We start from the raw sequence: 56,078 nt of genomic DNA on the forward strand, positions 1-56,078 counted from the left end.
TGGGCGCGGTCGGCCAGGGCGTCGGCGGTTTCGCGGAAGGCGGTCTGCACCGCTTTCTCGTACTGCGCCACCGCCACCTGCTGGTTGGCCTCGGCCACTTGCACATTGGCGCGGCTGCGTCCGCCGTCGAACAGGGGCAGGCGCACCAGGGGCACGAAGCTCCAGGTGCCGTTACCGGCGTCGAACAGGCCATCCAGCTCCCGGCTGCCGGTGCCGACCGAGCCGGTGAGGCTGATGGTGGGGAACAGGGCCGCACGGGCGGCGCCAATGTTGGCGTTGGCCGCGCGCAGGCTGCGCTCGGCGGCTTGCACGTCGGGGCGGCGCAGCAGCGCGCTGGAGGGCAGGTCGGGCGCCACGGGCAGCAGGGCGGCGGGCATTTGCGGCTGGCGCCACAACTGGGCATCGGGCAGCAGGGCCTCGGGCACCGGGCCGCCCACCAGCAGGTTGAGCGCGTTGCGGTCGCGCGCCACCTGGGCGGTGAAGCGCGCCACCTCGCCACGGGCGGTGTCCACGGTGATGCGGTTCTGCGCCAGCACCAGCCCCGAGGTGCCGCCCAGGTCGTAGACGCGCTGGGTCAGGGCGAAAGACTTTTCGCGCGCCTGCAGCGTGTCGCGCGCCAGGGTGAACTGCGCCATGTTGGACGCCAGCGTGAGCCAGGCGTTGGCCACGTCGGCCACCAGGCTGAGCTGCACATTGCGCTGGGTGTCTTCGCTCTGTAGGTATTGCTGCAGCGCGGCCTCGCTGAGGTTGCGCACGCGGCCCCACAAATCCAGCTCGAAGCTGGTGAAGCCCAGTTGCGCAGTGGTCTGGGTGGTCAGGGTGGACACGCCGGAGTTGTTGAGGTCGGCGGCGGTGCGGTTGCGGCTGAGCTGGCCGCTGGCCGCCACCGTGGGCAGCAGGTCGGCGCGGGTGATGCCGTACTGTGCGCGCGCGCGCTCGATGTTGGCCAGCGCCACGCGCAGGTCGCGGTTGTGGGTGAGGGCCAGCGCGATCACCTCGCGCAGGGCCGGTGCCTGCACCCAGTCCAGGGCCTGGGCCTGCTGCTGCGCGGCGCTGCTGGCGGGCGCGGTATCGGTCGTGGCCGTGGCCGTGGCCGACAGGGTGGTGGGCACCGGCGCGGCCGGCGTCTGGTTCAGGGGCGCGAAGTTGCAGGCGCTCAGGGCCAGCGTGGCCGAGGCAATGGCGCCCAGGCGCAGCGGGTGGCGGGGGAAGAAATGTTGGCCGCTCATGCAGCGCTCCCGTGGTCGGTGGTGGGCGTTGGGTGGGCGGAGGTGGTGGCGGGGCTGGCCTCGCTGTCCTGGCGCGAATGGCTGGTGAACCAGCTTCGGATCAGCAGGAAGAACACCGGCACCAGGAAGATGCCCAGCGCGGTGGAGGCGATGGTGCCGCCCAGCACGGCGGTGCCGATGGCGTTGCGGCCGCCCGCGCCAGCGCCCGTGCCAAAGGCCAGCGGAATCACGCCAAAGCCGAAGGCCAGCGAGGTCATGAGGATGGGGCGCAGGCGCAGGCGCACGGCTTCCACCGTGGCGTCGAACACGCTCTTGCCGCGCTCTTGAAGTTGCACCGCGAACTCCACGATCAGGATGGCGTTCTTCGAGGCCAGGCCCACGGTGGTGAGCAGGCCCACCTGGAAGTACACGTCGTTGTTGAGCCCGCGCACGCTGGTGGCCAGCAGCGCGCCGAGCACGCCCAGCGGCACGGCCAGCATCACCGACAGCGGCACGTTCCAGCTTTCGTACAGCGCGGCCAGGCACAAAAACACGAAGAGGATGGAGATGGCGTAGAGGAAGGGGGCTTGCGCGCCCGACTGGCGCTCTTGCAGCGAGGCGCCGGTCCACTCGTAGCCGATGCCGGGCGGCATCTCCTTCAGGATGTCTTCGATGATCGCCATGGCCGTGCCCGAGCTCACGCCCGGTGCGGCACTGCCCACGAACTCATACGAGGGCGCGCCGTTGTAGCGCATGAGTTGCGGCGAGCCATAGGCCCAGCGCGAGGTGGCGAAGGCCCTGAATGGCACCATCTCGCCCTTGTTGTTGCGCACGGTCCATTGCTCGATGTCCTGCGGCAGCATGCGGTAGGCCGCGTCCCCCTGGATGTACACGCGCTTGACGCGGCCGTTGTGGATGAAGTCGTTCACGTAGGTGCCGCCCATGGCGCTGGCCAGCACGTTGTTGATGTCGTTGAACGACACGCCCAGCGCGGCGGCCTTGCGGTCGTCCACGTCCAGGCGCAACTCGCTGGCGTCGTCCAGGTTGGTGACGCGCACGCTGGTGAGTTCGCTGCGCTTGCGGGCCATCTCCAGTACGCGGTCTTTGGCGGCCAGCAGCGCGTCGTGCCCCAGGCCGTTGAGGTCTTTGAGCATGAAGTTGAAGCCGGCGTTGGAGCCCAGCCCGCGCACGGCCGGCGGCAGGCTCACGAAGATGCGGGCGTCGCGGATGCGGGCCAGGTCTTTGTTGGCCTTGAAGGCGATGTTGGCGGCCGACTGCTCGGGCCGGGTGCGCTCGTCCCAGGGCTTGAGGCGGATGAAGCCGCGGCCCGAGCTCTGGTCGCCGTTCTGGCCGGTCACGGTGTTGAGGCTCAGCACGTCGGGGTGCTGGCTGAAGTAGGCCTGCACCTCGTTCACCACCTTCTGCAGCCGCGCATCGGCCGCGCCGGCGGGCAGGTTGAAGCTCACGTAGAGGAAGCCCTGGTCTTCGTCGGGCAGGAAGGCGGTGGGCAGGCGGCTGATGAGCAGCCACACGCCCACGCACACCGCCAGAAAGATCAGCACCATGCGCTTGGTGCGCCGCAGGGTGTAGGCCACGGTGTTCTGGTAGCGCTGGGCCGAGGCGTCGAACTTGCGGTTGAACCAGCGGAAGAAGCGGTCGTTCCAGCCCAGCAGGCCGCGCCGGGGCGGGCCGGGCAGGGTGTGGGCGGGGGGCTTGAGGATGGTGGCGCACAGGGCCGGTGTGAGCGTGAGCGCCACCAGCACCGAGAAGCCCATGGCCGACACGATGGTGATGGCGAACTGCCGGTAGATCACGCCGGTGGAGCCGCCGAAGAAGGCCATGGGCACGAACACGGCCGACAGCGTCACGCCAATGCCCACCAGGGCCGGCGTGATCTCGCGCATCGACTGCTGCGTGGCCTGCTTGGCGGGCAGGCCGGTCTCGTGCATCACGCGCTCCACGTTTTCCACCACCACGATGGCGTCGTCCACCAGCAGGCCGATGGCCAGCACCATGGCGAACATGGTGAGGGTGTTGATCGAGTAGCCCGCCGCCGACAGCACGCCAAAGGTGCCCAGCAGCACCACCGGCACGGCGATGGCGGGGATCAGCGTGGCGCGGAAGTTCTGCAGGAACACGAACATCACGATCACCACCAGCAGCATGGCCTCGGCCAGCGCCGTGGCCACCTCGGTGATCGAGGCGCGCACGAAGGGGGTGGAGTCGGAGCTGACGTAGTAGTCGATCTGGTTGGGGAAGTAGGGCTTGAGCTCGGCCAGCTTGGCCGCCACCGCGTCGGACACGGCCATGGCGTTGGCGCCGTCGGCCAGCACGATGCCCATGCCCGCGCCGGCCAGGCCGTTGCGCTGCGACTTCACGCCCAGGTTCTCGGCGCCCAGTTCCACGCGGGCCACGTCTTTCACCGTGACCACCGAGCCGTCGGCGCTGGACTTGAGCACGATGGCCTGGAAGTCTTGCACCGTGCGCAGCTTGGTGCGCGCGGTGATGGTGGCGCTGAGTTGCTGGTCGGGCACGGCGGGCAGGGCGCCGAGCTGGCCGGCCGATACCTGCACGTTCTGCGAGTTCAGGGCCGACACCAGGTCAGACGGCATCAGGCCGTATTTCTCCAGGCGCCCCGGGTCCATCCAGATGCGCATGGCGTAGTTGGTGCCGAACACGTTGACATCGCCCACGCCGTCGATGCGGCCGATCACGTCCACCAGGTTGCTGGTGATGTAGTCGCCGATGTCCACCGCGGTGATCTCGGGGTCGGCCGAGCTGAAGCTGTAGGTGACGAGGTAGTCGCCACCGCCCTTGTTCACGAACACGCCTCGGCTGCGCACCGATTCGGGCAGCCGGTTGGTGGCGGCCTGCAGCTTGTTCTGCACCTGCACCTGCGCCACGTCGATGTTGGTGCCGGGCGCGAAGGTGAGGGTGGTGCGTGAGCGCCCAGCGGCATCGCTGGTGGAGCTCATGTAGATCATGTTGTCGATGCCCTTGAGCTGCTGCTCAATGATCTGGGTCACCGAGTTCTCCACCGTCTCGGCGGACGCGCCGGTGTAGGTGGCCGAGATGGTCACGCGCGGCGGCGCGATTTCGGGGTACTGCTCCAGCGGCAGGGTGAAGATGGACAGCGCCCCCCCGAGCATGATGACGATGGCGATGACCCACGCAAAGATGGGCCGCCGAATGAAAAACTGGGCCATGTAGCGGAGCCTTCCTTAGCGGGCGGTGGCGGGTGCGGTGCCAGGCTTGTCGCCAGCGGCGGGGGATTTGCCGGCACCCTTCTCACCGCCTTTGTCACCACCCTTGGCGTCGGCGGGCTGCGGGTCCACCTTGTCGCCGGGCTTCACGCGCTGGAAGCCGTCCACCACCACGCGCTCGCCGGCCTTCAGGCCCGAGCTCACCAGCCAGCGGTTGCCGATGGCGCGGTCCACCTCGATCGGGCGGCGCTCCACCTTGTTCTCGTCGTTCACCACCAGCACGCTGGCGCGGCCCTTGAGGTCGCGCGAGACGGACGGTTGCGGCACCAGCAGGGCCTCGGGCGCCAGGCCGGTGGGCAGCACCGCCTGCACGTACATGCCGGGCATCAGCAGGCCGTCGGGGTTGGGCACCACGGCGCGCAGCGTCACGGCGCCGGTGGACGGGTTCACGATGACGCCAGCGAATTGCACACGGCCTTCCTTGCCGTACAGCGTGCCGTCTTCCAGGCGGATGCGCACCCGCATCTGGTTGCCGTCCACGCGGGCGTAGCGGCCCTGTTCCCACTCGCGCTTGAGCTGCAGCAGCTCGGTGCTGCTCTGGGTGAAGTCCACGTGAATCGGGTCAAGCTGCACGATGCTGGTGAGCGCGGTGGCCTGGTTGGCCGTGACCAGCGAACCCGGCGTGACGGTGGACAGGCTGGTGCGCCCGCTGATGGGGGCTTCGATGCGGCTGTAGCGCAGGTTGATGCGCGCCGTCTCCAGGTTGGACTTGGCCACCGCCACCTCGGCGGCGGCCTGCGCGGCGGCGGCCTGGCTTTCGTCGTTGGCCTGGCGGCTGATGGCGTCGATCTTCACCAGCTCGGCGTTGCGCGCGGCGTTGGCCTGCGCGGTGCGTTGCGTGGCCTGGGCCTTGGCCAGCGCGGCGGCGGCGCTGGCCTCGGTGGCGCGCAGGGCGGCGTCGTCGATCTGGTACAGCGGCTGGCCTTGCTTGACCAGGCCACCTTCGGTGAACAGGCGCTTCTGGATGATGCCGCTCACCTGTGGCCGCACCTCGGCGATCTGCGAGGCCACCGTGCGCCCGGGCAGCGACACGCTGATCTCCTGGCTCTGCGCCTGCAGCGTGAGCACGCCCACCTTGGTCGGGGGCGGCGCCGTGGGGGCGGGCGTCTCGGCCTTGCTGCACGCGCCCAGTGCCAGGGCCAGTGCCACGGCGGGCAATGCCAGGGCCACCCGGCGGCGGCCTTCGGGGCGGCGGAGCGGTGCGGTCGAGTCGGTCGGGCGGATCGAGACGGCCGCGCGGGCGGTCCGGGGGGCCTGGAAGGCTTCTTGTTGGGAGGCTGGCATGGGTGGATGTTGGGAGTTTGCCCGTGAGGAATCGGCCATTCTGTCGTGGCCTTGTTGATTTTTTGTAAAGCCGGTGAATAGCCGCAAGCCTTGGTCTGGCTTGGTTTGCACCAAGGTGACAGTTGGCGCGCCCGATTGTTTTAATGGTCCTACCAAATTGCCTATCATGCCCACCACCCGTCGCGGCGGGCCTTTGTTGACTTTTTCTCTCCGGGAGACCCCATGCAAACCGTTTTCGGCTCGGTGCTGTTTGAGCGCCTGGACGACGTGGCCGTCGTCACCCTCAACCGCCCCGAGCGGCGCAACGCCCTGGGCGGCACCCTCCGCGAAGACCTGGTGGCGGCCATGGACGCGGCCGAGCAAGACAGCGCGGTGCGCGCCATCGTGCTCACCGGCGCGGGCAGCTGCTTCTGCGCCGGTGGTGACCTCAAGCAGATCCTGGCCGGGCTGGAATCGGCCGAGGGCCGGCCGCTGCGCGACAAGGTGCGCCCCCAGCGCGACGCCACCCTGCTGGCGGTGTACGAGGCCGGCAAGCCGGTGATCGCGGCCGTGAACGGCCCCGCCTTTGGCGCCGGCATGAACCTGGCCCTGGCCGCCGACATCCGCTTGGCCGCGCCCACGGCGCGCATGTGCCAGTCGCACGTGCTGCGCGGCCTCATGCCCGACTACGCTGGCACCTACCTGCTGCCGCGCCTGGTGGGGCCGGCCCGCGCGGCCGAGCTGATCTACACCGGCCGCATCGTCGAGGCCGACGAAGCCGCCCGCCTGGGCCTGGTGAACGAGGTGGTGCCGGCCGAGCAGCTCATGCCCGCGGCGCTGGCCATGGCCCGCACCATCGCCCGCAACGCGCCCCTGCCCGTGCGCCTGGCCAAGCGCGCGGTGCAGCAGGCGCACCAGGGCGGCATTCGCGAAGCGCTGGAGCGCGAAACCGCCGCGCAGAACGTGTGCTACGACACCGAAGACGGCCGCGAGGGCCTGCGCGCCTTCGTGGACAAGCGCGACCCGGTGTTTGTGGGGCGCTGAGCGCGGGCCAGCGTCCCACCGCTCGTCTGCCCAGGGGAAAACCCCGTCTCGACTGTCACTGAACTGAGACCTGGGCGCGGCACCATACCTTCACGAAAAAGGCGCTCACGAGGCGCTGTCAGGGAAAGAAGGGTGTGGTGATGTTTGAGTACGAAATCGTCGGTTTGCTGCCCCAGTCGGACGAGGGCTTTGTCTTCCGCAGTTGCGTGCCCCGTCTGCAAGACCAGCCTGAGTTGTGGGCCGATGAGTGCCCCTACCCCATTCCGCGCCAGCGCGAGGTGCGGGTGAGGCTGGTGGCCAACGTGGGCCACGCCGAGGCCTGCGCCACGGCCTGACGCCCTGGGGGCGAGTGCCACAATCGGCGCCCAGGGGCCGGCACAGGCCCCTTCAGCTTTGGAGACACCATGCCCACCTGGGACGCCACCCTCACGTTTTTTGCCTTGTCGGTCGTGCTCGGCCTCACGCCCGGGCCCGACAACCTGTTCGTCGCCATGCAGGCCGCCACCCACGGGCGCCGCGCGGGCCTGGCCGTGGTGCTGGGCCTGTGCACCGGCCTGCTGGGCCACACGGCCGCCGTGGCCCTGGGCCTGGCGGCGGTGTTTGCCGCCTCGGCCACGGCCTTCACCGTGTTCAAGGTGATGGGCGCGGCCTACCTGGCGTGGCTCGCCTGGCAAGCGTGGCGCGCGCCCGTGGGCGCCAACGCGGGCGAGCGCCCGCCCGCGGCGTCGTGGCGCCGGCTGTATGGCCGGGGCGTGTTCATGAACCTCACCAACCCCAAGGTGGCGCTGTTTTTCCTGGCCTTGCTGCCGCAGTTCGTGGTGCCTGGGCAGGGGCCGGTGGCGGCGCAGATTGCCTGGTTCGGCTTCGTGTTCATCGTGGCCACGTTCATCACCTTTGGTGGCATCACCTACTTCGCGGGCGCCTTCGGTGAGCGCCTGCAGGGCTCGCCGCGCGCGCAGCGCTGGATGAACCGCGCCAGCGCCGTGGTGTTCGCCGGCCTGGCGCTGCGCCTGGCCACGGCCCAGCGCTGAAATGCCCGTGCCTCAGGTGCTGTAGTCGCCCGACGATTCGGGCTGGAACAGCATGGCCACGATGGTGGCTTGCGACGCCTCGCCCGAGGGCTCGCGCCAGCGCGCCGTGTCGCCCAGCCGCAGCCCCAGCAGCGCCATGCCCATGGGCGAGAGCACCGACACGAAGCCCTGCTCGGGTTCGGCGTCGTCGGGGTAACACAAGGCCAGTTTGTGGGGCCCGGGCTGGCCGGGGCGCTGCACCTCGATCAGCGAATACAGCGTCACCACATCGGGTGCCACCTGGCGCGAGGGCACCACGTCGGCCCGCTGCCAGTGGCTCACGCGGTGCACGTCGATCAGGTGGGACAGGCGGGCGTGGTCCAGCTCGGTGAGCGTGCGGCCACTGGGCGTCGCAAAGAAGAAAGGCATGTTGCGCTCCTGCTGGGCGGCCGTTGGCCGCCGTCGCGCCGGGCGGTGGGCCCGGCGATCTGGGGTGGCGCAAACCAGGAACAGAGATCGCCGGGCTCAGGAATGTGCGGGCAGCACGGGGAATGGGCAAGCGGTGTTCATGGCGAGCCAGTGTAGGCAGGGTGGCCGGTGTCGGGGCTCCGGTGTTTCCCCAGCCAGCGGCCCAGGGCCGTGAGCGCCACCAGCCACGCCGCCAGGGCGGCCACCATGCCCGCCAGCGCCAGCCCGTCTGCCGGGCTGGGCCAGGCCAGGCCCATCAGGTGGCGCAGCACCGGCACGCCGTACACCGCCACCAGCAGCGCGCCCATGCCCAGGGCCAGGCGGGCCAGCCAGCGGTTGGGCGCCCGCCAACGCTGGCGGTTGGCCAGGATCAGCCCCAGCACCGAGACCACCAGCGCGCCAAACACCACGCCACGCGCCGCGGCTTCGGGCCAGGCGAAGGCCTGCAGCAGCGCGTGCCCGCCCAGCAGGGCCGCCGTCACGCCCAGCCCCTGCACGATGGGCAGGGCCAGCGCGGCGGCCGCGAAAGGCGATTCGCCCACCGGGCGCGGCGGGCGCTGCATGGTGCGCGGGTCTTCGGGTTCGTCTTCAAACACCACCGAGCAGGCCGGGTCGATCAGCAGCTCCAGCAGCACGATGTGCATGGGCAGCAGCAAGGGCGCCCAGTGCAGCAGTGGCGGCAGCAGGGCCAGGGCGATCACCGGCACGTGCACCGCGAACACGAAGCGCGTGGCCTGGCGGATGTTCTGGTCGATGCGCCGGCCCTGGCGCACGGCGGCCACGATGCGCGCGAAGCTGTCGTCCAGCAGCACCAGGGCGGCGGCCTCGCGCGCCACGTCGGTGCCGCGTTCGCCCATGGCCACGCCCACGTCGGCGGCCTTGAGCGCGGGGGCGTCGTTCACGCCATCGCCGGTCATGGCCACCACCTCGCCGCTGGCGCGCAGGCACTGCACCAGGCGCAGCTTGTGGTGCGGCTTGAGGCGGGCGCACAGGTCCACGTCGCGCAGGCGCTGGGCCAGGGCGGTGTCGTCCAGGGCGTCCATGTCGGCGCCGGTGATCAGGTCGGGCCGTTCCGACAGGCCCACCTGCTGCGCGATGGCGCGCGCCGTCACGGGGTGGTCGCCGGTCATCATCACCACGCGCACCCCGGCGCGGCGGCACTCGGCAATGGCGGCTGGCACCTCGGGGCGCGGCGGGTCGGCCAGGCCGACCAGGCCCAGGAACTCGAAGGTGTGGTCGTGCTGGCTGGCGGGCCAGTCGGGTGGCGGGGCGTCAAGCCATCGGCCCTGGGCCACGCCCAGCACGCGCAGGCCGCGCTCGGCCATGGCCTGCACCTGCTCGCGCAGCGCTTGCAAGCGCTCGGGGCTGAGGTGGCACAGGTCGGCCACCGCCTCGGGCGCGCCCTTGGTGGCCAGCAGGTGTTGGCTGGGGTCGGCGCTGGCGTACACGCGGGTCATGCCCAGGATGTCGATGGACAGCGGGTATTCAAACTCGGGCTCGCGCCCGTCGTGCACGTGCTCGGTGCCTTGCAGCCACTGGTGGCCAAAGGCCTGGATGGCTTTTTCCATCGGGTCAAACGGGTCGCCCGGCGTGGCCAGCATGCCGAACTCGACCAGGCGGTGAAAGGGCTCGGGCAGGGCCTGGGCACCGGTTTGCGAGAAGTGGGCATCGGGCGTGGCCAGCTCGACCACGGCCATGCGGTTCTGGGTGAGCGTGCCGGTCTTGTCCACCGCCAGCACGGTGATGGCGCCCAGGGCCTCCACGGCGGTGACCCGCCGCGTGAGCACCTGCTGGCGCGACAGCCGCCACGCCCCCAGCGCCAGAAACACGGTGAGGATCACCGGAATCTCTTCCGGCAAGATCGCCATGGCCAGGGCCACACCCGAGAGCAGGCTGGGCAGCAGGGCTTGGGCGTTCCACCACCAGCCCAGCAGCACCTGCACCAGGGCCAGCACCAAGGCGGCCACGGCCAGGCGGCGCACCAGTTGGCGTGAGGCCAGTTGCAGGGCCGAGGGCGGCTCTGGCGTGCGCAGCAGGTCGGCGCCGATGCGCCCCACGGCGGTGTGGGCACCGGTGGCCACCACCTCGGCCAGCGCCACACCGCGCGTGACCAGGGTGCTGGCGCTCACCGTGTCGGCGGTGCCGGGTTGCCGCGCCACCGGCACCGATTCGCCGGTGAGCAGCGATTCGTCCACCTCCAGTTGGCCTTCGCGCAATTGGGCATCGGCCGCGATGCGGTCGCCCTCGCGCAGCACCAGCCAGTCGCCAGGCACCACCTCATGGCCGGCGATGCGCTGCTCTTGCCCGTCGCGAATCACCAGGGCGCGCGGTGCCGAGAGGTCGCGCAGCGATTCGAGCGCGCGCTGGGTCTTGCGCTCTTGCGCCAGCGTGATGGCGATGATCACCCCCACCGAGCCCAGCAGAAACAGCGCCTCGGCCCGGTCACCCAGCGCCAGGTAAAGGCCGCCAGCGGTGAGCAGCATCAGGAACATGGGCTCGGTCACCACCCCCAGCACGATGGCCGCCCAGGGCTTGGCTTGGCTGCCGGGCAGTCGGTTGGGGCCGTGTTCGGCCAGGCGGCGCGCGGCTTCGGCGCTGGACAGGCCCTGCTTGGCCTGCGTGGTGTGGGTGTCGGGCGACATGGCCCCAGCTTGGCCGAAAGGCCCGGTCAGGGCAAGCCCGCTGGCACTGGGTCAGCGCCCGCGTTGGCGCAAACGGTGGCGCTGCACCAGGGCCACCAGCAGCACCAGCAGGGCCAGCACGGCGCTGGTGCCCAGAAAGTCGCCCATCAGCCGCGCACTGGCCAGCGGTAGCCAGTGGGCCAGGGGCAGGCCGTGCGCCAGCACGGTGTAGGCCGAGGTGGCCGCGCTGTGCGCCATCAGCGCGGCCAGCAGCAAGGTGATGAGCTGCCCAAAGCCGAGCTGGGCCAGATCGGGCGCCACGCGCAGGGCACGGCGCAGCGCCAGCAGCACCAGGCCAGGGGCCGCCAACTGGGTGATCACAAAGCCGAGCTGCGTGACCAGCGACGTGCCGGGCCATGACGCCTGAGCCGTCAGCAAGCCGGCCAGGGCCAGGCCCAGAAAGCCCCAGGCGCCGCCCACCAGCATCACCACCAGTTGCACGCCGGTGGACAGCCCGAGCAGCCCTGGGTCGGGCTCGCCCGGCAGCGCGCTGTTGGCCCATCGGGTCGCCCCGGAGGCCAGACAATAGGCCCCCAGGCTCCACAGGGCCACGGCCGGGCCCGACGTCAGCAGGTGGCCCGATTGCCCTACCATGCTGCGCCGGTGTCCCCATTTCGTGTGTCGTGACCCAACCATTCCCATCGTGTCCATGTCCAGAAAGCCAAAGCCCGATCCGGGCTCGCTCGCCTACCTGAAGCTGCTCAACCTGGTCGATTCGATCAAGCGCAGCCAGCCGGCATTAGACCCACTGGAGGAGCGCTTGCTGAACCGCATGGCCATGGCCTGGCACAAGGGTGAAAAAGTCACGGTGACCCAGGCCATGGAGGGGGGAGATGGTGTGGCGCCCGCCACAGTGCACCGGCGCCTGAAGCAGCTTCGGGCCAAGGGATTGGTGGCGCTGGTGGCCGATGCGAACGACACGCGGGTGCGCTTTATCGAGCCCACCGATGAGGCGCTGCACTACTTCAACGCCCTCGACGACTGCCTGCGGCGCCTGGACCGGGCCTGAGGCTTCCCCCAAATGTGGGAGGCGGGTGGACCCCACTCCTATGGGTTAGTTGCTTATCATCCTGATAAACAACAAGCCCGGTCACGGGCCCAACGCATGCCATTTGATATGCCGCTCGACGGCGGCCCCGCGCCCCGGTTGGGTGACCTCGATTCACCCGATTACCGTGCCTACCTCATCGAGAAGCACGGCGTCGAGCACCACCCCGCCCTGCACTGCCACACCCTGGGTGTGAAGATTTTTTCCTCGCTGGACGAGGCACTGCTGTACGCCCACCACCTGGAATCGGTGTCGCGGCGCCGCCCGCCGGTGCCGCCCGCCGAGCCCTGAGGGTCGCAGTCTTCAGCCCAGCCAGCGCAGCGCCAGCCAGCCCCAGGCGGTGACCACCGCGATGCAGGTGGCGTCCAGCGCCAGGCCCGCGCGCAGCATCTGGCGCGAGCCCACCAGGCCCGTGCCGAACACCAGCGCGTTCGGTGGTGTGGCCACCGGCAGGGCAAAGCCGCAAGAGGCGGCCAGCGCCACCACCACGATCAGCACCGTGCTGGGCAAGCCCAGCGGCTCGGCCACGGCCGCGAACACCGGCACCAGCAGCGCCGCGGCCGCGGTGTTGCTGGCGAACTCGCTGAGCAGCACCATGAAGGCGGCCACCACCAGCAGCACCAGCCACACGGCCTGGCCGCTCAGGGCACCGGCCACCCATTGGCCCAGCGCCAGTGAGGCGCCCGTGCTGCCCAGCAGCTCACCCAGGGCCAGCCCACCGCCGAACAGAATGAGCACCCCCCAGTCGGTGTGGCGAACCACCTCGCGCCAGCTCGTCACGCCCAGCGCCACCACCGCCACGGCGGCGGCCAGGGCGACCACGCTGTCCGGGCTCTGGATGCCCATGGCCTTCAAGGGCGCAGCGCCGAACACCCAGCCCGCCACCGCGAAGGCGAACACGGCCAGGGTGCGCCAGCGCGCCGGTGTCCACGCGATCTCTTCCCGGGCCACCTCGATGGGGCGGTTCAATTCAGGGCGCAGCACGCACCAGAGCACCGCCACCATCAGGGGCACCAGCAACACCACCAGGGGCAGGCCGATCCAGAGCCACTGCACGAAATCGAGCCCGGCCGCGCGAGCGGCAATGGCGTTGGGCGGCGAAGCCACCACCGTGCCCAGGCCCGCCAGGCTGGCCGTGTAGGCCACGCTGAGCAGCACGAAAGCCAGGGTGGCGCGGTCTTTCTGCGGGTCCAGCGAACCCGCCAGGCCCAGGGCCAGGGGCAGCATCACCGCGGCTGTGGCGGTGTTGCTGATGGCCAGCGACAGCAGGGCCGTGGCCAGCAGCAATAAGCCCAGTGTGCGGCCCAGGTGCCCGCCAGCCAGGCGCATGAGGGCCTGCGCCATCTTGCGGTCCAGTTGCTGGGTGCGCAGGGCGGTGGCCAGGGCAAAGCCGCCGAAGAACAGCACCACGATCGGGTCGGCAAAGGGCGCCAGCGCCTGGGCGGTGGTGAGCCCCGGCAGGCCCAGCAGCAGCGCCACCAGTGGCACCAGCAGCGCCGTCACCGCCAGCGGCAAGGCCTCGGTGAGCCACAGGCAGCCAATGAACACCAGCAGCGCCATGCCCTTGCGTGGCGCGGCGTCCCAGGGCAGCGCACCGTAAGTGATGGCGGCCAATGCCGCGGCCAGCAACAGCAGGGCGGTGGTGCGGCGGCCGCTGAAGGCGTGGGTGTCGGCGGTGCTCGTCATCGGCAATGGCTTGGGTGCTATCAAATTGGGTTCGCCTCGGCAAAGGGCATCGCGTAAATTCGAGGGCCTATACCCCTGGGAGCGTACACAAGCATGCCGCACGATGTGAGCCTGATCGCCACGATCGCGACCGCCTTTGGCCTGGCCATGGCGTTCGGGCTGGTCGCCGCGCGGCTGCGCATGCCGCCGCTGGTGGGCTACTTGCTGGCCGGCATCGTGGTGAGCCCGGCCACGCCGGGTTTCGTGGCCGACGTGGGCCTGGCCGGGCAACTGGCCGAGATCGGCGTGATGCTGCTCATGTTCGGCGTGGGCCTGCACTTCTCGGTGAAAGACCTGCTGGCGGTGCGCCGCATCGCCCTGCCGGGCGCCATCGTGCAGATCGGGGTGGCCACTTTGCTGGGCATGGGCGTGGCCACCTGGTGGGGCTGGGACCTGGGCGCCGCGCTGGTGTTTGGCTTGTGCCTGTCGGTGGCCAGCACGGTGGTGCTGCTGCGCGCGCTGGAGGCGCGGGGCCTGCTGAGCACGGTGAACGGCCAGATCGCCGTGGGCTGGCTGGTGGTGGAAGACCTGGTGATGGTGGTGGTGCTGGTGCTGCTGCCGGCGGTGGCGGGCGTGCTCTCGCCGGGGCGTGCGGGCGTGGCCGAGTTGTCGGGCGCCAGCATCGGCGCCACGGTGGGCCTCACGCTGGCCAAGGTCACGGCCTTCATCCTGATCATGCTGGTGGTGGGGCGGCGGGTGTTGCCGCAGTTGCTGTGGCGCGTGGCGCGCACCGGATCGCAAGAGCTGTTCACCCTGACCGTGGTGGCCGTGGCGGTGGGCGTGGCCTTTGGCGCGGGCAAGCTGTTTGACGTGTCCTTCGCCCTGGGGGCTTTTTTCGCCGGGATGATGATGCGCGAGTCGGCATTCGCGCGCCGCGCGGCCGACGAATCGCTGCCCTTGCGCGACGCCTTCGCGGTGCTGTTTTTCGTGTCCGTGGGCATGCTGTTTGACCCGGCGGTGCTGTGGACGCAGCCGGGCAAGCTGCTGGCGGTGGTGGCCATCGTGATGGTGGGCAAGACGCTGGCCGCCGCCGCGCTGGTGCTGCTGTTTCGTTACCCCATGCGCACCGCGCTGGCCGTGGCGGTGAGCCTGGCGCAGATTGGCGAGTTCTCTTTCATCCTGGCCGGCCTGGGCGTGTCGCTGGGCCTGCTGCCGCCGCAGGCGCAGAGCCTGGTGCTGGCCGGTGCGCTGATCTCGATCGCGGCCAACGCCAGCCTGTTTGCCTTGGTCGAGCCGGTGCACGAATGGACCATGAAGCGCTACGCCTGGGCGCGCCGGCTGGAGATGCGCGGCGACCCCCTGGGCGAGCTGCCCATGAGCACCGACGAGAAGCTGCTGCAGGGCCAGGTGGTGCTGGTGGGCCACGGCCGCGTGGGCCGGCGCATCGCGCACATGCTCACCGAGCGCCGCCTGCCCTTCGTGGTGGTGGACCTCAGCCGCGAGGTGGTGGAGGCGCTGCGCGAGCAAGGCCTGGCGGCGGTGAGTGGCGACGCCCAGACGCCCGAGGTGCTGGTGCAGGCCCACATTGCCCGTGCGTCCATGCTGGTGCTGGCCATGTCCGACGCGGTGGACGTGCGCCGCATCGTGGACATCGCGCGCACCCTCAACCCCAGCGTGGCCGTGGTGCTGCGTTGCCACAACGACGAAGAGGCTCAACTCTTCACCCGCGACGGGCTGGGCCAAGTGTTCGTAGGCGAGCAAGAACTCGCGCGCGGCATGGGCCAGCACATCGTCGACACCCTGACCACACCCCACAAGGAGGCCCACCGATGAACCCGCTGCCGCACCTGGCCGTTGCCACCGACTTCTCTGCGCCGGCCCGCCTGGCGGTGGACCGCGCCTGGTTGCTGGCGGCCCGCCACGGTTCGCGCCTGACCCTGCTGCACGCGCTGGGCCTGGACGTGCTGGCGCCTTGGCGCGCCCTGCTCAGCGAGCGCTACGCGGCACTCGGCTCCAGCTTGCACACCGAGGCCCAGGGCCAGCTCGACGCCCTGGTGGCCGAGGTGGCGGCGGCCAGCCCGCCGGCCCTGCCGGTGGACGCCCAGGCGGTGGTGCAAGACGGCCTGGCCGGCTGGACCGTGCCCGACTGGGTGCGCGCGCACGTGCCCGATCTGCTGGTGGTGGGCGCGCGTGGCAGCAGCGGCTTCAAGCGCTGGGTGCTGGGCTCCACCGCGTCCAAGCTGCTGCGCAAATCGGCTTGCCCGGTGCTGGTGGTGAAAAGTGCCGAGGCCAAGCCCTACCGGCGCGCGGTGGTGGCGGTGGATTTTTCGGTCGCGTCGGCGCGCTCCATCGAGATGGCGCGCCTGCTCGCGCCCGAGGCCGACCTGGTGCTGCTGCACGCCTACGAGGTGCCCTTCGAGGGCAAGATGGCCTTCGCGGGCGTGAGCCAGGAACTGATTCGCCAGTACCGGCGCGACGCCCATGAGCAGGGCGTGCAGCGCCTGGCCGAGTTGGCCGCCTCGGTGGGCCTGCGGCCCGGCGACTACGTGGGCTTCGTGGTGGAAGGCGACCCGGCCAGCCTGGTGCTGCAGCACCAGGAGCTGCACCTTGGCGACCTGATCGTGATGGGCAAGCACGGCACCCACGTCACCGAAGAGCTGCTGCTGGGCAGCGTCACCCAGCGCGTGCTCGATGAGACCCAGGTGGACCTGCTGGTGGTGGTGGAACCGCACGGCGCCGACGTGCCCTCGCTGGAGCCCTGAGCAGGCACCGCCGGGAACTTTGCCGGCCGAGGGGCCTCAGCCAGCAATGCATTTGGACAAATTAAATGGCGGGCCCCTGTGCCCGGCACAGGAGGCCACATGACCGCCTGGATTGAACTCGACCCCTGGATGCAGGCCGCCCTGGGCCTGGTGTTGCTCGGCGCCGTGGCCTACGCGGCGCGCTGGCTGGCCCACAGCGTGCTGCGGCGCGTGCTGGGCGCTGTGCGCCAGGGCGTCACCGCCCGCTGGGCGCGTGTGCTGCTCAGCGCCACGGTGCTCAAGCGCCTGGCGCAGGTGGTGCCGTCGCTGGTGGTGCAGGTGGGCCTGCCGGTGGTGCCCCATTTGCCAGGCACCGCCAGCACCATCATCGGCAACGTGGCGGTGGCCCTCACGGTGCTGCACCTGGTGCGCGCGCTAGTGGCCGTGCTGGATGCGCTGCAGGCCTCGCACGAGGCCGAGCCGGCCGAAACCGGCGCCAGCCTGCGCTCCATCAAGAGCTACGTGCAACTGGGCAAGCTGCTGCTGATGTTCTTTGGCGCCATCGTCATCGTGGCCGCGCTCATCGACCGCTCGCCGCTGATCCTGCTCTCGGGCCTGGGGGCCATGTCGGCGGTGCTGATGCTGGTGTTCAAAGACACCATCCTCTCCTTCGTGGCCGGTGTGCAACTGGCCTCCAACGACCTGCTGCGCGTGGGCGACTGGATCGAGATGCCGCAGGTGGGCGCCGACGGCGACGTGATCGACATCGCCCTGCACACCGTGAAGGTGCAGAACTGGGACAAGACCATCACCACCATTCCCACCTGGCGCCTCATGTCGGAGAGCTACCGCAACTGGCGCGGCATGTCGCAAGCCGGTGGGCGGCGCATCAAGCGCGCCTTGCGCATCGACAGCGCCTCGGTGCGCTTTCTCACCCCGGATGAGCTGCAGGCGCTCAGCCGCGTGGCCCTGCTGGCGCCCTACCTGAACGAGAAACTCAGCGACGTGCAACGCACCAACGCCCAGCGCCAGAGCGAGCTGGGCGAGCGCGCCAGCGAGCCCGCCAACCAGCGCCGCCTCACCAACCTGGGCACCTTTCGCGCCTATGTGCAGGCCTACGTCGCCGCGCACCCGGGCATTCACCCGGGCATGACGCAGATGGTGCGCACGCTGGAGCCCACCTCCGAGGGCGTACCGCTGGAGGTGTATTGCTTCACCGCCACCACGGCCTGGGCGAAGTACGAGGCCATTCAGGGCGATGTGTTCGACCACCTCATCGCCATCCTGCCGGCCTTCGGCCTGCGTGTGTACCAAAGCCCCAGCGGGCACGACCTGCGCTCGGCGGTGGGGGCTGGCGCACTCGTGCCGATGGCCTGAGGCCGCCATCCACGCGGGGCACTAGCGCGTGGCCGCGATGGTCGCGTGGGGCCGGGCTCGGGAGACTGCAGCCCATGCAGACCCCGCCCGCCGATTCAATTCCCGTCGCCCACACACGCCACCACTCGCCGCAACAACTGGAGGCCGTGGTGCTGCGCTATGGGCGCGCGCTCTACCAGTTCGTATTGCGCAAGGTGCACCACGAGTCCGACGCCGAAGACATCGCGCAGCAGGCCTGGGTGGAGGCCGCCCTGCACCTGGACGCCTTTCGTGGCGAGGCCGAACTCTCCACCTGGGTGTTTGGCATTGCCCACAATATGGCGCGCAACCACCTCGCGCGCTCGCCGTCGCGCCGCTACGTGTTTGAGTCCGACGACGAGGCGCTGGAGTTGCCCACCTCGGTGGCGGGACCGCTCGATACCTTGCTGCACCGCCAGGAGCTGCAGCGCGTGCAAAAAGCCATGGACGCCTTGTCGCCCGAGACGGTGCAGGTGCTCCACCTGGTGGCGCTGGATGGCTTGAGTTATGAGGAGGCTGCGGCCATGTTGAACGTGCCCGAAAGCACCTTGCGCAGCCGGGTGTCGCGCGCCCGCGCCACGCTGCGCCAGGCGCTGGCCAGTTCTCCCAGGCGCGCCGCTGGCAACGCAAATCTGGGGCCATTCCCTGGCCCGCCAGCCCACCATTGATTCAGCACTTGACCCAGTGCCTGCCCTGAGGGGGCCGGGCTCAGCGCGGCATGCTGGGCGACTGCAGCCCGCGCAAGATGAGCCCGCAGCACTGCTGCGCGATGTCTTGCGCCGACAGTTCGCCCTTGGGGTCGTACCAGCGGCCGATCCAGCTCAGTGCGCCCATCAGGGTGAAGGCGGCGAGCTTGGGGTCGCAGGGCGCGATGCTGCCCTCGTCGATGCCCTGGGTGATGAGGTGACGAATCTCCTGGTCCAGCGCGGCCTTGATGCGGCGCAACTGGCGCCGGCTCTCGGGCGGCAGCGGGTCTTCGCCCACGCGGATGACACACATGCCGAAGTCTTGCGTGACGATGTGCACGTACTGTTGCATGGCGGCCTGCAGCTTGTCGAAGGCGGTGCCCCCGCTTTGCCCGACCTCATGAATGGCGTCTTGCAGCAACTGCAGGCCGATCTGCACGCACTCGAACAGGATCTCGTCCTTGTTCTTCACGTAGTAGTAGAGCGTGGGCTTGGTGATGTGCAGTCGCTCGGCCACCTCGTCGAGCGAGGTGGCGTGAAAGCCCTTCTCGTTGAAGATTTGCGCCGCCGTGCGCAGCACCGCTTCGCGCTTCATGGCGCGCATGTGCTCGCGCGCGCCGATGGGGGCCCAGGGCGACGAAGAGGCAGAAGCCGCCTTGGCCGGGCGCGCCGCCCGCGGGCGGCGCACGGGGGTGGGCGCCTCAGCGGTAGAGGGCTTCGATCTCGGCGCCATAGGTCTTGTAGATGCTGGCGCGGCGCACCTTCATGGTGGCCGTGACCTCGCCGTCGTCGTGGTCGAGTTCCTTGGTCAGCAGGTGAAAGCGCCGGATGTGCGCCACCTCGGCCAGTCGGGCGTTGCCCGCGCGCACCTCGTTGTCGATCAGTTCGCGCACCTCGGGCGTTTCCACCAGCGAGCGGAAGTGGGTGAAGGCCAGGCTGCGCGATTGCGCCCACTGCGACACGGTCTCGAAGTCGATCTGGATGAGCGCGGCCACGAACTTGCGCGCGTCGGCCACGATCACGCATTCCTTGATGAAGGGGCTAGCCTTCATCGTGTTCTCGATCTCCGAGGGCGTGAGGTTCTTGCCGCCGGCGGTGATCATGATGTCCTTCAGGCGGTCCACGATGCGAAGCTGGCCGTCTTTCTCTTCCACCACGTCGCCGGTGTGCAGCCAGCCATCTTGGATGCTGCCGGCCGTGGCCTCGGGGTTCTTGTAGTAACCCTTGAACACCACGCCGCCGCGAATCTGCAGCTCGCCGTTCTCGGCCACGCGGTGCTCCACGCCCACGGTGGGCACGCCCACGGTGCCAAAGCGCACGTCGTCCAGGCGCTGGCCCAGCACCATGCCGCTGGACTCGGTCATGCCGTACACCTCGATGAGCGGCACGCCCAGGGTGCGGAAGTACTTGACGATGGCCGGCGAGATCGGGGCCGCGCCAGTCAGCGCCACGCGCGCCTCGCGCAGGCCGATGAAGTTCTGCAGCGCGCGGAACATCAGCCAGTACCAGAAGCCGAAGGTGATCTTCTCGCCCAGGCTGCGCCGCGCGGGCGACTTGTGCGCAAACGGTTCGCAGGCGCGCAGGCCGGCCTGGTAGAGCCAGCGGCGCAGGGCGCCGGTCTCGTTCATCTTGATCGAGATGGACGAGTGCAGCTTCTCCCAGATGCGCGGCACGCCCAGGAACATGGTGGGCGCCACCTCGCGCAGGTCTTCCTGCACGGTGCGGATTGATTCGCCGAAGTCCACGCGAGAGCCCAGGTAGAGGGGCGCGAAGTTGGTGAGCATCTGCTCGGCCACGTGGCACAGCGGCAGGTAAGACAGGTGTGAGGTGTGGGCGTCCAGCCCCAGGCGCTCGATCACGCCCGGCGCCATGGCGGCGATGTTGCCGTAGCTGATCATCGCGCCCTTGGGTTTGCCGGTGGAGCCCGAGGTGTAGATGATCAGGCCGGTGTCTTCCAGCGTCTGGTGCTGCAGCACGCGGTCGATGGTGGCGCCGTCGGTGCTGGCCGCGCCCAGCTCTTCCAGTTCCTCGAAGCCGATCACCAGGTCAGGTGCCGACTCGCGCGTGTCTTGCAGGCCCTTGCGCTCCATCACCACGATCTTGCGCAGGCGCGGCAACTGGGCGCGGGCCTCCAGCACCTTGTCGCTTTGCTCCTGGTCTTCGCAGAAGATGATCTCAGCGTCGGAGTGGGCCAGCACATAGGCCACCTCGTTGGTGGGGCTGGTGGGGTACACGCCCACCGTCACCGCGCCCACCATGCCCGCGCCAAGCTGGGCCAGCACCCATTCCACGCGGTTCTCGGACAGCACGCCAATGTGCCCGCCCTCGCTCAGGCCCAGGGCCTTGAGGCCCAGGCCGATGCGGCAGGCGCGCTCGTGGTAGCCCGCCCAGGTCATGGGCTTGAAGATGCCGTGCTCTTTCTGCCGGATGGCGATCGCATCGGGCCGCTGGCGGGCCTGGGCGCGCAGTTGTTGCGGCAGGGTCAGCGAATACAGGGTGTCGGCCATGGTGCGGTTCAGGGGTCAGGACAGCCAGCGTTTGCGGCGTTTGTAGTGCTTGAGTTCTTTGAAGCTCTTGGCGCCACCTTCGTGGCCCACGCCCAGGTAGAACTCGCGCACGTCGGGGTCGGCCGCGAGCTTCTCGGCCGTGTTGTCGATCACCACCTTGCCGGTTTCCATGATGTAGCCGTAGTGCGCCACCGCCAGGGCGATCGAGGCGTTCTGCTCCACCAGCAGCATCGACACGCCGCGCTCGGCGTTGATGCGGGCAATGATCTCGAAGATGGTTTCCACCAGCACCGGCGACAGGCCCAGCGAGGGCTCGTCGAGCAGGATGAGCTGGGGGTCGGCGATGAGCGCGCGGCCAATGGCCAGCATCTGCTGCTCACCGCCCGAGAGGTAGCCCGCCAGGCCCTTGCGGCGCTCGTGCAGGCGGGGGAAGTACTCGTACACAAGGTCGAAGTCGGCCTGGCTGGCGCGCCGGCCCGTGAGGGCGTAGGTGGCGGCCACCAGGTTTTCTTCGATGGTGAGGTCTTCAAAGACGTGGCGGCCCTCCATTACGTGGAACACGCCCGAGCGCACCAGCGCGTGCGGGGGCTGCCCACGCGTGTCGCGGCCGTCGAAGCGGATGTCGCCACGCGTGAGGGCGCCGTCTTGCAGCTCCAGCAGGTTGGAGATGGCCTTGAGCGTGGTGCTCTTGCCGGCTCCGTTGCTGCCGAGCAGGGCCACGATCTGGCCCTTGGGCACGGACAGCGAGAGCCCGCGCAACACCTGGATCGCCTTGTTGTAGACGACCTCGATGTTGTTGACTTCCAGGATGGGGCTGACGCTGTCCATGGCGGCGGTGCTCATTGGGTGAGGTTGATCCAGTCAGAGGCGGGGACCATCTTCTGCTGCTTGAAGTCGGCCTTGTACACACGCCCGATGGGGATGGAGTTGCCCTTGATGGACAGCGGCACGCCGATGATTCCGCCGGTGTCGAAGTTGCGGATCGAGGACAGCGCGATCTTCATGTTCTTGCCGTTGAGCTCGTTGCCCGCGGCCAGGGTGCGGCGCGCGGCCTCGGTCAGCAGCATGGCCGCCAGGAAGCCCTGCATGTAGCCGGTGGCCTGGTACTCGGGGCGCATCTTGCGGATCTTCTCCAGCATCGGCGACTTGCCCTCGGTGTCGTAGTAGTAGCGGTAGGGCATCACGCCCATGAAGCCGTCGGCGTTGGGGCCCATGCGCATCACGGTGCTGTTGTCCATGGTCCAGAAGGTGCCCATGAACTGGGTCTTCATGCCCACGCCGCGCGCCTGGTTGATGAACTCGGGAATGGGCGCGGAGATGTAGCCGTGGAAGATGGCGTAGTCGGGGTCGGCGCGGCGCAGCTTGATGACCTCGGCCGACACGTCCACGCTGCCGGGCGGCGTGACGATTTCGGTGGCGATCTTCAGGCCCAGCTTCTGGGTGTCGGCGCGGAAGGCCTCCACCGGGTCGCGGCCGAACTCGGTGTCGGAATACACCAGCGCCACCTTGGCCCCCGGCTTGGTCTTGGCGATGTACTGCAGCAGGATGGCGACCATCTCGCTGTAGTCGGGGCCCACCATGAACTGGTGCGGGTACTTCTGCGCGTTGCTGATTTCCTTGGCGAAGGAGGCGCCGGTCATGAGGATGCCGCCGTGGCGCTCCAGCTCGGGGTTCACGGCCTTGCAGAAGCCGGTGGAGTCGGCGTAGTACAGGTTGACCTTGTTCTGGCTGGTGATCTTCTTGAAGGCGGCCATCGACTGGTCCACCTTGTAGGCCGTGTCTTCCGGCACGTACTTCACCTTGCGGCCTTCCACGCCGCCGCTCTCGTTGAGGATGCTCAGGTAGTCCTTGATGCCGGCGTCAATGGCGATGCCGGCGAAGGCGAACACGCCGGTCATGGGCATGGAGGCGCCGAACACGATGTCTTCGGCCGGGGCGCCCTTGGCGGCGGCTTTCTTCTGGGCCTGGGCCAGCAGCGGGCTGGAGAGGCTGGCCAGGGTGGCCGCGGTGGCGGCCATGAAGGTGCGTTTCTTCATTGTCATGCTTGTCTCCTCGGTGGGATGGATGGCGGCGCAGCGGTCAGGTCCGGAAGGGCCAGAGGTGAAACAGCCGGCGGATGCGTCGCCACACCTCCGCCAGGCCATGGGGTTCGAAGATCAGGAAGAGAACGATCATCAAGCCGAAGACGATGGTGCGCACCGGCGAGAGCACCAGCATGGCGCTCTCCCCCAGCGGCAGCCAGCCCACGATCAGCTTCAGCACCTCGGGCACCAGCGTCATGAAAATGGCGCCCAGCACGCTGCCCAGCATCGTGCCCATGCCACCCACGATGACCGCGGCCAGGAAGAAGATGGACATGATCAGCGGGAAGCTCTCGGGCGTGATGGCCCGGAAGAAATAGGCGAACAGGCCGCCGGCCACACCCGCGTAGAACGACGAGATGGCAAACGACAGCAGCTTGTAGCGCAGCAGCGGAATGCCCAGCACCTCGGCCGAGATGTCGCGGTCGCGAATGGCGATGAAGGCGCGGCCGATGCGGGTGCGGAACAGGTTGGCCGCACCGATCAGCAGCAGCACGGTGATGGGCACGATCACCCAGTAGAGCTTGAACGAGCTGTCCAGCACCACGCCCAGCACCTGAGCGGGCGGCACCGACAGGCCGGCGCTGCCACCGGTGAGGTCGGCGAAGTGCGAGAACACGAAGTGCGCGATCACGCCCGCGGCGATGGTGGCAATGGCCAGGTACAGGCCCTTCACCCGCAGCGAGGGCACGCCCACCACCACGCCGGCCAGCATGGCCACCACGCCCCCGGCCAGCAGGTTCAGCAGCATGGGCGTGCCGTAGCGGATTTGCAGAATCGCCACCGTGTAGGCGCCCAGGCCCATGAAGGCCGACTGCCCCAGGCTCACCAGGCCGGTGTAGCCGGTGAGCAGGTTCAGGCCGGTGGTGCTGGCGATGTTGATCGCCACCAGGCAGGCCAGGTAGAGCCAGTACTCGTTGGCCACGAAAGGGAAGGCCAGCAGGCTGGCCACCAGCACCCCCACCCAGGCCCACTGGGTGCGGCTGTCGAACAGGGCCGCGTCGGCGGCGTAGCTTTGTTTGGCGGAACCGATGCGCATGTCAGCTTGTCTCCATCCGGCTCACAGCCGCTCGATCTCGTGCGTGCCAAACAGGCCGTAGGGCCGCACCATCAGGATCAGCACCAGCAGGCTGAAGGTGGCCAGGATCTTGTATTCACCGCCCAGGTAGAAGCCCGAGAGCGCCTCCACCAGGCCCACGATCAGGCCGCCCACCAGCGCGCCCAGCACGCTGTCCAGGCCGCCGAAGATCACCACCACCAGCACCGACAGGCCAAAGGCCCCCATCACCGAGGACAGGCCGCCGATGGAGCCCACCACGATGCCGGCCACGCCAGCGATCACCGCCGCCGCCATCCAGGCCATGGAGAACACGCGCGGCACGTTGATGCCCATGGAATAGGCCGCGGCCTGGTCGGACGCCGTGGCGCGCAGGGCCACGCCGCCGCGCCAGAAGCGGAACAGCAGCAGCACCGCGGCGATCAGCAGCACCGCGATCCAGAAGCCGTAGAACACCTTGGGCGAGATGAAGGCATCCCCCAGGCGAATCGCGTCGGTGGGCAGGAACTCGGGCAGGCGCTGCTGGTCGGCCGTCCAGACCAGCTCGACCAGGCCCACCAGAATCGACGACAGGCCCACCGTCACCATGAACGACGAAATCGGCGACTCGCCCAGCATGGGGCGAATCAGCGTGCGCTCCACCAGCATGCCGAACACCGCCGACACCAGCAGCGCACCCGGAATCGCCAGCCAGATGGGCAGGCCCATGCCGGTGGTGAAGGCCAGCAGCATGTAGGCGCTGAACATCAGCATCTCGCCAATGGCCAGGTTCACCACGCGCGTGGCCTTGTAGATCATCACGAAGGCCAGGCCGGTGAGGGCATACAGGCCGCCCGAGCCGATGCCGGCCAGGCCAATCTCGAACAGCAACCACCAATCCATCGTCAGGCCGCCTTTCTTGCCTGTTGCGCCACGCGCTGGAAACGCTCGCGCAGAACGCTCACGTCGCCGGCGCCCAGGTAAGCCTTCACCACCTCGGGGTTGCCTTGCACCTCATGCGGCAAGCCGCTGGCGATCACCTGGCCGAAGTTCAGCACCACCACGTGGTCGGACAGGTCCATCACCATGCCCATGTCGTGCTCCACCATCAGCACCGTCACGCCCCACTCGCGCCGCACCTCCAGGATGAAGCGCGCCATGTCTTCGGTTTCTTCGCGGTTCATGCCGGCCACGGGCTCGTCCAGCAGCAGCAGCTTGGGCCGCATGGCCAGGGCGCGGGCCAGTTCCACCCGCTTTTGCAGGCCGTAGGAGAGCGAGGCCACCGGCGCCTTGCGGATGTGGTCGATCTCCAGGAAGTCAATGATCTTTTCTTCCACCTCGCGGCGCAGCTCTTCTTCTTCGCGGCGCGCGGCCGGCGAATAGAACAGCGCCGAGAGCGGCCCGGTTTTCAGGTGGCAGTGGCGGCCGAGCTTGATGTTGTCCAGCACCGTCATGCCGCGAAACAGCGCGATGTTCTGGAAGCTGCGCGCCAGGCCCAGCGCGGCGCGGCGCGGTGGCGGCAGCTGGCCGATGTCCTGGCCCTCGAACACCAGGCGGCCGGTGGCCGGCTTGTAGAAGCCCGAGATGGTGTTGAACACCGAGGTTTTGCCGGCGCCGTTGGGGCCGATCACCGAGGTGATGGAGCCGGGCTGCACGGTGAAGCTCACGCCGTTGAGCGCCTTCACGCCGCCAAAGGCCAGCGTGAGGTTCTCCACCGCCAGCAGGGGTGAGGGGTGGACGGGGACCGAGGTCATGGGGTCGCCTGTGCGAAAGATGGATCGGGTTAAGCGGTGTTACTCGCCAGTAGATTTCTTTCACTGTAGGGCGCCGACCCGCGCGTTTTCGCTGGGACAAACCCTGTTCTCGGGCAAACCCTATTCGGGTGCCCCCTAGGCCCGCAAGCGCTGGCGGCGACGCTCAGGCCGTGGTGGCGGGCGCCAGGTGAGGCAGGGCGGCCAGGGCCTCGGCCTCGGTGCGGTAGGTGCGCAGCCAAGGGCTGTCGGGCAGGTGCTCGCCCTGGCGCAGCAGATTTTCCACCGGCAACTTCAGGCCCACCAGGTGCAGGGTGATGTGCTGCTCGGCCAGTTGGCGCTGCACGCGCCCGAAGGCCTCGGCGCCGGTGGCGTCGGCCCAGTTGATGGGGTGGGCGATCAGCATCACGTGGCGGGTGTCGGGGTGTTCGCCCAGGTGGTCGGCGATGGCACGTTCAAACCCGGCGGCGGTGGCGAAGTCGAGCGCGGCGTCCATGCGCAGGGCGTAGAGCTGGGGCGCCAGCGGCGGCAGCTTCCAGAGGTGGCGGTCGCGCAGGCTGCCGTCGGGGTGCAGGCCCACTTCGATGATGCGCGGGTGCAGGCGCAGGTACAGAAAGTGCGAAAGCGACATCAGCACGCCGGCGATCACGCCCCAGTACAGGGCCGGCGCGGCCGCCACCGTGATGACAAAGGTGATGGCCGCGATCACCGCTTCCACCCGCGACAGGCGCCAGAGTTGCAAGAAGGCCTGGGGCTTGATGAGCCCCGTCACCGGCAGCACCACGATGGCCGCCAGCACCGCGCGCGGCACCGCGTGCAGCCAGGGCGTGAGCAGCACCAGCGCCAGCAGCACCACCCCCACCGAGAAGATGGTGGCCCAGCCGGTCTGCGCGCCGGCGTACAGGTTCAGGGCCGAGCGCGAGAACGACGAGCTGGTGGGGAAGGCGCCGCTGAAGCCCGAGGCCAGCTTGGCCAGGCCCTGGCCAATCAGGTCTTGGTCCTGGTCCCAGCGCGCGCCGCGCCGGGCGTTGTCCACCTTGGCGCTGGAGGCGGTTTCCAGAAAGCTCACCAGGGTGATGATGAGCGTGGGCACCAGCAGTTGCGACAGCGTGGCCCAGCCTGGCCAGCTCGGCCAGTAGGCGGTGGGCAGGCCCTGGGGCAGGGTGCCGATGACGGCACCGCCACGCGCCTCGAAGCCAATGGCCGCGCTCACCGCCGCGCTCAGCACCACCAGCACCAGCACCGAGGGAAAGCCCGGCCGCCAGCGCCGCACCAGCATCAGCAGGCCCAGGGCGGCCAGGCCAAAGCCCAGCGCGGGCAGGTGCCAGGCCGCCGGGTCGGCCACGCCGCCCCAGTGGCTCAGGCCGATCAGCGAGGGCAGTTGCGAGGCGATGATGAGCACCGCCGCGCCCTGGGTGAAGGCCATCAGCACGGGCGAGTTCACCAGATTTAGCAGCCAGCCAAAGCGGGCAAAGCCCAGCAGCACCTGCACCGTGCCCGACATCAGCGCCAGCCACACCGCCAGCGACACCCACTCGGGGCTGCCCGGTTGCGCCAGGCCCGAGAGCGAGGCGCTGATCAGCAGGCAGGTGAGGGCGGTGGGCCCCACCGAGAGGCGGGGCGAGGCGCTGAACAGCACCGCGATGAGCGCGGGCAGCAACGAGGCGTAGATGCCGGTGATCAGCGGCATGCCCGCCAGCGCCGCGTAGGCCACGCCTTGCGGAATCACCATCAGGCCCACGGTGATGCCCGCCAGGGCCTCGCCGCGCAGCAGAGCGGCCGACGGGCGAGGCCAGTTCAGGAAGGGCAGGAGTCGGCGCACGTTAGCCATGGCCTCGGATACTACCCGGGGCTTGTGGGGGCGGCGTGTCGGCAGCGTCTCGGCAGCGTGCTGTGGCGTTGCCGATCAGCGCTGCGGCATGTCGCGGTAGGAATAGCCCAGGCTCACCTGCGCGTCGGCCGGAATCGGCGGCATGGTGGCGTCCCAGGCTTCCCACTGCGCCTGCATGGCCAGCAGGCGCTCGGGCTCGCGTTTGCCCTGGTTGGCGCGCTCGCGCTCGTCCTGGCTCAGGTTGAAGAGGTAGTCGTTGCCGTCCACGCGCAGGTACTTCCAGTCGCCCACGCGCAAGGCGCGCTGGCCGCGGTGGTTCATGCGCCAGTAGAGCGGGCGATCAAAGCGCTGGGTGGGGTCGCGCAGCACCGGCAGCAGCGACACGCCATCGGGCTCGTGCGTCGGGGCGGGCGCCACGCCAGCGGCGTCCAGCACGGTGCGCGACCAGTCCATGGTCATGCTGTGCTGGGTGCTGGTGACGCCGGCCGGCACCACGGCGGGCCAGTGCGCGATCCAGGGCACGCGGATGCCGCCCTCGGTCAGGTCCATCTTGCCGCCCACCAGGGGCCAGTTGTCCGAGAAGCGCTCACCGCCGTTGTCGCTGGTGAAGACGATCAGCGTGTTCTCCAGCAGGCCTTGTTGGCGCAGGGCGGCCACGATCCAGCCGATGCCCTCGTCCATGTGGTGGATCATGCGGCGGTAGCTCTCCACGTTGCCGCCGTCCAGGTGAAACAGGTTCTTGGCCACCTCGGGCGCGATGTGCGCGTCGTCGCGCGTTTCCCAGGGCCAGTGCGGCGCGGTGTAGTGCAGGCTCAGGAAGAAGGGCGTGTCGGCGCGCGCGCCGTCGGCCATGCGGTTCACGTAGTCCACCGCGCGCTGGCTCAGCAGGTCGGTGAGGTAGCCAATTTCCAGGTGCTCCTGCTCGCCCCACCACAGGTCGTGGTCGCCGGTGCTGGCCTTGTGGGTGAAGTAGTCCACCCCGCCGGCCATGGGGCCGAAGAACTCTTCGTAGCCCGAGCGCAGCGGGCCGAAGTGCGGGGGGTAGCCCAGGTGCCATTTGCCGATGAGGGCGGTGCGGTAGCCCGCCTCGCGCAGCAGCGAGGGCATGGTGGGGTGATCGGGCGGCAGGCCGAGCTGGCTGTTGAAGCGCTGCTTGCTGCTGATGGGCTCTTCGGCCGCGCCGCGCAGGCGGTACTGGTAGCGCATCGTCATGAGCGCGAAGCGCGTGGGCGAGCACACCGGCGAGTTGGAATAGCCCTCGGTGAACTTCATGCCGCCGGCGGCCAGGGCGTCAATGTTCGGTGACACCGGGCCGAAGGCGGCTTGGCGCCCGCCGTAGCAGCCCAGGTCGGCGTAGCCGAGGTCGTCGCAGACGATGTAGATGATGTTGGGTCGGGTCATGGTTGTTCTCACTCCACCTTCATGCCGGTGGCTTTCACTATGGGGCCGTAGCGGTGGTAGAGCGCCTGCACGCGCTGCACCGCGGCGTCGCCGCCCAGGGCCTCAGAGAAGAGGTCAAGCTGGGCCATGCGGGCCTGCACATCGGGCTTCTTGACGGCCTCCAGAATGGCCTGCGTCAGCACCTTCTGCACCGGCTCGGGCGTGGCGGCGGGCACGGCCACGAAGTACAGCACCTCTTGCTCCAGGTTCTTGTGGCCCAGTTCGGCCACGGTGGGCAGGTCAGGCAGCAGGCGCGAGCGCTGGCGGCTGGTCACGGCCAGGCCCTTGACCTTGCCCGACTGCACGTGCGGCAGAACGCCCGGCGTGGCCAGCACGCCGCCGTCCACCTCGCCCGACAGGATGGCCGTCACGGCCGCGGTGTTGCCGCGGTAGGGAATGTGGTTCAGGCGCGTCTTGGTGGCCTCGGTGAACAGCTCCACCGCCAGGTGGCCGGGGCTGCCGCTGCCGGCCGAGCCGAAGTTCAGCGAACGCGCCTTGGCGGCCTGGATCAGCTCGGGCAGCGAGGTGATCTTGGTGCTCGGGTGCACGCCCACCAGCATGCCGGACGACGCCATCACCACCAGCGGCTTGAGGTCACCGGGCTTGTAGGGCAGGTTGGCGTAGAGGTGCGGGTTGACGGTGAAGGGCGTGTCGATGCTGAACAGCACGGTGTGGCCATCGGGCGCGCTCTTGGCCACCGTGTCGGTGCCGATGTTGCCGCCCGCGCCGGCCTTGTTCTCCACCACCATGGGCTGCTTCAGCGTCTGCTGCAGCGTGTCGCCCACCGAGCGGGCCAGCAGGTCGATGGGGCCGCCAGCGGGAAAGTTCACGACAAAGCGCACCGGCTTGCTGGGGTAGGCCTGGGCGCCGGCCAGCGGCGCGGCCAGCGCCAGGGCGCAGGCGGTCAGGGTGTGCAGGGCGCGGCGGCGCGGGAAAAACAGTGCCTTCATCTCATCTCCTCGGCAGCGGTGCGCCCTTGGGCGCGGAATCGTCAGTGGCGGATGCTAGGGAGGGACAATCGATTGCAGAAATCAACCGTTTTCGGTGTTTACCCCTATGCCCGACGACCGCCTCGCCCACCCCCGCCAGCAGGCCGACCTGCTGCTCTATCGCCTGTACCGCCTGCACACCACCGCTGGCCGGCAGATCGTGCAGATGTGCGAGGGCGAGTTCGGCATGACCCGGCGCGAGTGGCGCGTGCTGTCCTTCGTGGCCGAGCACGAGGGCGTGGCATCGTCCGAGCTGGCCCAGCACGCCATGCTCGACCGCGCCCGCACCTCGCGCACGCTGACCCTGCTGGCCGAGAAAAAGCTCATTGAGCGTCGGCCCAAGCCGTCTGACCGGCGCGAGGTGCACATGCACCTCACCGAGGAAGGGCGGCGTGTGTACGAGGCCATCGCCCCGCGCGTGGCGGCCTACAACAGCGCCATGGTCGACGGCCTGAGCCTGGCCGAGCGCCAGCAGCTCGACGCCGTGCTCGACGCCCTGCAGGCCCGCGCCGAGCGCCTGGCCCCGCCTTGAGCCCGCCCTGAGCCCGGCGCCCGCTCTGGGACAATCGCCCCCTCCCATGAGCGACGACACCCCCACCCCCAGCGCCGACGGCGCCATCACACGCGAGGCCCTGGCCCTGGCCGCCTTTGACCACCTGGTCGCCAAGGCCCCCGGTTTCCGCTCGCGCCCTGGCCAGCGCGAAATGGCCGCCCACATCGCCGCCACCCTGGCCGGCGTGCGCCTGGGCGACGAATCGGTGTCGGGCGAGGCCGGCCAGCCCGACCGCGGCATCGCCGTGGTGCAGGCCGGCACCGGCGTGGGCAAGTCGGCCGCCTACGCGGCCACCGTGATTCCGCTGGCCCTGGCTCAGCAAAAGCGCGTGATCATCAGCACCGCCACCGTGGCCCTGCAAGAGCAGCTCATCGCCAAAGACCTGCCGGCGCTCTCGGCCGCATTGCCGCAGCCCTTTGCCTTTGCCCTGGCCAAGGGGCGCGGGCGTTACGTGTGCCGCCTCAAGCTCGACCAGCTCGGCGGCGGTGACCCGGCCCACGCCGACCTGTTCGACACCGAAGAAGGCGCCAGCGCCGCCACGGCCGACAAATGGCAAGAGCGCGCGCGCCACTACAACCAGTGGGCCCAGATGCTCGACCAAGGCGACTGGGACGGCGACCGCGACCGCCTCGACGAGCAACCCGACCCTGGCCTGTGGGCCCCCGTGGCCGCCGAGCGCCACACCTGCACCGCCCGCCACTGCCCCAGCTACAACGGCTGCAGCTACTACCAGGCGCGGGCCAAGCTGGCCCAGGCGCAGGTGATCGTGGTCAACCACGACCTGCTGCTCTCCACCCTGGGCCTGCACGCCCTGCCCAACCCGCAAGACTGCTACCTCGTGTTCGACGAGGCGCACCACCTGGGCCAGGTGGCCCAGGGCCAGTTCACCGCCCATGTGGACCTGATGCGCACCCAATGGCTCGACCGCCTGCCCCGCGCGGTGGAAGAGGTGGCCAGCGCCATCGCCCACACGCCGGGGGCTGACGTCGCCCAGCTCGCCAAAGACCTCAAGGGCGCCATTGGCGACCTGGCCCGCCTGGCCATGGCCCGCATTGGCAACCTGCCCGGCTGGGGCGAGCGTCGACCCGATGCCCCGCCCGTCACCGACCGCTTCGAGGGCGGCGTGCTGCCCGAGGGCTGGCTGGAGGTCGTCATGCGCATGCAGGCCACGGCCAGCGCCCTGTTGAAAGTGAGCGAGGCCATCGCCAGCCAGCTCAAGGCCAATGCCCGCGAGAACCCAGGCGACGCCGCGCGCTGCGCCCAGCTCTACAGCCGCCTGGGCGGCTTCGCCCCGCGCCTGCAAAACGCGCAGGAAACGGCGGCGCTCTGGACCCAGGGCATGGGCGACGGCCAACCCCCACTGGCCAAGTGGCTGGAGGCCGGCGTGCAGCACGGCCTGGTCACCCTCACCGCGCACGCCTGCCCGCTGCAGCCCGGCAGCCTGCTGTCGTACCACCTGTGGAAGCAGGTGCGCGGCGCGGTGGTCACGTCCGCCTCGCTGGTCACCTGTGGTGGCTTCACCCACTTTCTGCACGAGTCGGGCCTGGCCTGGGACGCAGCCGTGGCCACGCGCGAGGTGCAAAGCCCGTTTGACCACGCGCGCCAGGGCCGCCTCATCGTGGAGCAGACCCAGGCCGACCCGCGCGAGGTGGACAGCTACACCCGCGAGATGCTGGGCCTCTTGATGGACGACCTGCGCCAGGTCAAGCGCGGCGCCCTGGTGCTGTTCACCTCGCGCGCCCAGATGGCGCAGGCCCAGGCCCTGCTGGAGCGCGGCGAACACGCCCGCCTGCGCGAGCGCGTGCTGGTGCAGGGCGAGGCCTCGCGCACCGTGCTGCTGCGCCGCCACGCCCAGCGCGTGTCAGATGGCGAGCCCTCCATCCTGTTCGGCCTGCAGTCCTTCGGCGAGGGCCTGGACCTGCCCGGCGAGCTGTGCGAATGGGTGTTCATCACCAAGCTGCCCTTTGCCTCGCCCAGCGACCCGGTGAGCCAGGCGCGGGCCGACTGGCTCAAGAGCCAGGGCCGCGACCCCTTCGTGGAACTGGTGGTGCCGGCCACCGGCGCGCGATTGCTCCAGTGGACCGGCCGGGCATTGCGCAGCGAGACCGACGAGGCGGTGGTCGTTTGCTACGATCCCCGGCTGCTGCGCCAGTCCTACGGGCGGCGCATGCTGCAAGGCCTGCCACCCTACCGGTTGCAGCGCCGCCAACACGGTGTCGTCACCGACGTCTGAACCCTCCAAACCATCGCCATGCTCTACAACGTCCTCAAGCTGCTGCACGTGCTGTCCATCGTCGTCTGGATCGGTGGCATGGTCTTCGCCCACTTCTTCCTGCGCCCGGCGGCACTCTCGCTGGAGCCGCCGCAGCGCATCGCCCTGATGCACGGCGCCCTGCAGCGCTTCTTCGGCGCCGTGCTGGTGGCCGTGATCGTGGTGCTGGGCTCGGGCGTGTGGATGATCGGCCGCGTGGCCAAGGAAACCGTGCAGGCCGGCCTGCCCTTCAACATGCCGCTGAGCTGGCACATCATGGCCGGCCTGGGCGTGCTGATGATGCTCATCTTCGGCCACATCCGCTTCGCCCTGTTCAAGCGCCTCTCGCGCGCCGTGGCGGCGCAAGACTGGCCCGCTGGTGGCGCGGCCCTGGCCTCCATCCGCACCTGGGTGGGCATCAACCTGGGTCTGGGCGTGGCCATCATCGCCTGCACGCTGCTGCTGGTCTGATCTCCCCAGGGGCCCTGGGCTCTTGGACGGGCGAGGACAATCTCGCCCATGAGCTTCACCACCGAAAACCAGCCGGGCGTCTGCGCCCAGCCTGACGCCGCCACCCGTGGCTTTGTGTTCAACCACAGCATGTTGCGTGTGAAAGATCCGGCCGTTTCGCTGGACTTCTACACCCGCGTCATGGGCATGCGCCTGCTGCGCAAACTCGACTTTCCCGAAATGTCGTTCTCGCTGTACTTCCTGGCCCGCCCGGAAGACGGCGAGGCGCCCGACGACGTGGGCCAGCGCACGAGCTGGACCTTCAGTCAGCGCGGCGTGCTCGAACTCACCCACAACTGGGGCACCGAAACCCAGGCCGATTTCAAGTACCACAACGGCAACGCCCAGCCTCAGGGCTTCGGTCACCTCTGCTTCTCGGTGCCCGACCTCGACGCCGCCGTGGCCTGGTTTGACCAGAACGGCGTGACTTACGTGAAGCGCCCCGACCAGGGCAAGATGAAAGACGTGGCTTTCATCCAAGACCCCGACGGCTACTGGATCGAGATCGTGCAGCCCTCGCGACTCAGCGCACTGGGGCGCTGAGGCCGGGCGGCTGGCCCACCGGGCCCTCGCCCAGGGCCAGCGCGCCGGGCGAGGGCACGTCAAGGCCGCGCAGGCGCTGCCACAGCCAGGGCAGGGCGACGTCCAGATCGGGCCGCGCACCGGCCATCACCGCGGGCCGTTCCGGCTGTTGCGGGTCGATCTCAAAACGGAAGGTGTAGCTCGGCTCCTGCCCCATGCGCAGGTCGGTCACCTGGTAACCACCGTCCAGTGTGGTCAGGCTGTAGAAGCCGTGGCTGAAGGCGGCCACGCGGCGCACCGCGTCGTGCTCGCCCAGCACGCCCTCCAGCTCGGCGCCCCGGCTGTGCTCGGTCCAGCGGATGCGCGTGCCGTTGTCCAGCAGGCTCACGTGGCCCTCGAAGTAGCTCTCTGGCGTCATGGCCACCAGGCGCCACAGCACCGTGTTGAAGGGCGCTGGCGTGACCAGCAGGCGCTCGGCCTCAATGCCCGCCTCGGCCAGCGAGGCGCGCGCCTGCACCGTGGCCCACTGCTGTGCGCCCAGGCTCCAGCCCAGGTAGAGCGTGCTCAGTGCCAGGCCCGCCAGGTTCCAGCGCAGCCCCTTGCCGCGCCAGGCCGCCAGGGCGGCGATCAGCCCCACCAGCAGCGGCAGGGTATAGGCCGGGTCGATGATGAACACGCTGCCCACGGCGAAGGGGTGGTCGGTGAAGGGTCGCAGCAGTTGCGTGCCGTACACCGTCATGGTGTCCAGCAGGGGGTGCGTGAACAAGGCCAGCCACAGGGCCAGCCACCAGCGCTTGAACAAGGCCGCCTCGCCCTGCCAGCGCGAGACGATCCAGGCCAGCACGGGCGCACCCAGCGTGAGCCACAGCAGCGAGTGGCTGTCGGCGCGGTGCAGCGTCATGTTGAGCACGGCGTCGCCGTGGTCGATGAAGGCGTCCAGATCAGGCAGGGTGCCCGCCAGCGCGCCCCAGGCCGCGGCTTTCCAGGCGGCGGTGCGCCGCCCCATCACCGCCACGGTCACGGCAGCGCCCAGCGCCATTTGCGTCAAGGAATCCATGCGCCGCGCCTCAGGCCTGAACCACGATGGGGAAGCGGGCAGTCAGGCCGTTGGCGCCGGACTGGAACGGCACGGTCAGTGCCTCTCGGTCCACCGCGCTCAGGCGCCGCCAGAGAAAGTCTTTGGCGTTGCCCGGCTCATCGGCCACGTACAACTGAGTGGTGAGCAATTCCATGCGGTCCAGCCGAACCTTCACGTGGATGTGCGGCGTGCGCCCGCTGTAGGGCACGGGCTTGAGCGTGCGAAAGCGGTAGCGCCCATCGCGGCCCACCACCACGCGGCCGAAGCCCTGAAACGCCGGATCGGCCCGGCCGCCATCGCCGGGGTGGTGGTAGTGGCCGGCGTGGTCGCATTGCCAGATCTCCACCACGGCGCCCGCCAGTGGCGCGCCGTTCAGGTCCACCACCGTGCCCTCCACCCAAGCCGGCGTGCCACGCGGGTAAACCGCGCTGCCATTGCGCAGCAGGTCGCCGTCGGTATCGGCCGGCAGGCTCACCGGGTAGAACGGTCCTTCGGTCTGGCTGGGCGTGGGGCGCAGCGGCCCACTGCTGGCTCGGGCCAGGCGAAGGTGCGGGGCGGCCAGGGCGGCCGCGCAGGCAAGGACGATGCGGCGGTTGGGCATGCGGTCAAATACCGATAGGGGGTATCGGTATTTGACACGCTCGCGGGCCCTCGCGCAAAAGCCCGCTCAAAAACCCGAGCGCCGGTGGGTGTCGGGTGGCGATTGGCGCTATCCGGGCTGCAACGCCAGCGTCACGCGGCGCGTCTCGGCGCTGTCGGGGTCTTCTGGGTTGGCGGTCTCGGTGAAGCCCAGGTGGCGGGCCAGGCCCAGCATGCCGGTGTTGCGGGTGAGCACGGTGCCCACCAGGCGGCGGGTGCCGCGCTGGCGCAGGTGTTCGATCAGCGCCTTCATCAGCAGGGCCCCCAGGCCCAGGCCTTTCAGGTCTGATCGCACGATCACGCCGAACTCGGCGTCCTGGTTGTCGGGGTCCACCGAGGCACGGGCCGTGCCCAGCGTTTCTTCGCCGCCCTCGGGCAAGGGGCGGGTGACGACGAAGGCCATCTCGCGGTCGTAGTCGATCTGCGTCAGCCGCGCCAGTTCGCTGTGCTCAATGTGGCGGCGGCTGTAGAACACGCGCAGTCGAATGTCGTCTGGGTCGAGCCGCTGCAGAAAGGCCAGGTGTTGTGGCTCGTCTTCGGCGCGAATGGGCCGCAGCGTGAGCGTCAGGCCCTGCCAGGCCAAGGTTTGCACCAGGTGCTGCGGGTAAGGCGCAATGGCGAACGCCGCCGCGCCGGCTGGCCGGCGAGCCGACACGCGCACCCGAGCGTCCAGCGCCACCACGCCCCCAGGGTGGGCCAGCAGGGGGTTGATGTCCAGCTCGGCCAGCTCGGGCAGCGCGGCCAGCAGGTCGGACACGGCGATCAGCGCCTCGGCCACGGCGTCCACGTCAGCGGCGGGCTCGTCGCGGTAGCCCTTCAGCAGCCGGGCCACCCGCGTGCGCGCGATCTGCGCCAGGGCCAGGGGCCGGTTCAGCGGCGGCAGGGCCAGGGCGCGGTCGGCCAGCACCTCCACCGCCGTGCCGCCCGCGCCGAACAGCAGCACCGGGCCGAACAGGGGATCGACGCTGGCGCCCACGATCAGCTCGTGCGCGTGCTTCAGGCGCACCATGGGTTGCACGGTGAAGCCGTCGATGGTGGCGTCGGGCCGGGCCTGCTGCACGCGCGCCAGCATGGCGGCCACGGCGGCGCGCAATTCGTCGGCGTTGCCAATGCCCAGCCGCACCCCGCCCACGTCCGACTTGTGCGTGATCTGCCGCGACAACACCTTCAACGCCACCGGCCAGCCCAGCGCCTGCGCCGCCGCAACGGCGGCGTCAGCGTCGGGCGGCACCACCTGTGTGGGCACGGTGGGCACGCCAGCGGCGGCCAGCAGAGCCTTGGCCTCGGCTTCGGTGAGCAGCTCGCGCCCGTCGGCCAGCACGGCATCGACGAGGCGCCGGATGGTGGCCAGGTCCGCGCCGTTGGCCAGGCTGCGCGCGGGCGGTGTTTGCAGCAACTCGGCCTGGTGCTCGCGCCAGGTGCGCAGCAGGGCCACGGCGCGCACCGCGTCTTCGGGTGTGTCGAAATCGGGCAGGCCGGCGGCCCGGCAGCGGGCGCGGGCCACGGCCACGGTGTCGCCGCCCAGCCAGCAGCCCAGCACGCGGCCGGGGTGGGCCTGGGCCAGCGGCAGCACCGCCTGCGCGATCTCGTCGCTGGGCACGATGGCCGTGGGCGCGTGCACCAGCAGCACGGCGGCTTGTCGGTCGGCCAGCAAGGCCGAGAGCGCGTCCACGTAGCGCGCCACCGGCGCGTCGCCAATGATGTCCACCGGGTTGCCCCGCGACCAGTTGGCCGGCAGCACGGCGTCAAGCTGGGCGATCCGCTCGGGCGACAAGCCACTCAGCGGCACGCCGGCTTGCGCGGCGGCGTCGGCGGCCAGCACGCCCGCGCCACCGCCGTTGGTGAGAATGCTCAGGTGCTCGATGCCCTGGTCGCGCCAGCGCGCCAGCGTCTCGGCGGCCAGAAACAGGTCTTGCAGCGTGTCCACGCGCAGCAGGCCCGCGCGGGCCACGGCGGCGTCAAACACCGCGTCCGACCCGGCCAGCGCCCCCGTGTGCGAGGCCGCGGCCTGCTGCCCGGCGCTGGAGCGCCCGGCCTTCACCACGATCACCGGCTTGTTGCGCGCCGCCGCGCGCGCGGCCGACAGAAACTTGCGCGCCCCCCGCACGCTCTCGGCGTAGAGCAGGATGGCGCGGGTGCGGCCGTCGCTGCCCAGGTAGTCCAGTAGGTCGGCGAAGTCCACGTCGGCGCTGTCGCCCAGCGAGACAAAGTGCGAAAAACCGATGCCGCGCGAGCCCGCCCAGTCCAGCATGGCCGTGACCAGCGCGCCCGACTGCGACACAAAGGCCAGCGAGCCTTTGGCCGCGCCGCAAGGCGCGAAGCTGGCGTTCAGCCCCACGTGCGGTGACAAAAGCCCGATGCCGTTGGGCCCCAGGATGCGCAGCGTGTGCACCCGCGCCGCGTCCAGCATGGCTTGCTTCTGCTCGGCGCTCAGGCCGGCGGTGATGACCACCGCCGCCTTGGTTCCGCGCGCGCCCAGTTCGGCGATCAGCCCGGGCACGGTGGCCGGTGGGGTGCACACCACCGCCAGCTCGGGCGCCTCGGGCAGGTCGGCTACGCAGGCAAACAACGGCTCGCCATCAAGGGCTTGGTGCCGGGCGTTGACGGCATAGAGCCGGCCGCCAAAGCCGCCAGCGCGCAGGTTGCGCCACACGGTGGCGCCCACGCTGCCGGGCCTCCCCGACGCGCCGATCAGCGCCACCGAAGCCGGACTGAACAAGGCGTCGAGGTGGCGGATGCTCACGTCAGCCCCCGCTGCGGTTCGACGAGGCCATCCAGGCAATCAGCGACGAGCGCATGGCCTCTTCCACCGACATTTCGATGGGCGTGGTCCAACTGCGCGGCACGAACACGGTGTAGCCGCCGATCATGTAACCCATGGGCAGGTACACGGCCACCTGGTCCAGCTCGCCCAGCGCGCCTGGCAGGCCCTTGAACGACTGGCGCGTCACCAGCCCCACGATGGACAGGTCGTTGCCCGGCATCTTCAGCAGCACCACCTGCTGCGCGTCTTGCTCGTGCGGAGCGAAGTAATCGGCAAAGTTCTTGAGCGACGAGTAGATGCTCTTCACCACCGGCAGGTTGGTGAAGGGCAACTCAAACACCGACAGCAGCCGCGCCACCACCGGCAGCGATACCAGCACCCCCAGCCCGAAAATGGCCGCCGCGCCCAGCACGATGCCCAGGCCCGGCAGGTAGAAGTCGCCCACCAGCGGCCCCACCGCGCGCATGGCCAGGTTCTCGGTCCACACCACGAACAGGTACAGCACGTAAATCGTGAGCGCCACCGGCAAGAACGTGATGAGGCCGCGCAGGAAATATCGGGTCAAGGTTTTCATGGTTCGGGGGCTGTGTCGGTCGGGCAGGGTGCGGTTGAGGATAGCAGCGCCTCGCGTCGGCTCAATGGGCCAGTCCCTTGCAAACGCAGGCCTCGCCTCCATCTGTCTCGGCCTGTTCCTGCCCGTGGTCGCGCCCGATCGTGCCCAGCGCAGGCCCGGAACTCTCCTGGCCCCCTGGGCTCTGAACCACATGAATTCTTCCAGCGATTTCCTGGGCCGCCTTGCGCGTGGCCTGTTGCGCGTGCTGCTTGGCGTGGCCGCGACCATCTTCCTGCTCAGCCTGCTCGTGGCCTCTTTGGTGGTGGTGCTGGCCATGTCGTTGTGGTCGCTCATCACCGGCCGCAAACCCGCGCCGGTGGTGATGTTCCAGCAGTTTCGCCAGGCCCAGCGGCGTTACGCCAGCGGTGTCTTCCGAGGTGCGGCCGGTGGCGATGTGGTGGACGTGCAGGCCACCGAGGTGCGCGAGGGCCAGTCCCCGGCGCAGCCCACTGCCCAGGGTGGCCCCATCACCCGGCTGGATCGCTGAACGCCGGTGTCAGTCGTGGCCGCGGCGCGCCAGCGCGGCCTGGTACACCGCATTTCGCGGTGCCCCTGTGAGTTCGGCGCACAGTTTCACCGCCGATTTGAGCGGCAGCTCGGCCAACAACAGGTCGAGCGCGCGCAAGGTGGCGGCATCCAGTTCGCCCTCGGCACTGGCGGCCTGTGCCAGCGGGTGCACCACGAGCACGAACTCGCCGCGCGTGCGGTTGGCATTGGCCGACAACCAGTCGGGCAATTCGCTGGCGCGAACCCGCGCCACCTCTTCAAACTGTTTGGTCAGTTCGCGGCCCACCGTCACCTGCCGTTCGCCCAGCGTCGCCAGGTCGCGCGCCAGGGCCTCAATGCGGTGCGGTGCTTCCAGCAGCACGCAGGCGCGGGCATCGGCCGCGATGGCCTGCACCTCGCGCTGGCGCTCGCTGGCCTTGGGCGAGAGAAAGCCCATGAACACAAAACGTCCGTCCCAGCCCGTGTGACCGGCCACGCTGAGCAGCGCCGTGACGCTGCTGGGCCCGGGCACCGGCACGCAACGCAGGCCCGCCGCCGTCACCGCGTCCACCAGGCGCGCGCCGGGGTCGCTCACGCCGGGCGTGCCGGCATCGCTCACATAGGCCACGCGCTGGCCGTCGCGCAGGCGCTGCACCACCGCCTGCGCGGCCTCGGCCTCGTTGTGCTCGTGCACCGCCAGCAGCGGCTTGTGCAGGCCGTAGCTGGTGAGCAGGCTGGCGGTGTGGCGCGTGTCCTCGCAAGCCACCGTGTCGACCAGGCCCAGCACGTGCAGGGCGCGCAGACCGATGTCGGCCAGGTTGCCGATAGGGGTGGCCACCATGTACAGGGTGCCCTGCGGATAATCCTGGCGCCCGGCCGCCTCGGCGGCGGTGCTCGACAAAGAAGGGGAGGGGGTGGACACGTGAAGCTCTTGGACAAATGGGCGGGACTGACGACCAAGGCCCGGGGAGACGCCGCCGAGGACAGGGCCCTGGCGCACCTGCAGGGCCACGGCCTGCGCCTGGTGCAACGCAACTTCCGCACGCCAGGGCGCGGTGGGGGCGAGGTCGACCTGATTATGCGGGAGCCCGACGGCACGCTGGTGTTCGTCGAGGTGCGCCAGCGGGCCGACGCCTCGCGCGGCGGCGCCAGCGCCAGCATCACGCCGCGCAAACAACAGCGCATCGTGCTGGCGGCGCGGCACTTTTTGCTGCGCCTGGGGTCACAACCGCCATGCCGCTTCGATGCCGTGCTCATCGAAGGGGCTCGCATCGAGTGGCTGCGCGCGGCTTTTGATGCGACCGTCGCCTTTTGATACACCCCCCGCCGCTATCATCGCGCCCATGCTTTTGCAACGCATCCAGCAACAGTTCATCGACAGTGCCGACCTCAAGTACCAGTGCGCGCAAGTGCTGGCACCCGCCGTGGAGGCCGCCACCGGCGCCGTCCTGGCCTGCGTGACCGGTGGGGGCAAGGTATTGGCTTGCGGCAATGGCGCCTCGTCGGCCGCCGCCCAGTTGTTCGCCGCCGCCTTTGTGGGCCGCTTCGAGCGCGAGCGTCCCGAGTTGGCCGCCCTGGCCCTCTCGGCCGACGCCACCTTGGTCACCGCCATTTCCACCGACTTCGACGCCCGTTCCATCTTCTCGCGCCAAGTGCGTGCGCTGGGCCAGGCGGGCGATGTGCTGGTGGTGGCCTCGTACAACGGCCAGGGGGCCAACCTGCTGGCCGCCGTGGAGGCCGCGCACGAGCGCGACATGGTGGTGGTGGCCCTGACCGGGGGGCGTGGCGGCGTGCTGGCCCCGGCCCTGCGCGACACCGACGTTCACATCTGTGTGCCCAGTGAACACCCAGCCCGCGTGCACGAGGTGCACCAGCTGGTGCTCAATGCCTTGTGCGATGGCGTTGACGTGCAACTGCTGGGCCTGCCCGACGAACCCTTTACCGAACCGGAGAGCCTTTCATGAAACCGATGACCCGTCGAACCTTGGCCACTCTGTCCACCGCCGTGGCGCTGGGCGTTCTGTTGCCGGCTTGTGCGCCCTTGGTGGTGGGTGGCGCCGCCGTGGGCACCGCTCTGGTGGCGGTGGACCGCCGCACCTCAGGTGCCCAGCTTGACGACCAAGGCATCGAGCTGCGCGCCGCCAATCGCCTGCGTGAGCAGTTCGGTGAACGCGCCAACATCGCGGTCACCAGCTACAACCGCCAGGTTTTGCTCACTGGCGAGGCAGCCAACGCCAACGTCAAGGCCGAGGCCGAGCGCGTGGTGGCCGGCGTGGACAACGTGCGCAGCATCGTGAACGAGATCGGGGTGGTCAACTCGCCCAGCCTGGGCCAGCGCTCCAACGACACCATCATCACCGGCCAGGTGAAGGCCGGCATGGTGGACGCCAAAGACCTGTCGGCCAGCGCCTTCAAGGTGGTCACCACCCGCGGCACCGTGTACCTCATGGGCCGCGTGACCCAGCGCGAAGCCAACCGCGCCACCGACATCGCCCGCAACATCTCGGGCGTGACCCGCGTGGTGCGCGTGTTCGAGATCATCACCGAGGAAGAGCTGGCCAAGCTGGCCTCGCCCGTGAAGGCCGAGGAAGACGCGGCCAAGCGCAACGCCACGGGCGGCAATAACTGATCACCGCCATGCGCGAGCAAAGAGAAAGGGGGCCATCGGCCCCCTTTTCGTTTGGCTTGCCGCACGCGAATCAGCGCAGGCGCTTGATCAGGCTGGAGGTGTCAAGCCGGTTGCCGCCCATGGCTTGCACGTCGGCGTAGAACTGGTCCACCAGGGCCGTGACCGGCAGGCGCGCGCCGTTGCGCTTGGCCTCGTCCAGCACCAGGCCCAGGTCTTTGCGCATCCAGTCCACGGCGAAGCCGAAGTCAAACTTGTCGGCCACCATGGTCTTGCCGCGGTTGTCCATTTGCCAGCTTTGCGCCGCGCCTTTGCCGATCACGTCGAGCACCTGTTCCATGTTCAGGCCAGCTTTCTGGCCGAAGGCGATGGCTTCCGACAGGCCCTGCACCAGACCGGCAATGCAGATCTGGTTGACCATCTTGGTGAGCTGGCCGGCGCCGCTGCCACCCATCAGGGTGAAGGCGCGCGAGAAGGCCATGGCCACCGGCTTGACCGCATCGAAGGCGGCCTGGTCGCCACCGCACATCACGGTGAGCGCGCCGTTCTGGGCGCCTGCCTGGCCGCCCGAGACCGGCGCGTCCACAAAGGCCAGGCCCAGGTTGCGCGCCGCGCCGTACAGCTCGCGCGCCACGTCGGCCGAGGCGGTGGTGTGGTCCACGAAGATGGCGCCGGGTTGCATGCCCGCCAGGGCGCCATCGGCGCCCAGGGTGATCGAGCGCAGGTCATCGTCATTGCCCACGCAGGCGAACACGATGCTGGCGCCCTGGGCCGCCTCGCGCGGCGTGGCCTTGGCCGTGCCACCGAATTCCTTGGCCCAGGCCTGGGCCTTGGCGAAGGTGCGGTTGTAGACCGTGACCTGGTGCCCGGCGCGGGCCAGGTGGCCGGCCATGGGGTAGCCCATGACGCCCAGGCCCAGAAAGGCCACGGATTGCGGGGGAACGGTGTCGTAGCTGCGCTCGGCGATGCTCATCGTCAAACCTTGTCTCTGGTTGTTGGAGTTGGGGGAGCGACGACTGTAGATCAAATGATGGAGAGGTGCTCGGTGCCCGCGGCCAAGTCCAGGGATTTGGCGCGCTGGCTGTTGAGCTTGACCTGCAGGCGCAGGTCATTGATGGAGTCGGCGTTGCGCAGCGCGTCTTCCAGCGTGATGAGGTTAGCCTCGAAGGCGTTGAAGAGCGCCTGGTCGAAGGTCTGCATGCCGATGTTGGTGCTCTTCTTCATGATCTCCTTGATCTCGGCCACTTCGCCCTTGAAGATCAGGTCGGCGATCAGCGGGGAGTTGAGCATGATCTCCACCGCCGCGAAGCGGCCCTTGTTGTCCTGGCGCGGCACGAGGCGCTGGGAGATGAGGGCGCGCAGGTTCAGCGACAGGTCCATCAACAGTTGGGCACGGCGGTCTTCCGGGAAGAAGTTGATCACCCGGTCCAACGCCTGGTTGGCGCTGTTGGCGTGCAGCGTGGCCAGGCAGAGGTGGCCCGTTTCCGCGAACTGGATGGCGTGCTCCATGGTTTCGCGGTCGCGGATCTCGCCCATCAGGATCACGTCTGGCGCCTGGCGCAGCGTGTTCTTCAGGGCCGCTTCCCAGCTGTCGGTGTCCAGGCCCACCTCGCGTTGCGTGACCACGCAGTTCTTGTGCGGGTGCACGAACTCCACCGGGTCTTCGATGGTGATGATGTGACCGTGGCTGTGCTCGTTGCGCCAGTCCACCATGGCCGCCAGCGAGGTGGACTTGCCCGACCCGGTGGCGCCCACCAGGATGCACAGGCCACGCTTGCTCATCACCACGTCCTTGAGCACCTGGGGCAGACCGAGTTGGTCGATCGTGGGCAAGGTGGCCGGAATCGTGCGCAGCACCATGCCCACCTTGCCTTGCTGGATGAAGGCGCTCACGCGAAAGCGCCCAACCCCCGGTGGCGAGATCGCGAAGTTGCACTCCTTGGTGCGCTCGAACTCGGCGGCCTGCTTGTCGTTCATGATGGCACGCGCCAGTGCCAGGGTGTGGGCGCCCGACAGCGGTTGCGGCGACACCTTCACCACCGAGCCGTCCACCTTGATCGCCGGCGGAAACTCGGCGGTGATGAACAGGTCGCTGCCGCTGCGGCTGAGCATTAACCGAAGCAGGTCATTGATGAATTTCGATGCCTGATCGCGTTCCATGTGTTGTATCTCCCTGATCAGCCCGGGAAGTTCTCGGGGATCTTCGCTTTGCTGCGCGCCTCGGCTGGGCTGATGACGTGGCGCCGCACGAGGTCGGTGAGGTTCTGGTCGAGGGTCTGCATGCCCACGTTGTTGCCGGTCTGGATGGCCGAGTACATCTGCGCCACTTTCGCCTCGCGAATGAGGTTGCGAATGGCGCTGGTGCCCAGCATGATCTCGTGCGCCGCCACGCGGCCCGAGCCATCTTTGAGCTTGCAAAGCGTCTGCGAGATCACCGCCACCAGCGACTCCGACAGCATGGCGCGCACCATGTCTTTTTCTTCGGCCGGGAACACGTCGATGATGCGGTCAATGGTCTTGGCGGCGCTGCTGGTGTGTAGCGTGCCGAACACCAGGTGGCCGGTCTCGGCGGCCGTCATGGCCAGGCGAATGGTCTCCAGGTCGCGCATCTCGCCCACGAGGATCGCGTCCGGGTCTTCGCGCAGGGCCGAGCGCAGCGCGTTGTTGAAGCTCAAGGTGTGCGGCCCCACCTCGCGCTGGTTCACCAGGCACTTCTTCGACTCGTGCACGAATTCCACCGGGTCTTCCACCGTGAGGATGTGGCCGTACTCGGTCTCGTTGAGGTGGTTGATCATGGCCGCCAGCGTGGTCGACTTGCCCGAGCCGGTGGGGCCGGTCACCAGCACCAGGCCGCGCGGGCGCAGCGCCAGGTCGGCAAAAATCTTGGGGGCGTTGAGTTGCTCCAGCGTCAGGATCTTGCTGGGAATCGTGCGGAACACCGCGCCGGCGCCCCGGTTGTGGTTGAAGGCGTTCACGCGAAAACGTGCCAGGCCCTCGATCTCGAACGAGAAGTCCACTTCGAGGAATTCCTCGTAGTGCTTGCGCTGGCTGTCGTTCATGATGTCGTAGACCATGGCGTGCACCGCCTTGTGGTCCAGGGGCGGCGTGTTGATCCGCCTCACATCACCATGCACCCGTATCATGGGCGGCAGCCCCGCCGAGAGGTGGAGATCCGATGCCTTGTTCTTGACGCTGAAGGCCAGCAATTGGGTGATGTCCATCCCGGGGCGGTCCTTGCTGTTGGGTACTGAAAACGATTATGACGACGATTGAAGACAACCTCCACCGCGTCAGGGCGCGCCTGCAACAGGCTTGCAATGCTGCTGGGCGGTCCGTCAATGAGGTTACTTTGCTGGCGGTTTCCAAGACCTTCGAGGCCGATGCCGTCCGTCAGGCCTACGCCGCCGGTCAGCAAGCTTTCGGGGAAAACTACGTGCAGGAGGGCGTCGAGAAGGTCGAGCAGGTGCGCGCCTTGGGTGCCTGCCCGCACATCGTGTGGCACTGCATCGGCCCTTTGCAAAGCAATAAGACGCGATTGGTTGCCGAGCATTTTGATTGGGTGCAGTCGATCGATCGGCTCAAGATCGCGCAGCGCTTGAACGAGCAGCGCCCAGCGCAGCTGCCGCCGCTGCAGGTGTGTATTCAGGTGAACGTGGACGGTGGCGCCAACAAATCAGGCGTGGCCGCCGGCGACGCGCTCGAACTGGCCCAGGCGATGGCGGCCTTGCCCCGCTTGCGCCTGCGCGGGCTGATGGCCATTCCCGAGCCGGCGCCCGACTTTGAGACCCAGCGCGCCTTGTTCCTGCGCGCCAAGGCGTTGTTTGACGAACTGCGGGCCCATGGTCTGGACCTCGACACCCTCTCCCTGGGCATGAGCGACGACCTGGAGGCCGCCGTGGCGGCGGGCTCCACCATGGTTCGGGTGGGCCGGGCGGTGTTCGGGCATCGCGAACGCAAGGTGGCGGCCGCCTGAGACGGTGGGTGCCGCGCATGGCGGCCAGGCCCCATCCCGACGGGGTATTGGGCCATTTCATGGTGGGCAATTCCGTCGGTCTTGGTTCAAGATGGCGCCAGCTCATGCCAACCGAAAGCGGGGGCCACCATGGGAATCGACAGCGATGTCTTGCCACCTCCCGACCGATCCGAGTCCGACGCCTTGGCCGAGGCGCAGCGCGCCTTGGGCGACGGGCTTGATTGGTCGGCGGTTCGCCGCGTGGCGTCGCCCTGGGTGCAGGCGGTGCGGGCAGCACCTCAGGCGCCCTGGGCGCTGGATCGCCTGCTTCAGGCCTTCCCCTTGGGCAGTACCGAAGGCCTGGCCCTGATGCGCCTGGCCGAGGCCTTGTTGCGCGTGCCCGATGCGCCCACCGCGGCGGCCTTGGTGGCCGATCACCTGGGGCGGGCCGACTGGGCGCAACAGGGTGGCGTGGAGGGGGCGACGGCGGCCTTGCTGCGGGCAGCGGGCCAAGGCGCTGCCCCGCCCAGTGGGCGATGGCCAGAAGGGCTGGCCGCCTGGCGCTCGCGGGCGCTGGTGGTGCTGGCCCGTCGCGCCGTGCGCCTGTTCGGGCGCCAGTTCGTCCTAGCCGAGACCATGGCAGACGCTGTCGCCCGAGCCAGGCGGGCACGGGAACGTGGGCCGGCCTGGCGCTTCAGCTTCGACAGGCTCGGCGAAGGCGCGCGCACCGAGGCCGATGCCCAGCGGCACCTGGCGCATTACCGCCAGGCCATTGAGGTGCTGGCCCGCGAGGCACGCGCGGGCGATTCGCTTCAAGGTCGTGATGGCGTGTCCATCAAGCTCAGCGCCCTGCACCCTCGCTACGACCCCCTGCAACGCGAACGGGTGATGGCCGAGCTGGTGCCGCGCGTATGGGCCTTGTGCGAACAGGCCGCCGCGGCCGACATCGGCCTGACCATCGACGCGGAGGAAGCCGATCGGCTGGAGTTGTCGCTGGCGGTGTTCGACGAACTCGCCCAACGCGTGGCCGCGAAGCAGCCGCAATGGGGCGGGCTGGGTCTGGTGGTGCAGGCCTACCAGACGCGCGCCCTGGCGGTGGTCTCGCACCTGCTCACGCGGGCCCAGGCCTTGGGCCTGCGCATGCAATGTCGTTTGGTGAAGGGCGCTTACTGGGACGGCGAAATTCAGCGAGCCCAACAGTTGGGCCTGCGGGCCTACCCCGTGTTCACCGACAAGGCGCACACCGACCTGAGCTACCTTGCCTGCGCCCAGGCCTTGTTGGCCGGCGGCGATGGGGTCTATCCGCAGTTCGCCACCCACAACGCCGCCACCGTGGCCGCTGTCCTGCAGTTGGCCAAGGGCCGCACCACCGGCTTTGAGTTCCAGCGACTGCATGGCATGGGCGAGGCCCTCTACCGTGAGGTCATGCGGCAGCACCCGTTGCCTTGCCGCGTGTACGCGCCGGTGGGACAGGCCAGCGATTTGCTGGCCTACCTGGTGCGGCGCCTATTGGAGAACGGCGCCAACACGTCCTTTGTGCACCAGCTGGCCAATGCGCGCGTCAGCGAAGACGTGCTGCTGGCCTCGCCCTGGGCCCGCGCAGAGGCCAGCCCCTTCCCCTTGCCGCGTGACGTGGCTGGCCCGCAGCGACGCAACAGCCAGGGCCTTGACCTGGCCGTGGCCGGGCACCGCCGCGAACTGAGTCAGGCCTGGTCGCGCACGCTGCTGCCCTCTGTGCACGAGGCAACGGTGGCGCAGATTCCCCAGGCCATGGAGCGGGCGTCCAAGGCCTTTGTCGAATGGGAGGCCAGGCCCGTGGCCCAGCGCGCGGCCTGCCTGCGCCATGCGGCCGATGCCCTGCAGGCCGATCTGCCCGATTGGTGCGCGCTTGTGGTGCGCGAAGGCCGCAAGACATGGCCCGATGCGGTGGCCGAGGTGCGCGAGGCGATCGACTTTCTGCGCTATTACGCCGCCGAGGCCGAGCGCGTGATGGCGCCCCAGGCCCTGCCGGGCGTGGCGGGCGAGCGCAACACCTGGCGCTTGCGGGGGCACGGCGTGTGGGTCTGCATCAGCCCCTGGAACTTCCCCCTGGCCATCTTCGTGGGGCAGGTGGCGGCGGCCCTGGTCACCGGCAACGCGGTGCTGGCCAAGCCCGCCGAACAGACACCGGCCGTGGCCCTGGCGGCCGTTCGCCTCTTGCACGAGGCGGGTGTGCCCGAGGCCGTGCTGCAGTGCCTGTGCGGCCCGGGCGAATCGGTCGGGGCCGCGCTGGTGGCCCAGGCCGGTGTGGCGGGCGTGGCCTTCACCGGTTCCACGGCGGTGGCCAAGGCCATTCAGCAGACGCTGGCGCAGCAGCCCGGGCCCATCACGGCGTTGATTGCCGAGACCGGTGGCGTGAACGCCATGGTGGTGGACAGCACGGCCCTTCCTGAGCAGGTAGCCGATGCGGTGGTGCAAAGCGCCTTTCGCAGCGCCGGGCAGCGCTGCTCGTGCCTGCGACTGCTGTGCGTGCACGAGGCCGTGGCCGATGCGGTGATCGAGATGGTGGTGGGCGCTGCCCGAACACTGCGCCTGGGCGACCCAGCCGATTTCTCGACCGACGTCGGTCCTCTGATCGACATGGCGGCGCACGAAGGCGTGCAACGCCAGCTACAGGCCTTGCGTCAGCGGGCCACCAAGGCCTGGCTGGTGCACAGCGATGTGCCAGCGCCCTGGCTCGCGCCGCAGGTGCTGGAGGTGGCCCGCGTGAGCGAGGTGCGCGAGGAGATTTTCGGTCCGGTGTTGCAGGTGCTGCGCTGGCGTAGCGACCCCGCCGAGCTGGTGCAGGCTATCAACGCCCTCGGCTACGGCCTGACCTTGGGCATTCACTCGCGCATCGATGGCCGGGCCGAGTCTTTGGCCCGACTGGCCCGCGTGGGCAATGTCTACGTGAACCGCAACATGGTGGGGGCGGTGGTGGGCATGCAGCCCTTTGGTGGCGAGGGGCTCAGCGGCACCGGGCCCAAGGCCGGTGGACCTTTGTATCTCTCGCGCTTCTGTGCCGAGCAGGCGGTCAGCGTGAACACGGCCGCCGCTGGCGGCAACGTGGAGCTGCTGGTGGCGCGCCCGCCAGGCCTCAGCCCAGCACCAGAAGGCTCGAACCCGGTTGCGTGAGCAGGGATTCGAGCGCCTCGATGGGCAGCGGGCGTGAGAACAGGTGGCCCTGGAACTGGTCGCAGCCCTGGTAGGCCAGAAAGTCGCGCTGCTCCACCGTCTCCACGCCCTCGGCCACCACCTGCAGGCTCAGGCTCTGGGCCAGCGTGATGATGGCCCTTGAGATGGCCGCGTCGTTGGGGTCGGTCAGCACATCGGCCACGAAGCCCTTGTCGATCTTGAGCTGGTCCAGCGGCAGGCGCTTGAGGCACGAGAGCGACGAATAACCCACGCCGAAGTCGTCCAGCGACAGCGTGACGCCCAGACCTTTTAGCATGCCCATCTTCTCGATGGTGATCTCCATGCGGTCCGCCAGCAGGCTTTCGGTGAGTTCCAGCTTCAGCCGGTGCGGCCGGATGCCGGTGCGCGAGATGGCGGCCATCACCGAGTCCACGAAGTCGGGGTGGCGGAACTGGCGCACGCTCACGTTCACCGCGATGCTCAGGTTGCCCGTCTCCGGGCGCAAGGCCCAGCGCGAGAGTTGTTCGCAGGCCTGCTCCAGCACCCACTGGCCCAGCGGCAAGATCAGGCCCGTGTCTTCGGCCACCGGAATGAACTCGGCCGGTTGCATCAGGCCGCGCTGCGGGTGCTGCCAGCGCACCAGCGCCTCCACCCCGGTGATCACGCCCAGCCGGTCCACCTGGGGCTGGAAGTGCAGGGTGAATTGCTGCTCACGCAAGGCCACGCGCAGGTCTGAGCGGATGGTGGCGTGGTGGCTCATGCTGGCCTGCATGTCCGGGTCAAAGAAGCACAGTTGGTTGCGCCCCATCGACTTGGCCTGGAACATCGCCAGGTCGGCCTGCTTGAGCAGCTCGGCCACGTCGCTTTGTTCGCCATTGAATGGCGTCACGCCAATGCTGGGGGTGGCGAAATGCTGGTGTCCCGTCAGCTGGAAAGGCTCGCGCAGCGCATTGAGCACCTTCTCGGCCAGGCGGCGCGCCTTGTAGGCGGCGGTTTCCGCGTCGGTGCTCAGGTCGTCCACCATCACCACGAACTCGTCACCACCCAGGCGCGCCACCGTGTCGGTCTTGCGCACGCTGTTGATCAGGCGGTGCGCCACGCGCTGCAGCAACTGATCGCCAATGTGGTGCCCCAGTGTGTCGTTGAGCACCTTGAAGTTGTCCAGGTCAATGAACATCAGCGCACCATAGACGCCCGTGCGAGCGCTGGACGCCAGCGCCTGCTGCAGCCGGTCCAGCAGCAGTTGGCGGTTGGGCAGGTCGGTGAGCGCGTCGTAGAACGCCAGGTGGCGAATCATGTCTTCGGCGGTCTTGCGCTGGGTGATGTCGCGGCCCACCGCCACCCAGTGCGTCACCTCATCGGCATTGGCCTGCACCGACACCACTTCCAGTTCCACCCAGAACAGCGCGCCGTTCTTGCGCTTGATCATCAACTCGGTGCGCGCCTTCTGGGTCTGTTGCAGCCCGCGCGCCAGTTCCTGCAGCTTGGTCACCGTGGGCCCCAGCTCCAGCAGCATGCGCGGTGACTGGTCCAGCACATCGCTGCGGGCGTAGCCGGTGTGCTGCTCGAAGGCATCGTTGACGAACACGATGCGCGGCTCCTGCTGGTGGCTGGCGCCGGTTTCGGCAATGAGCACGATGTCGTTGAGTCGAGAGACGCTGGTCTCCAGCAGCATCAGCTGCTCCTGTGATCGGCGGCGCTCGGTCACGTCCCGGAAGTAAACCGCCAGGCCCTCGGTGAACGGGTAGGCCCGCACCTCCAGCCACTTGCCCAGCAGCGGGAAGAAATCCTCGAATTCCACCCGGCGGTTTGACTCCAGTGCCCGCTGCAGGCTGCTGCGCATGCGCTGCGCCAGCGCCGGGTTGAAGTCGTGCCACACCTCCAGCCCCAGCAGTTCACCCGTGGTCTTCTGCAGCAGCCGCTCGCTCTCCTGGTTCAGGTAGGTGAAGCAGCACTGGCGATCGAGCGTCACGAAGGCTTCGGTGATGCTGGCCAGGGTGGTCGTCAGCCGCATGGCCAGGCGCAAGGTGTCTTGCTGGGCCTGTTTCTGCGCGGCGATGTCTTGCACCGCCCCTTGGATGCGCACCACCCGCCCGTGCTCGTCGCGCACTGCCGTGCCCACGGTGCGAACCCATTTGTGGTGCCCGCCCTCCACCAGAATCTGCATCTCTTCGTCGAAGCCTTCGCCCGAGAGCGCGCAGCGATCGAGCCACTGCCGAATGCCCGCCCGCCAATCGGGGCTGTAGCGCTCAATCAAGGCATTGCGGTCCGGCAGGGCCTGGCCGTCGCGCAGCCCCAGGATGGTGGCGAACTCGCTGGAGTGCTCAAGTGCCGCGGAGTCTGTCCAGAGCGACCAGCTGCCCACACCCCCCGTGTGCTCGGTCAGGTCCTGGCGGCTGCGCGTGTCACGCAGCAGATTGGCCTGCTGGCGCATCGCTTCCTGGCTGCGCTTTATCAAGGCCCAGGTCTGTTGCCCCATCGCCTGAAGTTGTGCCAGTGACTCCGTGCCGCCCTGGCTTGGGCGGCCGCAGACCAACAAGGCCGGCTCGCTGTCAGTCGACTCGCCGTCCCCTGCAAGGCTCAGGCGAATCAATTGAGGCCAGCGGATTTGTTGATCGCTCTCCCTCTGGGGTGTGCCAGGCGCAATTGCCGCTTGCGTAATGGCCGCCTCTGCCCCCGCTTGATCGGTGCCATGCCACCACATCGCTCCTCCTGCCTCTGGCAGGCTGATCACAGCGGCTTCGCAACCAAGGAGGCGGCACGCCACTGCCACCAGGGGCTTCAATGGGGACAGCCCCTGATCGGGATCCGGCTTGTTTGGGGGGGAAGACATAAGCAGGAAGACTCAGTTTGTGACCGGGTCAAGCATAGCCACCCCTTGGAGGTGCGCTTGATCATGCGCACTTGGCGCCGCGAGGTCTCGCGTGAACAGTTTCACGCAACTCGGTTGCGCCACGGATATTTGTAACAAGTGTGTTGGAACCTGTTGCAACTCGACTACCATTGTCGCTCTGCTTTTGTACCCCTGAAGTACGCAGGCCATTAACAAATTTCACCACCGCCGGGTGCCTGACCTGAGTCGGAGATGTCCATGAGCGCATTGGCAGCCCTGAAGCAACACAGCGATGTATCCAGCCTGAAGTCTGCGCTGCACCAGCTGTGCAGCGAGTTCGGTCGCATCACGCGGCTGGACATCCTCACGGCCATGCACGAAGGCACCAAACAGGCCATTTGCTTTCTGCGCATGGAGCGTCCCGAGCAAGAGCAGCAACTCATGAAAAGTCTGGGCGTGGGACGTTTCGGTGGCGAGGTCGTGTTTGTGCTCAATCTCAACGTCACGCCCCGCAACGACAGTAACAGCCCATCTTCCGAGTGGGCCGATTCAGACATTTACTGAGCCAAAACGGGTATTGCTTAAGGGGTGACGCCAGATCGGTCTGGCAGTCGACTGCTATTGCGTGCGATACATCGCGCGCGAATCAAAGCAGGTCGCCGAAACCCGTACTGCGCGCTGAGGCGATCGAAGGTTGTGGCGCCGTTTGGTTGATCTTCAGCCAGAATTCGCAAACGTGTTTCATCGATGCCAGAAACTGGGAGAAATCTGTTGGCTTGGCGATGTAGGCGTTCGTCCCGGCGTTGTAGGCCTTTAGCAGATCGCTGGGCTCAGTGGATGAAGTCAGAACCACCACTGGAATGTTGTGCAATAGCTCGGAGCCTTTGACCTGCTCCAGCACACCGATGCCATCCAGCAAAGGCATTTTCAGGTCAAGAAGAATGAGTGCAGGCAAGGCGCCGGTGCGGTCCGCAAACTCGTTTCGCCTGTAGAGGTAGTCCATGGCTTGTTGGCCATCGGATACGTGCGTGACCAAGTGTTGGAAGCCATACCGGGCCAGCACCATGGTCGTCAACTCGGCATCGGCGGCGTTGTCTTCAACCAAGAGGATGACGTCTGCGTTCTTGCTCATGGTTCCAATGACACGGGGGGATGATCGTTGGGCGTTTCTGCTTCGCGAGGGCCATCAAACGGAAGCGAGAAGTGGAAAACACTGCCTCGGCCTGGCTGGCTTTCCGCCCAGATGCTCCCGCCGTGTCTCTCGACAATTCGGCGGGTGAGCGCCAAACCAATGCCCGTTCCCTCAAATTCGGTGGCCCGATGCAGGCGCTGAAATACCCCAAAGAGTTTCTGGGAATATTTTGTATCAAAACCTACGCCATTGTCACGAACGGAGAACACATAGCCCAACACAGGGTCCATCTGCCAAGTGATTTCAATCTTGGCTAGATCGCGAGGGCGTGTGTATTTGACCGCATTGCCCAGCAAGTTGGCCCAGACCTCACGCAGCAGCAGCGCGTCAGCGTGCACCACCGGCAGATCAGAGGCAATGGCCCACTCCACTGCACGGCCAGTGGTCTCGTGCTCGATTTGTGACACCGCCGTGTTAACCAGCAGCGTCAAATCCACTGGTGCAAGGTTGATGGCAGCTCGACCCAACCGCGAGAATGCAAGCAGCCCATCGATAAGCTGGCTCATGTGGCGGGCTGAGTTTGAGATCGTCCCCAGGTAGCGCGCACTCACCTCATCCACCTGCTCACCAAGGTGTTCCTCGAGCAGTGTCACGAAGCTGGCGATATGGCGCAGAGGTGAGCGCAAGTCATGGGAGACCGAATACGAAAACGACTCCAAATCTCGGTTGGCCGCCACCAGTTGTTCGGTCCGCTCCACCACCCGCTGCTCTAACTCGTCGTTGATGTTGCGCAGCAGGTCGTTTAGCCGCTTGGCGTCGGTCATGTCGCGGTTGATCTTGGCGAAGCCCCGCAGTTCGCCTCCGTTGTCGCGCAAGGCGATCAGCACCGAGTGCGCCCAGTAACGGGTGCCGTCTTTGCGCGTGTGCCAGGTTTGCCCGTCATGCTGCCCGCGTGAAGCGGCCAGGCGCAGCACCTTGTTGGCTTCTGTCTGACCAGCCTGCGGGTCGGTGCCGTTGAACAGCACACCGAAGTGCTTGCCTTGCATCTGGGCCGGGGGGTAGCCGTCCATGCGTTGCGCGCTGTCCGTCCAGTCGGTGATGACGCCGGCGGCGTCCATGAAATAGATGCAGTAGTCGCGCAGGTTGTCCACCATCAGGCGGAAGCGCTGCTCACTTTCGATGAGCTCTGCCGAGCGCTCGCGAATGCGCACCTCCAACTCGTCGTTGAGGTGCAGCACGCGCTCCTCCACTCGTTTGCGCTCGGTGATGTCAATGAGCTGCACAAAAATGCCCCTGACTTGCCCCTCGCTGATGTCTGGCAGGAAACTTGCGCTCATGTACAGGGGCAAGCCATTGGCCGCCAACATCCATGTCTCGTGGTGCTGCGCCTGGCCCTGCAATGCAGCGCGTATCAGCGGTTCTACCTCTGGCCAAACCTGGGGCGACATCACCGACGCCATTGACCGCCCGACGATTTCACGCGGGTCCTTGGCAAACACCCGAAGGTGCTCTGCATTGGCGAATCGCACCACAAGTTGGTGGTCCACGTAGGCAATAAGCCCCGGGACGTGATCGGTGATGTTCTGCAGAAATCGTTGGCTCTCGCGCAAGGCGACCTCCGCTGCCTTGCGGCGCGAAATGTCGACTACCGTGGTGTTCGAGCGCAGGAACTGGCCCTTGGCATCTCTCACCGGTGTTGACGAGAGCAGCGCGTAAAAAGTACTGCCATCGCGCCGGCGCAACTCGTATTCAACGCCTTCGAGGGCGTCATCGAGCAGCAAGCGTTGCATGCGAGCTTCCAGCAGTGGAATCTGTGAAGCCGGGATCACGTCCCGAAAGTTCTTGCGCCCCACCATTTCCTCTCGCCGATAGCCCAGCCACTCAAGTTCGGTGTCGTTGATTGACACGAACGTGCCGTGCAGATCGAGCGAGTGGTACCCACAAGGTGCCTGGTTGTAGAGCGCTCTGGCCTGGTTGAGCGCTTCGGCCAGCTGAGTGTTGGCCAGGGTCACGCGGTCTTCTGAGGCCTTGCGATCGGTGATGTCGACCATTTGCACGATCACCCCGAGAACCTGCTCATCGTGTACGAATGGCGTGTACTCAATGCTGGCGTAGAAGCGCTGCCCATCGGGAAGCTCGCGCTCGCCTTCAAAACGCTGCGACGCACCGCGAAGGGCTGCCCGCATGCGCGGCTTGGCCAAGTCGTAGTCGTGGCGTTGCGCAATGTCACGCAGATGGCGGCCTAGCAGGGCATCCGGTTCGGCATCGCGCCAGCGCGCGTAGCTGGCGTTGGCAAAACGGCAATTCAGATCGCGGTCGAAATAAGCCAGTTGCACCGGCACGGTGTCGGTGATGGTTTTCAGAAAACGCGTCTGCGCGGCCAATGCGTCTTCCGCCACTTTTCGCTGCGTGATATCAACCACGGTGTTGTTGGTGCGGACAAACCGACCCTGCTCATCCATCACCGCTGTGCTGCTGATCAACGCCACAAAGATGCTGCCATCGCGGCGACGCATGGCGAACTCCATCGGCTCGATCTTCTCGCCCCTGAGCATGCATTGCAGCCGCTCGTGGGCCATCGCCCAGTGTTCTTGCAAGCCAAAGTCGCGAAAGCGCATCTTGCCGATGACCTCCTCCCGCGTGTAACCCAACCAGTCCAACTCGGTCTGGTTCATCATGACGAAGATACCGTCTGCGTTCACCGAGTGATAGCCGCAGGGCGCTCGGTCATAGAGTTGCTCGGCTTCCTTCAGTGCCTCGTTGACGCGCTCATTTGCTTGCGCAAGGGCTTCAGTGCGCTCTCGCACACGTGATTCCAGTTCGCTGTTGAATGTGCGGATTTCTTCCTGTTGGCGGTGC

The 56,078-nt window shown here is 68.4% G+C and carries 48 protein-coding genes (2 of these 48 only partly in view); 20 read left to right on the forward strand and 28 right to left on the reverse strand.

Translation table 11 applies throughout. The features are described from left to right. The 3 genes in view from ACE3RQ_RS14000 to ACE3RQ_RS14010 are tightly spaced (at most 15 nt apart) and all read right to left on the reverse strand, a layout consistent with a single transcriptional unit that may run on beyond the window. Positions 1-1,229: the 5' portion of an efflux transporter outer membrane subunit gene (locus ACE3RQ_RS14000; RefSeq protein ID WP_374522651.1), read on the reverse strand. The gene continues 247 nt to the left of window position 1, outside the view; only the first 1,229 of its 1,476 coding nucleotides appear in the window; it begins with the start codon at positions 1,227-1,229; its stop codon lies off the left edge, out of view. Then, positions 1,226-4,414, reverse strand: a complete 3,189-nt coding sequence (locus ACE3RQ_RS14005) for an efflux RND transporter permease subunit (RefSeq protein WP_374522652.1) — start codon at positions 4,412-4,414, stop codon at positions 1,226-1,228. Before ACE3RQ_RS14005 ends, ACE3RQ_RS14000 begins: the two co-directional genes overlap by 4 nt. 15 nt (positions 4,415-4,429) lie before the next feature. Beyond that, positions 4,430-5,755, reverse strand: coding sequence for an efflux RND transporter periplasmic adaptor subunit (locus tag ACE3RQ_RS14010; RefSeq protein WP_374522653.1), 1,326 nt, complete (start codon positions 5,753-5,755; stop codon positions 4,430-4,432). A 222-nt stretch (positions 5,756-5,977) separates the two neighbouring features. Between ACE3RQ_RS14010 and ACE3RQ_RS14015 the strand changes: the two genes are divergently transcribed. From ACE3RQ_RS14015 to ACE3RQ_RS14025, 3 genes are all read left to right on the forward strand, one after another. Next, the gene (locus tag ACE3RQ_RS14015; protein ID WP_374522654.1) at positions 5,978-6,778 is read left to right on the forward strand and encodes an enoyl-CoA hydratase/isomerase family protein; all 801 of its coding nucleotides are present in this window, start codon (positions 5,978-5,980) and stop codon (positions 6,776-6,778) included. Positions 6,779-6,918: 140 nt separating this feature from the next. After that, entirely contained in the window at positions 6,919-7,113 is a 195-nt protein-coding gene (locus ACE3RQ_RS14020; protein ID WP_374522655.1) for a hypothetical protein, read from the forward strand. Positions 7,114-7,182: 69 nt separating this feature from the next. After that, a complete protein-coding gene (locus ACE3RQ_RS14025) occupies positions 7,183-7,809 on the forward strand; it encodes a LysE family translocator (RefSeq protein WP_374522656.1) in 627 nt (208 codons plus the stop codon). 12 nt (positions 7,810-7,821) lie between these two features. Here ACE3RQ_RS14025 and ACE3RQ_RS14030 read toward each other — a convergent pair whose 3' ends face one another. The 3 genes from ACE3RQ_RS14030 to ACE3RQ_RS14040 form a co-directional block, all read right to left on the reverse strand. Further along, entirely contained in the window at positions 7,822-8,217 is a 396-nt protein-coding gene (locus tag ACE3RQ_RS14030; protein ID WP_374522657.1) for a GreA/GreB family elongation factor, read from the reverse strand. A 137-nt stretch (positions 8,218-8,354) separates the two neighbouring features. Next, the gene (locus tag ACE3RQ_RS14035) at positions 8,355-10,898 is read right to left on the reverse strand and encodes a cation-translocating P-type ATPase (protein WP_374522658.1); all 2,544 of its coding nucleotides are present in this window, start codon (positions 10,896-10,898) and stop codon (positions 8,355-8,357) included. A gap of 51 nt (positions 10,899-10,949) precedes the next feature. Continuing rightward, positions 10,950-11,531, reverse strand: a complete 582-nt coding sequence (locus ACE3RQ_RS14040; RefSeq protein WP_374522659.1) for a hypothetical protein — start codon at positions 11,529-11,531, stop codon at positions 10,950-10,952. A 55-nt stretch (positions 11,532-11,586) separates the two neighbouring features. Here ACE3RQ_RS14040 and ACE3RQ_RS14045 point away from each other — a divergent pair, with 55 nt between their 5' ends. Both ACE3RQ_RS14045 and ACE3RQ_RS14050 read left to right on the forward strand, forming a co-directional pair. After that, on the forward strand, positions 11,587-11,946 hold the full coding sequence (locus ACE3RQ_RS14045; protein WP_374522661.1) for a winged helix-turn-helix domain-containing protein: 360 nt from the start codon (positions 11,587-11,589) through the stop codon (positions 11,944-11,946). 96 nt (positions 11,947-12,042) lie between these two features. Then, on the forward strand, positions 12,043-12,276 hold the full coding sequence (locus ACE3RQ_RS14050; RefSeq protein ID WP_374522662.1) for a hypothetical protein: 234 nt from the start codon (positions 12,043-12,045) through the stop codon (positions 12,274-12,276). Between the two features lie 12 nt (positions 12,277-12,288). Here ACE3RQ_RS14050 and ACE3RQ_RS14055 read toward each other — a convergent pair whose 3' ends face one another. Continuing rightward, a complete protein-coding gene (locus ACE3RQ_RS14055) occupies positions 12,289-13,671 on the reverse strand; it encodes a DASS family sodium-coupled anion symporter (protein ID WP_374522663.1) in 1,383 nt (460 codons plus the stop codon). Between the two features lie 93 nt (positions 13,672-13,764). On the opposite strand from ACE3RQ_RS14055, the gene ybaL reads away from it, so the two are divergent. The 4 genes from ybaL to ACE3RQ_RS14075 all read left to right on the forward strand — a co-directional run bounded on the left by ybaL (position 13,765) and on the right by ACE3RQ_RS14075 (position 18,454). Beyond that, the gene (ybaL, locus tag ACE3RQ_RS14060; RefSeq protein WP_374522664.1) at positions 13,765-15,483 is read left to right on the forward strand and encodes a YbaL family putative K(+) efflux transporter; all 1,719 of its coding nucleotides are present in this window, start codon (positions 13,765-13,767) and stop codon (positions 15,481-15,483) included. Beyond that, a complete protein-coding gene (locus tag ACE3RQ_RS14065) occupies positions 15,480-16,412 on the forward strand; it encodes a universal stress protein (protein ID WP_374522665.1) in 933 nt (310 codons plus the stop codon). The genes ybaL and ACE3RQ_RS14065 overlap by 4 nt, the downstream gene beginning before the upstream one ends. 99 nt (positions 16,413-16,511) lie before the next feature. Continuing rightward, positions 16,512-17,768 (forward strand): mechanosensitive ion channel family protein, encoded by a 1,257-nt coding sequence (locus tag ACE3RQ_RS14070; protein WP_374522666.1) that lies wholly within the window; start codon positions 16,512-16,514, stop codon positions 17,766-17,768. A gap of 74 nt (positions 17,769-17,842) precedes the next feature. Further along, on the forward strand, positions 17,843-18,454 hold the full coding sequence (locus ACE3RQ_RS14075) for an RNA polymerase sigma factor (RefSeq protein ID WP_374522667.1): 612 nt from the start codon (positions 17,843-17,845) through the stop codon (positions 18,452-18,454). 40 nt (positions 18,455-18,494) lie between these two features. On the opposite strand, the gene ACE3RQ_RS14080 is transcribed toward ACE3RQ_RS14075, so the two are convergent. The 10 genes from ACE3RQ_RS14080 to ACE3RQ_RS14125 form a co-directional block, all read right to left on the reverse strand. Continuing rightward, entirely contained in the window at positions 18,495-19,160 is a 666-nt protein-coding gene (locus ACE3RQ_RS14080; RefSeq protein ID WP_374522668.1) for a TetR/AcrR family transcriptional regulator, read from the reverse strand. A 13-nt stretch (positions 19,161-19,173) separates the two neighbouring features. Then, positions 19,174-20,979 (reverse strand): long-chain fatty acid--CoA ligase, encoded by a 1,806-nt coding sequence (locus tag ACE3RQ_RS14085; RefSeq protein WP_374522669.1) that lies wholly within the window; start codon positions 20,977-20,979, stop codon positions 19,174-19,176. A 15-nt stretch (positions 20,980-20,994) separates the two neighbouring features. Next, complete coding sequence (locus ACE3RQ_RS14090; protein ID WP_374522670.1) at positions 20,995-21,822, reverse strand: ABC transporter ATP-binding protein; 828 nt, start codon at positions 21,820-21,822, stop codon at positions 20,995-20,997. Further along, a complete protein-coding gene (locus ACE3RQ_RS14095) occupies positions 21,819-23,021 on the reverse strand; it encodes an ABC transporter substrate-binding protein (RefSeq protein ID WP_374522671.1) in 1,203 nt (400 codons plus the stop codon). Before ACE3RQ_RS14095 ends, ACE3RQ_RS14090 begins: the two co-directional genes overlap by 4 nt. A 37-nt stretch (positions 23,022-23,058) precedes the next feature. Beyond that, positions 23,059-24,099: a branched-chain amino acid ABC transporter permease gene (locus ACE3RQ_RS14100; protein WP_374522672.1), complete on the reverse strand. Its 1,041-nt coding sequence runs from the start codon at positions 24,097-24,099 to the stop codon at positions 23,059-23,061. Between the two features lie 21 nt (positions 24,100-24,120). Next, positions 24,121-24,999: a branched-chain amino acid ABC transporter permease gene (locus tag ACE3RQ_RS14105; protein ID WP_374522673.1), complete on the reverse strand. Its 879-nt coding sequence runs from the start codon at positions 24,997-24,999 to the stop codon at positions 24,121-24,123. A 2-nt stretch (positions 25,000-25,001) separates the two neighbouring features. Then, complete coding sequence (locus ACE3RQ_RS14110; RefSeq protein WP_374522674.1) at positions 25,002-25,850, reverse strand: ABC transporter ATP-binding protein; 849 nt, start codon at positions 25,848-25,850, stop codon at positions 25,002-25,004. A 163-nt stretch (positions 25,851-26,013) separates the two neighbouring features. Continuing rightward, positions 26,014-27,678 (reverse strand): SulP family inorganic anion transporter, encoded by a 1,665-nt coding sequence (locus ACE3RQ_RS14115; RefSeq protein WP_374522675.1) that lies wholly within the window; start codon positions 27,676-27,678, stop codon positions 26,014-26,016. Between the two features lie 75 nt (positions 27,679-27,753). Next, the gene (locus ACE3RQ_RS14120; RefSeq protein WP_374522676.1) at positions 27,754-29,079 is read right to left on the reverse strand and encodes a sulfatase; all 1,326 of its coding nucleotides are present in this window, start codon (positions 29,077-29,079) and stop codon (positions 27,754-27,756) included. Positions 29,080-29,087: 8 nt separating this feature from the next. Further along, complete coding sequence (locus tag ACE3RQ_RS14125) at positions 29,088-30,068, reverse strand: Bug family tripartite tricarboxylate transporter substrate binding protein (protein ID WP_374522677.1); 981 nt, start codon at positions 30,066-30,068, stop codon at positions 29,088-29,090. A 106-nt stretch (positions 30,069-30,174) separates the two neighbouring features. Here ACE3RQ_RS14125 and ACE3RQ_RS14130 point away from each other — a divergent pair, with 106 nt between their 5' ends. From ACE3RQ_RS14130 to gloA, 4 genes are read left to right on the forward strand one after another with little or no spacing between them, the layout of a single operon-like run. Next, positions 30,175-30,639 (forward strand): MarR family winged helix-turn-helix transcriptional regulator, encoded by a 465-nt coding sequence (locus ACE3RQ_RS14130; protein WP_374522678.1) that lies wholly within the window; start codon positions 30,175-30,177, stop codon positions 30,637-30,639. A 46-nt stretch (positions 30,640-30,685) separates the two neighbouring features. Then, positions 30,686-32,893: an ATP-dependent DNA helicase DinG gene (gene dinG / locus ACE3RQ_RS14135; protein WP_374522679.1), complete on the forward strand. Its 2,208-nt coding sequence runs from the start codon at positions 30,686-30,688 to the stop codon at positions 32,891-32,893. 18 nt (positions 32,894-32,911) lie between these two features. After that, on the forward strand, positions 32,912-33,382 hold the full coding sequence (locus ACE3RQ_RS14140; RefSeq protein ID WP_374522680.1) for a CopD family protein: 471 nt from the start codon (positions 32,912-32,914) through the stop codon (positions 33,380-33,382). Between the two features lie 48 nt (positions 33,383-33,430). Continuing rightward, on the forward strand, positions 33,431-33,964 hold the full coding sequence (gloA, locus tag ACE3RQ_RS14145) for a lactoylglutathione lyase (protein WP_374522681.1): 534 nt from the start codon (positions 33,431-33,433) through the stop codon (positions 33,962-33,964). On the opposite strand, the gene ACE3RQ_RS14150 is transcribed toward gloA, so the two are convergent. The 4 genes from ACE3RQ_RS14150 to ACE3RQ_RS14165 all read right to left on the reverse strand — a co-directional run bounded on the left by ACE3RQ_RS14150 (position 33,945) and on the right by ACE3RQ_RS14165 (position 38,998). Beyond that, a complete protein-coding gene (locus ACE3RQ_RS14150) occupies positions 33,945-35,000 on the reverse strand; it encodes a metal-dependent hydrolase (RefSeq protein ID WP_374522682.1) in 1,056 nt (351 codons plus the stop codon). The two genes, gloA and ACE3RQ_RS14150, sit on opposite strands and share 20 nt — an antisense overlap. A 10-nt stretch (positions 35,001-35,010) precedes the next feature. Then, the gene (locus ACE3RQ_RS14155; RefSeq protein WP_374522683.1) at positions 35,011-35,622 is read right to left on the reverse strand and encodes an intradiol ring-cleavage dioxygenase; all 612 of its coding nucleotides are present in this window, start codon (positions 35,620-35,622) and stop codon (positions 35,011-35,013) included. 108 nt (positions 35,623-35,730) lie between these two features. Beyond that, complete coding sequence (locus tag ACE3RQ_RS14160; protein ID WP_374522684.1) at positions 35,731-38,403, reverse strand: GNAT family N-acetyltransferase; 2,673 nt, start codon at positions 38,401-38,403, stop codon at positions 35,731-35,733. Between the two features lies 1 nt (position 38,404). After that, positions 38,405-38,998 carry a DUF502 domain-containing protein gene (locus ACE3RQ_RS14165; protein WP_374522685.1) on the reverse strand — a complete coding sequence of 198 codons (594 nt, stop codon included), beginning with the start codon at positions 38,996-38,998 and terminating at the stop codon, positions 38,405-38,407. Positions 38,999-39,188: 190 nt separating this feature from the next. On the opposite strand from ACE3RQ_RS14165, the gene ACE3RQ_RS14170 reads away from it, so the two are divergent. Then, on the forward strand, positions 39,189-39,524 hold the full coding sequence (locus tag ACE3RQ_RS14170; protein ID WP_374522686.1) for a hypothetical protein: 336 nt from the start codon (positions 39,189-39,191) through the stop codon (positions 39,522-39,524). A gap of 9 nt (positions 39,525-39,533) precedes the next feature. Here the strand turns inward: ACE3RQ_RS14170 and rsmI are convergent, their stop codons facing one another. Next, positions 39,534-40,445, reverse strand: coding sequence for a 16S rRNA (cytidine(1402)-2'-O)-methyltransferase (gene rsmI / locus ACE3RQ_RS14175; RefSeq protein WP_374522687.1), 912 nt, complete (start codon positions 40,443-40,445; stop codon positions 39,534-39,536). Between rsmI and ACE3RQ_RS14180 the strand changes: the two genes are divergently transcribed. From ACE3RQ_RS14180 to ACE3RQ_RS14190, 3 genes are read left to right on the forward strand one after another with little or no spacing between them, the layout of a single operon-like run. Next, positions 40,446-40,838, forward strand: coding sequence for a YraN family protein (locus ACE3RQ_RS14180; RefSeq protein WP_374522688.1), 393 nt, complete (start codon positions 40,446-40,448; stop codon positions 40,836-40,838). Positions 40,839-40,866: 28 nt separating this feature from the next. Continuing rightward, positions 40,867-41,487, forward strand: coding sequence for an SIS domain-containing protein (locus ACE3RQ_RS14185; RefSeq protein ID WP_374522689.1), 621 nt, complete (start codon positions 40,867-40,869; stop codon positions 41,485-41,487). Next, the gene (locus tag ACE3RQ_RS14190; protein WP_374522691.1) at positions 41,484-42,152 is read left to right on the forward strand and encodes a BON domain-containing protein; all 669 of its coding nucleotides are present in this window, start codon (positions 41,484-41,486) and stop codon (positions 42,150-42,152) included. The genes ACE3RQ_RS14185 and ACE3RQ_RS14190 overlap by 4 nt, the downstream gene beginning before the upstream one ends. Positions 42,153-42,222: 70 nt before the next feature. Here ACE3RQ_RS14190 and ACE3RQ_RS14195 read toward each other — a convergent pair whose 3' ends face one another. The 3 genes from ACE3RQ_RS14195 to ACE3RQ_RS14205 are packed head-to-tail and all read right to left on the reverse strand — an operon-like array spanning position 42,223 to position 45,370. Beyond that, on the reverse strand, positions 42,223-43,122 hold the full coding sequence (locus ACE3RQ_RS14195) for an NAD(P)-dependent oxidoreductase (protein ID WP_374522692.1): 900 nt from the start codon (positions 43,120-43,122) through the stop codon (positions 42,223-42,225). Between the two features lie 50 nt (positions 43,123-43,172). Next, on the reverse strand, positions 43,173-44,309 hold the full coding sequence (locus ACE3RQ_RS14200) for a PilT/PilU family type 4a pilus ATPase (protein WP_374522693.1): 1,137 nt from the start codon (positions 44,307-44,309) through the stop codon (positions 43,173-43,175). 17 nt (positions 44,310-44,326) lie between these two features. Further along, the gene (locus tag ACE3RQ_RS14205; RefSeq protein WP_374522694.1) at positions 44,327-45,370 is read right to left on the reverse strand and encodes a type IV pilus twitching motility protein PilT; all 1,044 of its coding nucleotides are present in this window, start codon (positions 45,368-45,370) and stop codon (positions 44,327-44,329) included. Between the two features lie 38 nt (positions 45,371-45,408). On the opposite strand from ACE3RQ_RS14205, the gene ACE3RQ_RS14210 reads away from it, so the two are divergent. After that, a complete protein-coding gene (locus ACE3RQ_RS14210; RefSeq protein ID WP_374522695.1) occupies positions 45,409-46,122 on the forward strand; it encodes a YggS family pyridoxal phosphate-dependent enzyme in 714 nt (237 codons plus the stop codon). Between the two features lie 129 nt (positions 46,123-46,251). After that, on the forward strand, positions 46,252-49,254 hold the full coding sequence (locus tag ACE3RQ_RS14215; RefSeq protein WP_374522696.1) for an L-glutamate gamma-semialdehyde dehydrogenase: 3,003 nt from the start codon (positions 46,252-46,254) through the stop codon (positions 49,252-49,254). Here ACE3RQ_RS14215 and ACE3RQ_RS14220 read toward each other — a convergent pair. Beyond that, positions 49,217-51,712, reverse strand: a complete 2,496-nt coding sequence (locus ACE3RQ_RS14220; RefSeq protein WP_374522697.1) for an EAL domain-containing protein — start codon at positions 51,710-51,712, stop codon at positions 49,217-49,219. The genes ACE3RQ_RS14215 and ACE3RQ_RS14220 overlap by 38 nt on opposite strands. Before the next feature lie 633 nt (positions 51,713-52,345). Here ACE3RQ_RS14220 and ACE3RQ_RS14225 point away from each other — a divergent pair. Next, positions 52,346-52,651, forward strand: coding sequence for an RNA recognition motif domain-containing protein (locus ACE3RQ_RS14225; RefSeq protein ID WP_374522698.1), 306 nt, complete (start codon positions 52,346-52,348; stop codon positions 52,649-52,651). Positions 52,652-52,733: 82 nt separating this feature from the next. Here the strand turns inward: ACE3RQ_RS14225 and ACE3RQ_RS14230 are convergent, their stop codons facing one another. Next, complete coding sequence (locus ACE3RQ_RS14230; protein WP_374522699.1) at positions 52,734-53,219, reverse strand: response regulator; 486 nt, start codon at positions 53,217-53,219, stop codon at positions 52,734-52,736. Continuing rightward, positions 53,216-56,078, reverse strand: the 3' portion of a protein-coding gene (locus tag ACE3RQ_RS14235) for a PAS domain S-box protein (protein ID WP_374522700.1). It continues 995 nt past the right edge of the window; 2,863 of the gene's 3,858 nt are visible here — the last part of the coding sequence; its start codon lies off the right edge, out of view; its stop codon occupies positions 53,216-53,218. Before ACE3RQ_RS14235 ends, ACE3RQ_RS14230 begins: the two co-directional genes overlap by 4 nt.

It is taken from the genome of Hydrogenophaga sp., assembly GCF_041913525.1.
Classification (GTDB): Bacteria; Pseudomonadota; Gammaproteobacteria; order Burkholderiales; family Burkholderiaceae_C; genus Hydrogenophaga.

Bases quoted from the DNA above. Each gene is read 5' to 3' on its own strand.
- ACE3RQ_RS14200 (WP_374522693.1), bottom strand. From the start codon at position 44,309: ATGGAACGCGATCAGGCATCGAAATTCATCAATGACCTGCTTCGGTTA.
- ACE3RQ_RS14120 (WP_374522676.1), bottom strand. From the start codon at position 29,079: ATGACCCGACCCAACATCATCTACATCGTCTGCGACGACCTCGGCTAC.
- ACE3RQ_RS14190 (WP_374522691.1), top strand. From the start codon at position 41,484: ATGAAACCGATGACCCGTCGAACCTTGGCCACTCTGTCCACCGCCGTG.
- ACE3RQ_RS14110 (WP_374522674.1), bottom strand. From the start codon at position 25,850: ATGACCTCGGTCCCCGTCCACCCCTCACCCCTGCTGGCGGTGGAGAAC.
- ACE3RQ_RS14075 (WP_374522667.1), top strand. From the start codon at position 17,843: ATGCAGACCCCGCCCGCCGATTCAATTCCCGTCGCCCACACACGCCAC.
- ACE3RQ_RS14170 (WP_374522686.1), top strand. From the start codon at position 39,189: ATGAATTCTTCCAGCGATTTCCTGGGCCGCCTTGCGCGTGGCCTGTTG.
- ACE3RQ_RS14185 (WP_374522689.1), top strand. From the start codon at position 40,867: ATGCTTTTGCAACGCATCCAGCAACAGTTCATCGACAGTGCCGACCTC.
- ACE3RQ_RS14040 (WP_374522659.1), bottom strand. From the start codon at position 11,531: ATGGTAGGGCAATCGGGCCACCTGCTGACGTCGGGCCCGGCCGTGGCC.
- ACE3RQ_RS14010 (WP_374522653.1), bottom strand. From the start codon at position 5,755: ATGCCAGCCTCCCAACAAGAAGCCTTCCAGGCCCCCCGGACCGCCCGC.
- ACE3RQ_RS14005 (WP_374522652.1), bottom strand. From the start codon at position 4,414: ATGGCCCAGTTTTTCATTCGGCGGCCCATCTTTGCGTGGGTCATCGCC.
- ACE3RQ_RS14125 (WP_374522677.1), bottom strand. From the start codon at position 30,068: ATGAAGGCACTGTTTTTCCCGCGCCGCCGCGCCCTGCACACCCTGACC.
- ACE3RQ_RS14225 (WP_374522698.1), top strand. From the start codon at position 52,346: ATGAGCGCATTGGCAGCCCTGAAGCAACACAGCGATGTATCCAGCCTG.
- ACE3RQ_RS14165 (WP_374522685.1), bottom strand. From the start codon at position 38,998: ATGAAAACCTTGACCCGATATTTCCTGCGCGGCCTCATCACGTTCTTG.
- ACE3RQ_RS14100 (WP_374522672.1), bottom strand. From the start codon at position 24,099: ATGCGCATCGGTTCCGCCAAACAAAGCTACGCCGCCGACGCGGCCCTG.
- ACE3RQ_RS14015 (WP_374522654.1), top strand. From the start codon at position 5,978: ATGCAAACCGTTTTCGGCTCGGTGCTGTTTGAGCGCCTGGACGACGTG.
- gloA (WP_374522681.1), top strand. From the start codon at position 33,431: ATGAGCTTCACCACCGAAAACCAGCCGGGCGTCTGCGCCCAGCCTGAC.
- ACE3RQ_RS14030 (WP_374522657.1), bottom strand. From the start codon at position 8,217: ATGCCTTTCTTCTTTGCGACGCCCAGTGGCCGCACGCTCACCGAGCTG.
- ACE3RQ_RS14210 (WP_374522695.1), top strand. From the start codon at position 45,409: ATGACGACGATTGAAGACAACCTCCACCGCGTCAGGGCGCGCCTGCAA.
- ACE3RQ_RS14085 (WP_374522669.1), bottom strand. From the start codon at position 20,979: ATGGCCGACACCCTGTATTCGCTGACCCTGCCGCAACAACTGCGCGCC.
- ACE3RQ_RS14035 (WP_374522658.1), bottom strand. From the start codon at position 10,898: ATGTCGCCCGACACCCACACCACGCAGGCCAAGCAGGGCCTGTCCAGC.
- ybaL (WP_374522664.1), top strand. From the start codon at position 13,765: ATGCCGCACGATGTGAGCCTGATCGCCACGATCGCGACCGCCTTTGGC.
- ACE3RQ_RS14155 (WP_374522683.1), bottom strand. From the start codon at position 35,622: ATGCCCAACCGCCGCATCGTCCTTGCCTGCGCGGCCGCCCTGGCCGCC.
- ACE3RQ_RS14055 (WP_374522663.1), bottom strand. From the start codon at position 13,671: ATGACGAGCACCGCCGACACCCACGCCTTCAGCGGCCGCCGCACCACC.
- ACE3RQ_RS14140 (WP_374522680.1), top strand. From the start codon at position 32,912: ATGCTCTACAACGTCCTCAAGCTGCTGCACGTGCTGTCCATCGTCGTC.
- ACE3RQ_RS14230 (WP_374522699.1), bottom strand. From the start codon at position 53,219: ATGAGCAAGAACGCAGACGTCATCCTCTTGGTTGAAGACAACGCCGCC.
- ACE3RQ_RS14065 (WP_374522665.1), top strand. From the start codon at position 15,480: ATGAACCCGCTGCCGCACCTGGCCGTTGCCACCGACTTCTCTGCGCCG.
- ACE3RQ_RS14115 (WP_374522675.1), bottom strand. From the start codon at position 27,678: ATGGCTAACGTGCGCCGACTCCTGCCCTTCCTGAACTGGCCTCGCCCG.
- dinG (WP_374522679.1), top strand. From the start codon at position 30,686: ATGAGCGACGACACCCCCACCCCCAGCGCCGACGGCGCCATCACACGC.
- ACE3RQ_RS14195 (WP_374522692.1), bottom strand. From the start codon at position 43,122: ATGAGCATCGCCGAGCGCAGCTACGACACCGTTCCCCCGCAATCCGTG.
- ACE3RQ_RS14095 (WP_374522671.1), bottom strand. From the start codon at position 23,021: ATGACAATGAAGAAACGCACCTTCATGGCCGCCACCGCGGCCACCCTG.
- ACE3RQ_RS14105 (WP_374522673.1), bottom strand. From the start codon at position 24,999: ATGGATTGGTGGTTGCTGTTCGAGATTGGCCTGGCCGGCATCGGCTCG.
- ACE3RQ_RS14045 (WP_374522661.1), top strand. From the start codon at position 11,587: ATGTCCAGAAAGCCAAAGCCCGATCCGGGCTCGCTCGCCTACCTGAAG.
- ACE3RQ_RS14090 (WP_374522670.1), bottom strand. From the start codon at position 21,822: ATGAGCACCGCCGCCATGGACAGCGTCAGCCCCATCCTGGAAGTCAAC.
- ACE3RQ_RS14050 (WP_374522662.1), top strand. From the start codon at position 12,043: ATGCCATTTGATATGCCGCTCGACGGCGGCCCCGCGCCCCGGTTGGGT.
- ACE3RQ_RS14070 (WP_374522666.1), top strand. From the start codon at position 16,512: ATGACCGCCTGGATTGAACTCGACCCCTGGATGCAGGCCGCCCTGGGC.
- ACE3RQ_RS14150 (WP_374522682.1), bottom strand. From the start codon at position 35,000: ATGGATTCCTTGACGCAAATGGCGCTGGGCGCTGCCGTGACCGTGGCG.
- ACE3RQ_RS14130 (WP_374522678.1), top strand. From the start codon at position 30,175: ATGCCCGACGACCGCCTCGCCCACCCCCGCCAGCAGGCCGACCTGCTG.
- ACE3RQ_RS14215 (WP_374522696.1), top strand. From the start codon at position 46,252: ATGGGAATCGACAGCGATGTCTTGCCACCTCCCGACCGATCCGAGTCC.
- ACE3RQ_RS14205 (WP_374522694.1), bottom strand. From the start codon at position 45,370: ATGGACATCACCCAATTGCTGGCCTTCAGCGTCAAGAACAAGGCATCG.
- ACE3RQ_RS14020 (WP_374522655.1), top strand. From the start codon at position 6,919: ATGTTTGAGTACGAAATCGTCGGTTTGCTGCCCCAGTCGGACGAGGGC.
- ACE3RQ_RS14025 (WP_374522656.1), top strand. From the start codon at position 7,183: ATGCCCACCTGGGACGCCACCCTCACGTTTTTTGCCTTGTCGGTCGTG.